Origin of the sequence: Pseudomonas sp. JDS28PS106, from assembly GCF_036706555.1 — a bacterium.
Lineage (GTDB): Bacteria > Pseudomonadota > Gammaproteobacteria > Pseudomonadales > Pseudomonadaceae > Aquipseudomonas.
The window spans coordinates 688,780-739,492 of sequence record NZ_JBAJGT010000001.1; the positions used below are offsets into that span (position 1 = coordinate 688,780).

Sequence of the window (50,713 nt, forward strand, 5' to 3'; positions counted from 1 at the left end):
ACAGTGATCGGAATGACGCTGATCGGGCGCTCTTCGAGGCGCGCACCGGTGTCGATGTAGGCGAATTTGCTCGGCTCATACTGCAGCGCCGTGATTTCATAGTTGCCATCTGTGTCGCGGCGCCTGGTCAGAACCCGGTAGAGAGGGATTGCCAAATCATCAGCGTCCAACGCCCATTGGAGCTGCGGCATTGGCGTTTCGCTGTAGGCGGTCGTCAGAGTGATCGAGCGGCCATTCACCGAGTCGACTGTGCGCCCTTCGGCCCTGCCGCCTGGAAGGTTGAGAATCAGTCGGTCGCCCGGTTTCGCCTGGGTCTCACGGTCCAGCGTCACGACTCTACCCGCAGCAGACGCGATCCGACCGCCCACCTCCCGGCCCGCCAGCAGCGTGTCGGCAACTGGAATGATGTGGCCTGGCAGCGGAATGACGCCTTCCATGCCGGTTTTGAACGTGACGGTACGATCGAGATTGTTGCTCAGCACCACCCACTTGCCACGGCGCTGGGCCTCCGACGCCCGGGTGCAGCCGATCGCGCTCAGCTCGGTGGGCCTGTCTCCGAACCGGCGTTGCATGTCCAGGTCGGCGAAAGGGATGACGTCGGTATCGTAGTTGTTGTCCGGGTTGTCGTAGCTGACCAGCGCACGGGTGTAGCGGGTCTTCGCCGAAGCGCTGCCGTAGCTGAACTTGCCGTCGATCACATTGGCGCGGGTGAAGACGTAGTCAAAGTCCTGCGCACGAGGCATATCCGCCTGCATCACCAGCTGGCCCTGAGCCCAATAGGTCATGCCGCGATAGATACCCGCGATGTCACGCAGCAGAGACCAAGCTTCGGCCTTGCCTTGCAGATTCATATCGCACAAGAAGCGAGGCTCCTGGCCGCCGGCACCGTTGGGCACCAACTGGTCGCAGTATTGCGCGATCCGGTACAGCTCCCACTTGTCGACCATGAACGACTTGATGCGTTTGCCCAGCCCGAACCGGTCTTCAGTGCAGATGCCGTACGTGACCCAGGCGGGGTTGTTGGTCCACGCCTGCTTCATGGTGCCGTCCCACACCCCGGAGTAGGTTCGGTTGACCGGGTCGTAATTGCTCGGCACCTGCCATTTGCGGGCCTTGCACTTTACGGTCACGGCGGGGATGTTGGTGAACTGCTCGGCGTCGAACTCGATATAGAGCAATGCGGTATTTGGGTAGCGCAGCTTCGCGTCAATGACTTCCGTCAGGCCGGCCACCAGCATGGTGTCGGCGATTCGGTTGGTGTTCTGGTTCGGCGTCAGACGGCGGACGCGGATCTGCCAGCCCGTAGTTGCTGCTGGCAGGTCGATTCGGCGCGAGCGCTCGTAGCGGGTGGTGGTCTTGCCATCGACCGCTTCGGACAGCACCTGCTGGTAGGCGCCGCCGTCGGTTGCAACGTCGATTGCATACTCGATCCGGTAACCGCTGACGTTGCCCTCGTTGTCCTGCTTCTGGAGCGCGGGCCAGGCCAGGCGCACGCGCACCGCGGAAAGCTGGGTGTTGGTTACCGAGCGAACCCATGCCGCATCACTGCGCAACTCAACGTTCACGGTCGTCTCGTTGTCCACGGAGGGAATGCCAGGGATGTAGGTCTGGTCGACCGACCCGGTGCGCCACTCCCACTTCACGTTCGGGAAGTTGACGTTGCCGCTGGCGTCCTGAATCGGCGTGTTGTCCAGGTAGATGTCTGCCGCCGTTGGCGTGCCTTCGAATTCCCCCTCGCCTACTGCGATCAGTAGCTTGGCAAGGTTAGTGGAGCGCAGGCTATCGGTCGCTTCAGACGGAGCTTTCGGACTGCTGCTGCCGCCCTTCTCACCATGGATGTCGAGTTTCAGTGCAGCGCCCATGCTTTTCTCCAGGCAATAAAAAACCGCCCGAAGGCGGTCGCGTATTCGTTTTTTCAGATCAGGTTTTGTCTTCGGCGTAGATCGATGCGGAAATAATCGCACCGCCCCAGCGGCGCTCGCCTATGCAGATCGGCACCGGGTTGCCGCTGGCCGTGGTGTTCTTGGCACTGCCAAAGGCGTAGGACGGCATGTTCTCGGGTGAGGCGCTCTGGCTCAGTCCACCTGCTTGCGGGCTGAGCATCTGGATGACGCCACCTGCGACCAGAGCGATGCCGACACCTGCGGTCGGCGCTCCGAAAAAACTGGCGGCGATCAAGACAATGCCCAATATGGTCTGCAAGATCCCGCCGCGCTTGCTGCCATTGATGACGGGCACGACGCGGACTTCCCGCGACCCGCCGCGGGCGAAATCGGCCTCGGCGACATTTTTTCGGTTGCGAAAGATCGCAAAGCGCATGCCGAGCCCGTCGAGCCGGCGGATTTCCTCGGCGAACCCCGCAAGCGTCGCCTTGAGGGCTTTGAACACTTCCCACGTCTGTCCTGAGTCGACCTGCCTGCGGTGGACGCGACCGAACTTTTGAGCCAGGGACCCAGAAAGCAGGATGGTGGTCATCTGGGGGTGAACGGTTGCTGCCATGTTTCCTCCAGGCAATAAAAAACCGCCCGAAGGCGGCGACACGAACGTAGGTCGTACGAGGCTTAATTACCGCGCAGCGCGGTAACCTCATCCGTAATTATGTAAGTCGAGACTTCGCCGCGCGAGCCGGGGGGCAAAAAACTAGCGCGCCGAGTCGTATAACTCAAAATGTTCTCCTCGGCCCTTGGCCAGGACACACCAACTGGTCCGCTGCTTTTTCCCCCGAAGACAGAGCTTAGGAACTTCTCCCCTTCGGCGTCGGCGGCCTTGCTGCCCGTTTTTATCACTGCGAGATAGGGAACCCCTTCGTAGAAGCAGATAGACGTACGCTCTACCGACTGCTTCCCAAACGGCTTGCCATTTCCGTCCTCGTAACAAGCGTCCCGTCCCGACTCTTTGTATTTGCTCAGCGATATCTGGCTTTCGGCATATTTGCGACCAAATTCATAGCCGAGCACTGACACCTCAGGCGTCGCAGGAATATCGACTGGCAGACCAGAAATATCGAACCGATATTCCGTGGCTACGCCGTCTACGGCGAAATTTACATAGAGTTCTTTCGACGCCGCCGTTGCACCGACAAACGTAGATACCTCGATCGGGATCATTGTCGTCGCATCGGGATTGGCTGCAGATATCTCTTTTGTGCTGCCTTCATCAAATCGTACGCTGACATCACACAGACGCTCGCCGCAGCCGCTGAACTTACCTCCTTCAATGGAGAAAACGGCGCGCGGCTTTCCTTCGCTACCGGATATAAGCAGCCTTACTGGTGACCCCGCCCCGCCAACAGGCTTGCCAACGGTGTCGTAGACCAGCACGGACGCCCCAAGTGAAGGATCCTGCACCTGATTCGATTTCCATTCTGCGCTGGCAGAGATCGCACATAGCGAAGCGGCGAAACACACAACGGCGGCTTCAAATCTCATCGTTTGTCCCTAAGATACGGTTTCGATCAATCTACACGATCTGTAAGATGCCTACAGCATTGCTGCATTATCTCGAACTCTGCTCATGCCTTAGGATCAGGCGGGTTCGGTCTAGCCACGGACCACCAAAGACGATGATCTCCGACGGCCTGCCATATAAGTGGTGCAGTAGGAACGGCCCGGGGCCGTACACATCTGCATCCTCGCCTGGCAGCGCCGAATCAGGTCCGAGGTAGATTCCGGCATGGTTCGGATGCTTTGTCCGCCCTACTTCCATCACAATCATGTCGCCGCGCTGCGGCTGGTCAACCCGGTAGAAGCCGGCCGCCTCGTAGTTCGACTCGTAAAGGCTTTCGGCCTCGGCGCTCTCCCACCAGCCATCCGCGCGCTTGTACGCTTCGAATTCCAGTCCCCACTCACGCTTGTACCAATCGGCGCAGACCTGCCAGCAGTCCCAAGCCCCATGCACGAATGGTCGCTTGAGCAGCGGCGTATTGCCAGTAGGAACGATGGTTCGCAGATCACCCTCGGGCCAGCTGATGATATGCCACGGCAGCTCAGTGGCCTCGCACATCGCTAAGTCGCGCGGCGACGGCCGGCTGGTTGCGTCTGGATGCGAATGCACAATGCCAATCACCTCGCCCACATCTTCCGCCGCGGCGTAATCTTCAGGACCGATGCGGAACTCTTCGTTCGGATCGCTCGCCGTGTTCGCACAAGGGAAGTACTGCTGCTTGCGGCCAACCGCCAGAAGCAGCCCGCAGCACTCGCGCGGGTACTCGGACGCAGCATGCGCCTGCACGGCAGCCAGAATGTACTTGAGCATGTTCAGCTCCGAGCAATGAGGGAAACAGCGGGGAAGCCGCCGAATGGAAGTTCGTTACCTTCACCGAAATGGCCCACGCAGCCAGTGGTGAGCAAGCCGTTGCAGGTATCCAGTTCAGGGTTGTCAGTCGGCAGTCCGTCCTTGTCGACATAAGGCCCGGTGTACCCGCAATTGGGCCCCCTGTAACCACCCGTCAACGCCCAATGGCATAAAGTAGTCATCTGCCGGCCAATCGACTCGCCGCCGACGTCGCCTGGGCTCGCCAGCTCCCAAGTGACACTCTCCCCGTCCTCGTTTGTCTTCTGGTCGATGTACCAGACCTCGATCGACTCTTGGGTGGGATCGGCATCAGGGTTTCCGTTTGGAAAGTTCTCCGCGTCCAGGTACTGACCCAGCGTATGCCGCATAGTCAGCTTGAACTCGAGCAGATCCTCAAAGGCCAGGCAGAGAGCAGTGATGCGTCCGTTCACGTTGCCCGCCGAGAACTTTGGCCTGACAGCAGTGCCGTCGCCGTTCGCCTCGACACCCTCAAGCTGAACCGGCCATGCGCTGTATTCCTCGCCTTGCCAATATATCGGCTTGGCTGGCAGCTGATCCGCCTCCGCTCCCGCTGCCACAAGCTCGGCAGGCGTGTGCGGGATAGCGTGACCATGGAAGCGCAGCACATCCGCGCCGTAGTCAGAGCCGTCCAGCTCAAACATCAGCACCTCGCTGCCAGGCTCAAGAGCCTGAATGTCGCTGATCAGTGGCATGAGCGCTCCTTAGGGGTGGAAGGCGCGGTCGAACGTCGCCGTGATCTTAAAGACGCCCCCACCCAGAGGGGTGGGAACGGGGTTTTTGCAGGTAAAAAGGCCGAGCTCACCGAGTGGCGTCATCCATAGGAAGGCCTTGGCCCCGGCATGACGATCCATGAACGCCATGATTGCCAGCGTCTTTAGGCGCTGCGCAGTGACGGTGACTGGGTATGAGTCGAGCTTGTTGTTCGGCCCATCCCCTAATTCCTGCTTGTAACCGTCGCCGAACTGCGAGGTGCGCACCCGATAAGTGATATCGGGTGCATCCCCGTGCTGCGTGGCCCAGGTGAATGTCTCTACCGCCATGACTATCTGCCTCTTGTGAGTCGCCAGATGGAGCCGCCAGGCTGAAGCGCCCGGGAAATAGCCGTCTCGGCTTCCAGTTTCGCGGCCTGCTGAATGCCTTTGCCGAAATCGGTGGACGCCTGCTGTGTATCCGCTACACCGGCATCGCCCGATGTCTGCACCGAGACCGCGACAGGGAAGTTGTACGTGTTGCCAGCGCTGCCTGAGGATCGAGAAGCGGCCAGAGCCGTGTTCATCCCCGAATCCACGAACCCGCCATCGGCGAACCCTTTCTTGTTGAGGTTGACGAGGAAGTCCTTCATGCCTGGCTGGTCGACCACTTCCTTTCGGATGACGACCTCCCCTCCGTGGACGATGCCAGCTGGCTCATACTTTCCACCGTTCCCGGTGTAGCCCCCCTCGTCGAAGCCGTACTCCGCCGAATACCCCGCAGGCGACGCTCCAAGGTTCGAGGAAACAGCCCCGGCAGAGCCCGCAGGAAGCCCGTTACCGCCGCCTGACATTCCCGCCCAGGCACTTATACCCCAGCTCATAACGCTGCTGAGCAGGCCGCTCGCCGCCTGGCGTGCCGCGATGCGAGCCATGTCAGCAATCACTGACTTAGTGAAATCCGAGAACGAAAACTTTCCGGAGACAGCGAAACTCGCTACCGCATCTTCCATGCTGCTGAACGCATTCGTGAACAGGCTCTTGGTCTGCCCTGCGACATCCTTGGCCGAGTCCAGGTAGTTTTGGAAAGCAGAGGATGCGCCAGCACTCCAGCTGCCCTGGGCAATCGTCATGTCGTCGTAGTTCGCCTGAACGGTGTCGCGCAGGTCCTGCTGGGTCTTGTTGAGTGCCGCCAGCTTCTGGTTGTACTCATCAAGGCTCATCCCGCGTGAGCCATCGCCGTACTGGTTAGCCAGTTCGACCTTCTGCTGGTTGATGCGGTCGTCGATGCCGTTTTGCTGATCAAACAAGCCGCGCTGCCGGTCACCCAAGCCCAGAGTCGCAGCAGATCGCTGGCCCTGCTCACGCAGGGTCTTGACCTGCTGTTCCAAAGCGCTTGTGTAGGTCTTTACCGCCAGTTCCTGCTTCTTCAGGCGCCCCTGCTCGTTCGTCGCCAGCACGTTCAATTCGGTGTCAGCGTCCTGCTGAGCTTTAACCATTGCCGCCCGGGTGTCGGCAATCTTCTGATCGAGCTGAATGCGCTGCTCGGCAGACGTAGAGACTTTGGCGCGCGCCGCTTCAAGTGCGGATATCTCCGCTTCATATGCAGCGGTAACCTCGACCTGTTCCTGCTGAACGATGGCCACGCGCTGACTCGCGTATGAATCTGCCGACACAAGACCGGCTTTCTGCGCTGCGTCCAGTTCCTTTTGGGTGTTGTCGTAATAGCTGGTGATCGACTTGAGCTGGTTCTGGGCGTCATTGAAGGCGGTAAGGTCTACAGCCCCTGCCGACTGCTTTGGATCCTTGAACTGATCAGCGATGTTTGATTTCACCCGAGCTATATTGTCTGGCTTGAGTCGATCATCGTTGGGGCTGGTCTTACGGATGGCATCCAAAGACTTGTTGTAGTCCTTGAGCGCTTCTGCACGCTTCTCAGCGTTCGTCCGAGCGGATTTTTCGAGCCCGTCGACCTTTGTCATGGCGAGAATAGTCGCCTGTTGACGCTGGGCATCCGCGCCCCGGGCAGCCGCGATGGCAGCCTGCGTATCGCGCTGCTGAGTCAGGTACTGAAGCTCAAGCCGGGAGTTGGTCAGCTTTTCCTGTGCGTCGGTGTCGACTGGATTCCCGTTTACCGCAGACTGCGCCGCAGCCAAGCGCTGCTGAGCGTTGGTGATCTTGTCAGCCAGGGTCTGTTCGCGCCCAAACTCCTTGAGCGAATCGATTGATTTCTTGGTCTCGTCTCCAACCGCCTTCCAGCCGCGCTCCCAAAGCCCGAGGTTCTTGGTGATTTCACCAGACCGCTCGGTCATGGTGTTCGCATAGGTGTCAGTGAGGAGTTTTGCGGCGCCGATGGTGTCGCCCTGCTCTTTCAAAGCGACAATCTGCGAGTACACCGCCGCCGTCAGGAAGCCGTATTGCTGGTTCAACTCCTTGGCTGCAGCGACTGGATCCTTGCCGATCTTGGCGAACTCGGCCACGGTCTTCTCGACCGCCTGCCCGGTTGCATCTTCCATCGCGGCGGCAGCATCGGCGACAGTCTTGAAGCTGTCACTCGCAATGGTTCCGCTGTTGGCAATCAGAACCAGGGATGCGGCAGCTTCGCCTACCGTGCCGTTCGTAGCCGCTATCTGCTGCGCCATAGACGCCAGCTGATCAGCCGTCTTGCCTGCACGGTTCCCGGTCAGGACCAGTGCCTGGTTGTACCTGTCGGCCTCCTTGCTGCCCTGGCTGTAGCCGTAGATTACGGTTGCGATTGCAGCTGCGACCGCTACGGCGCCGGCAACCACAAGCCCAAAGGCCGAGCTGAGCGGCGGAGTCGCCGTGCTCAGCGCGTCCGTGGCTTCCTTGGCGTTCTTTGCCGCGTCCGCTGCCGTGTTCGCGCCTTCGGCCAGGCCTCCCAGGCTATCGCTGGCTGCATCCGCGCCGTCTGCTGCCGCCTTCGCGCCGCTGCCCACTGTATCCAGCGCATCGCCGACGGCACCAATACCGCCACCCAAGCCAAGCACCGACCGAATCTTCTGACCCATAACGTCCAGGGTCGGCCCAATACCGCCGAACGAATCAGCGATCTGCCCGCCCTGCTGGATTAGGACCAGCAGCGGGTTTTGGCCTCCTGCCAGGCTGGTGAAAATGTCCGTGAACTGAGACGGCAGCTGACGCAGAGCCTGCTGAGTCTGGTTCGTAGTCCTGCCGGTCTTTTGCAGGCTCTCGTCAAGGTCTCCGAGCTTCTGACGTGAGCTGTCGATGCGGCCGGCGTATTCGCTGAAGGTTTCGACGTCGATGAGTCCGGCGTTCTTGTACTTCTGCAGCTGGGCCTGCTGCTCGTCCAGACGATCCAGCGCGGCGATAGTCGGGTTGATCTTACCCAGCAGGGCCTGTAGCCCCTCCGCCTGAACGCCTGTTGCTGCAGCGGCTTTGCGCGATTCCTCCGCCAGCCGATCCTCGGTGGCGAGCAGTGCCTGCGCACGCGAATTGATCGCGGCAATCTCCGCGCTCCAATCACGCGCTGCGGCCTTGCCGCCATCCATGGCCGAGGCGGTGCTGGTAACGCTTCCGCCCAGACCCTGGACATACTGGCTGGACTCCAGCGAGGCCTTGGCCATTGCCGTGAGGCGCGCCATCGCCTCTTCGGTCGTTTCAGACAGCCGATCCTCTGCCGACGACAGGCCCGCAGCTGACGTGGACGCCTTGTCGAAGCCTGACGCAACGCCCTCGGCGGCCTTCTCCGCCCGTCCGCCAGCCGCAGCCAGCTTGTCGAGTTCGGTAGCAGCCTGCGCGGCATCGCCGGAGTCGACCTTGATCCCCAGTTCAGCGATAGACGTCATGAGCGCTCCGTTATTTCGATTCGCTCATCACGAGCAGTGCTTCGACCTCCATCGTGCGGAGGTCCGGGAATAGTTGCGGCAGGTCACGGCGCTTGATTTCGAGCATCGAAGCCGTAGGAGGCACAGCGGCGTAGTCCAGGCCTGAAGCGCCGCCGGGACCGGTCCGCCATTGAGTGGACAGAGCCTCGAAGAGTCGAAAGGCTGGCCAGGCATCCGGCCAGACCTCGACGACCTCCTCAGGGATGTCCGCTTTGGTCATGCCGAACGCAGCCAGATCGGCGTCAGAGGGCCCAGGGTCGTACAGCGCCCGGGCCGCAGCCGTCAGTTTCCCAGGCGGGCCGGGGCATAGGCCGACTGGTACGCGTCAATGACCGCCTGAGGCGCGCCGCTGCAGGTGCTCACCAGAGAGGTGATCGCCTCGTCTGAGAACTTGTCATCGAAGCCCCAGCCAGTAGTAATGTCCTTGATCTGGGCAACCTGCAGGGCGATTTCGCCAGCAGTCGCTTCAGCCCACAGCAGGCCGTCTTCCTTGATCCTGGTCGCGTACTCGTCGCGCGCCTTGTTCCAGCGGTCGAACATGGCGGCGAGCCCGGTGCGGTCCATGTACTTGAACTCGAAGTCCACCTTGACTGGATCGCTGCCGACACGGGGAATCATCACCGGCGCTTTGAACGTCGGGTTCTGAGCAATCTTGATCTTCGCCATGGGTTAGGCCGCCTGGTAGCGAGTCGGGCGAGCTGCCAGCGACAGGGTGATGGTGCGGGTCATGATGTTGTTGCGGGACAGCGTCGGGGTCGAGGTGATCGACACGTACGCGTTGTAGTAGATGACCGAGCCATTCGGCAGCTTGAGGCGAACCACCCGCGCCTCCTTGTCCTCGTCAGCAGCCTCAACCACGGGCACGTAAGCCAGAAGCGGGTCATCTGCGACTGTGATGGTCATGCTGATAGGAGACTTGGTAGTCGGCAGCTGACGGTCGTCATCGTCTTCCAGGAAGCCGAAGGTGGTGAACTGCTGATCGCCGCCGCTAGTTGCGACCTCGGTGATCTGCGAGATCTGAGCCCACGCCGACACGCTGCGGACCGAGCCTACGCCAGCGCCTGCGGTGTAGACGTCGACGTTGGTCGTGTTCACGCCATCCAGCGAGAAGGAATCGGCCGCGGAGGCATCGACGCGCGCGACGCGATCGTTCAGGCGAGTCCAGCCGGAATTGACGACGATGACATCACCGTCCTCAAGAGCGTGGCCGGCAGCGGTGACAACAGCGGGATTCGCGTTGGAGATAGCCGAAGCGAGCACGGCAGCGGTAAAGACCGAGCCGATTTCCATGATGGCGCCGTTGGGCAATTTGAAAGCCATGTGGTTTTTCCTCTTTGCAGAAATGACAAAACCCGCTCAATGGCGGGCTCTGGGTTTGCCCAACGGGCGAATTAGTTTGTGTCGGACCGGTACTGAAACGACGCCGGGATAGTGAAGGTGTTGCCGTCTGGGATGCCGGGGCCGGGCGCAACCGGCGTCATCACCAGCGCAACCAGGCCGCCGCGCTCGATGCGCAGATTCAGCGGGAACAGCGCCGCGAGCTCGTCAATGATGCTGCTCGCCTCGGTCCGGTACTTGCCGGAGGGCGTCACGATGTTGACCTGAAACACTCCGGTGTACAGCCGGTGATCGCCGCTCAGCGTATTGCTGGCTGTGACTGCCGGCAGTGTGAAGGCGCGCAGGTACGTTTCACCCGCCGCAGGTGTGTATGTTTCGTTCTCGACTACCACCTTCAGCTTTGGCACCCTGGCCTTGGCCCATGTGAGCAACCTTGACTCAAAAGCCGCCGCAATGATGTTGTGGCTCATGAGTGCGCCCTCGTCACCAGCGCGGGTGATCGCTCCTGAAGCCATTGCTGCTCAGAGCACGTCGCGCATTGATGAAGAAACCACGGCGGCACGCTGGTTTTCACCGGGGCATTCTCAACTCCGAGCAGCCTACCGCCGCATGTGCAAAGGCTGTAGCGGAGGTATGTATGTACCGCAACCTCTTCAAAGTTCATACCTGGTTGTTCCTGATGGCTTCGAGCACGATCTGCTGGAAGCGGGCGAGAGTGATCTGCACCATGCCCGCAGGGGCCTGATCGGAATGTCCGTATTCAAGCGGAACGCCGTAAACCAGATTGTTGACGATGTACGCTACCTGCCCTGCTTCGAGCTGATTGGCCTGCACCACCAGCTCGGCAATGGTCTCGTGGCCGGCCTTGTCGTAGTTATCCAGGCTTTGGTTCGACGGCGAGCCGATGGTCAGCTGCCAGTTGCCCTTGAAGCGCCCGGTATCGACAGGCGACAGCGTGATGACTGAGCTGCCTATCTCAATGACAACCTCACGGAAGACAGCGTCCATCGCGCCCTTCGCTTCCTCAGCAAACCTCGCCAGGCTGCTCGCGAAGCCGCCCTGCTGGCCGCCGTAACGGCTGGTCATGTGATTCGCCATTACTTCCTCACTTGGACTTCGAAGCCAACGTCGACGCCGGCGTAGTTCCATGGCGCTACGCGGATGACGGTGTACTCAGTTGAATCGAACGTGATCCGGTCGCCGTTCTGCGGCGCCAGCATGTCGCTTCCGTCTAGCTGGACCGGTGAAACCAGCAGCTTCACGTCACCCAGCACGATAAGCGTCCCGTCGATATACCGGGTGTCGTACTCCTCGCGGAAACCTGACCCGTTCACAAGCGTTTCGCCGGGCGGTGTGGGGTTATCCGGGTCGTACTCGCCGAGTGTTTCCCGGCGCAGGGTCAGCTCAAGGCCTTTGCCGCCTTTGCTGCGCGGCGCGAGCATACGGGCCGTGGTCTTTCGGGCTCGATCGTAAATGTCTGCCATCATCTGAGCCTTATTCGGTAGATTGCGGAGCAGCGGCAGCCCGCTCGGTCCTCCCACCCTGCCCCGAGGCTGGAGTCACCGGGATAGCGAAGTAGTGAGCCGGAGGGGCTTTGGAATGGCTGATCTTTCTGGACCTCTTGGCCGCCCATCACCACGTGGTAATGACGCACCTTCTTGTCGCCCCGGTCGCGCCAGGTCTTCGTGACGCTGTCACGGTCTAAGCCATTGGCGATCAGTTGCTCGTAGACCTGGTCCCGCCCAGCGCCGAATGACTCCAGCGCTTCAGCCTTGGCCAGCATTTCGGCATAGGTCTTCATCAGCCGGTCGGCATATCGCCCGGCGATCTTGTCGACATCGGCCTTGGCTACCGGCTTTTCCGCCTCGATGGCCCGCTTCACGATACTGTCGAAGCGACCGTCCCGGCGTTTGCGCTGCAGGTACTTACGCATCTCTTCAGGATCGCCGCTCAGCAGCTGCTGGCGAGCGTTGACGACGTATTGCGCGTAGTTGCCGGGCAAGCCGATGACTCCACCCGAGCGGGCGCCTGTCTGAGCGCTGGTGCGGCCCAGCAAATCGAGCGCAGCCTGCCGAGGCGTCCTCACCATAGGCGTGGCGGCAATTTCCGCCAGCACCTCGGGTGTGCCAGCCGGCTGCGGCCTTACCACGACCCGACGGCGAGAGCTCAAAACCTCCCGAATGGCCGCCCGCACATCGATCTCGGCCGCCTGCCGGATCTCCTGCGCCTTGGCCGAAACCCAGCGCTCCGCGACAGGATCGCGCGCGTCGAATTCGAATCGACCAACCTGGCGCGGGATAGCGATTGCCTTGATCTCGAACTTGGCGCCCGACAGGAAGGCAGAACGGGACAACTCCAGGAGCGCGGACAAGGCACCGAGGCTCAACAGCGCTACCAGCCCATCCTCATCGTCTGCCGCTATCAGTCGCTCAACCTCGGCAATCGTTGCCGCGCTGACGACAGCCTTGATCTGATCCAGATACGCGCGCTGCATGGCAGGCTCCAGACCTTCGACCGCCTGGATGATCTCTGCGGGGGTCATACCACCATCACCGCAGGGAGCGTGTACCGGGCAACCAGTACGGGCGCGATCAGCTCGTCAATGGCGCTGATCACTGGCCTTACGGAGGCTGCACCGTCAGCACCTGACGCTACGGCGTATTCCGTTTCCAGCGGGCCGACCTTCTCGCGCTTGATTGCAGTCGCTGCAACGTAGTCCGGGCTCAGGCTGCCAGGCTCGGTCAGTTCACGCAGAGCTGCTTCGTAGGTGGCCTGCTCGATCTCGGCCGGGACTTCATCGCCTGGCAGTGCGTGCCCTTCGTAGTCTGTCGCGCCTGTGCGCGGCCATTCCCTGGCCTGCCCTCGACCCTCGGTCTTCACTCCGGGGAACAGGGACTGCCACACACCGGAAGGCATCAGCTTGCGGTAGCGGCCATCGATGTAGGCCGATGCCCGGATCAGTGCGGCCTGCTTCGCCACGTCATCACCGGCCCATGCGGTATTCGCGCGCGCAGCGTGATAGGCGTCGGCAGCTGCGACGGTTCCGTAGAAGTCTGGCATCGGGTTGTCTCAAATAGGTGGAGCGGGCGGACCGCTCCGGGGTTGTTACTGGTGCTTGGCCAGTTCGGCCTGCAGCTCTTCCAGGGTGACGTCGTCGCCGACTTCGATCCCCTTTTCCTTGAGCTGGGCGGTTGCGTCTTCCTTGGCCTTGGCTTCAGCTTCGGCCAGGCGCTTTTGCAGGGACTCGACGCTGGAGTTCTTGCCGGCTTCGATGTCTAGAGCCTTCAGCTTCGCCAGCAGAAGCTCCTTCTCGGAGTTACCGCCCTCGGCCTTCGGCGCAGCGCCGGAGACTGACAGGAACTTCAGCCGGGACGCCTGCTTGTGGCCGTCGACGGAGAGCTCGACATCACGAGACTCGCCAGGACGAATGAAGACTACGCCCACGCCGGTGTGAACGCCCTGAGGGGCCTTCGAGTTGTTTGTCACCTTCATGACGCTCTCCTATCAGGCCGCTGGCGCGGTGATTTCGTCGAGGTAGAAGAACGCGCCAGGCAGGCGGATCTCGGTGCCGCCGGTGCGCGCGATGATGCCTGTCTCGAAGCCCATAATGGACTTCTGACGGGCAGCCAAAACGCGGCGCGGCATTGGCAGGTGGAAGCGAACCACTTCCGGATCCTTACGGTACGCCACCAGACGACCGCCGCCGTCGGCCGAGGCATTGCGCGCCTCGCGCAGCGGCTGAATGTCCAGCGGTTGGCCGGTCTCGGCGGTGTAGATGTTGTTGCGGCGGATGTACTCGAGCACGGTCATGAAACCGTCGCCCGCGCCCATGCGGCGGGTAGCCACGTCACGGAACGCCTCGGGAGGCAGACGCAGGGTGTCAGCCCACTCGACCTCTTCGGAGTTCTCGCGTACACCACCCAGGGCGAAGTTCACGTCAGCCATGATCTGGTCGACGGTCTTGTTGGCCCAGAAAATGCCAGTGCCAGCACCCGAGGCGTCCGCGCGCTGAACCTGACCGTTGTTGAGCAGACCGGTCCAGCCCTTCTCAGTCGAGCCGATCATAGCGATGTCGTTCAGCAGGCGCTCAACCTTGTCTGATGCGCTTACGGCTTTGGTGTCGTTCAGGTTCACGCCGTAGATCGCAGCCTGATTCACTTCTTCGAGGTTCCATTCCCAGCCGGAGCCGATCATGGCGAAGTCGTGCGAGGCTTGGTCGCGGGTCACCTGGTTGAACGGCATGTCGGTGCCAGCGCCACTCAGGAACTTGGCTTCACCCGCCGCATCGACGGTGAAGAACGTCGTGCCAATTGCCCATGGCTGGCCTTCGGTCACGACCGGCACATGAGCGGCGTAGTTGAAGGCTGGGTAGCGGCGCTGGTAGACGCGGGTCTCGATGTTCCGGCCTTGAGCCAGAACGAACGGAAGCGCGGCCTGTGCGTCTTCGAATTGATTCATTTTCGTGAGTCCTCAGCCTTTAAGCGGCAGCGATCGGGCGCAGGCCCATGGAGATTTCAACGATGTCGCCATCGACGCCCGAGGTGTCGAACACAACATCAGGCAGCGGGCCGACGATGCCCGCGCCAGCAGCGGCGACGTAGCGGTGGGTTGCGGGGTTGTAGAAAGCCGGGCTGCCGGCGGTAACTGCGCCGCCTGCCTGGACCTTCATCGGGCCCATGGTCATGAAGGCACCGGTGAAGCCCCGCGGGTAGCCGTCCACCAGCGTGGAGCCGACCGCAACCGGCGGCACTGCTGGGTTCAGCACGGCAAAGCCAACGAAGACCCCAGCCGCCAGCGGCACTACGCCGTGGTCGCCAGCGCCGCGCTGTACGGGCGCGCCGAAGCGGACACCCTCGGCGTTCTCGACGGTGCGGGAGACCTTGTTGCACTTCTCCTCGCTGGCGATCTGGCCTACGAGACCCTTGGCCGGGCGTGCGCCGTAAGTGGTTTGCAAAGTAGCCATGTCGGGTTCTCCTTAGGCCTGGGCTGGGCGGTGAGCGGTCTGCATGTCAGCAATCATCTGCAGGCGCGCCTTTTCCGATTCGTCGCCGACGGTCTTGCTGTCGTTCTGAATCATGTGTTGGCGGAACGGGTCATTGCCCGGTGCCCTGGCCGCGTCCTCGACCAGCATGTCGAAGCGAGCATCGATGTAGGCCTCGCTCTTGCCAGCGATGGCCGCGTCGCCGATCTTGGCGATGACAACGGCCTTGCGGATCTCGCCTTCGGACTTACCGGAGTAGTCACCGTCGTGAATGGCCTTGGCCTTGCCGATCAGGTCAGCGCGCGCGGTCACTCGCTTGTCAATGTCGGCATCGCTGAGCTGCTTGGCCTTCAGGCTGTCGATCTCGGCGTCTTTCTTCGCCAGGTCGGCATCCTTGGCGGCAAGCGCAACTGCGTGCGCATCGGTCAGGGTTTTGATGTTCACCCCGGCGTCGGTCAGCTGTTTGGTCAGCTTGTCGATTGCCTGGGCGCCTTGGTCAGTGGTCTGGACGGACAGGCCATCAACAATGACCGTACGCAGTGAATCAGCCATGTCATGGCCTCCTTGGGGGGTTGGTTGCTTGTTGTCACCGATGCGAAGTTGTTCGCCGCCTCGAGCGCGATGCTCCAGGCTGAGGTGATTCATTTTCATGGGGCCGAGATAGCAGTCGTAGTGCTCGCCGTCGTCGGTCGTACCGTCCTGGAACACCACCTCGGCGCCGTAGCCCATGGAGAGCTCGCGCTTGCCGGCGTCGAAGTCGGCGATAGCCTTGGCGTCCATCAGGACCAGCGGCACCTTCACAAACTGGCCGTCCCGGACTACGTCGCCGCCGGTCTGGCCGATGGCGAGGTCTTTCCAGTTCTGCGAGTTCACGCCGTCGCCGCCTGGGTGGCCGTTGGTCATGGGCCGGTAGGCGTAGGACTGCATCGCATCCTTGTGGAAGACCGAGCTTTCAGGCCGGTACACCCTCACGATCGGCTTGTCGCGCAGACCGTGCTTGTTGTCCGGGTCAACCTCGGTTCCCAGGTAGTCCTGGATGCCGGTGCGGGCCACCCGGGCTTCGGCCACGAGGTATCCGTCCGCGGTGCGTCGAACGCCCGAGACTGGTACGGAATCAGTGAGAATCATGGTTTACCTCAGTGCGACTACCCTGCAGTCGATCTTGAACGTCGCGCCCAGCGCCAGTAGTGGCGCAAGGAAGGTCACGACGAGGGTGTTGGCAGCCGTGGCGACGGCGTTGTGAATGACGTACCCGGCAGGTAGCACTGCGGTCGGGAACAGTAGTATGTCGTCATCCTTCAGCACGCCCGGCACGGTCAGCGTGACACTGCGTATACCGGCTGAAAGTGCGAGCGCCGCCGTCTGCGTCACGGTCACGGTGCCCAGCGCCACTTTCGACGATGGACCTGGTGGACCGGTGATCGCTGACAACAGAATCAGATCAGCCCAGGCTCCGCCGGTCTGCCGCCACTGGATGGCTGTTGCCGTCTTCTGCAGCTCTACCGACTTTCCGTTGCTGCCCGCCAGCGAGGAGACGGCGATCAGGTTCGCCCACGATCCGCCAGTCTGGCGCGCCTGAATAAACCCGGCCGCCACTTGGATCTCCACAGACTTGCCATCGGCCGGCGGGTGCTCAGCGATGTACCGGGCGGCAGCTTGTGCTACCTGGGCGTCGGTTGCGTTCTGCCCGTCTTTCGGCGGATTGGCGGCCAGGTAATCGCTGACGGCCTGAGCAATCTGCTCCGGCGTGGCGTTCTGTCCATCAGCAGGCGGGTTGTCGGCGATGTATGCGCCCACCGATGCCGCGATCTGCTCAACAGAGGGGGTAAGCCCAGGCTCACCACGATTCGAAGCCTTGTAGTCGGCGTAGGAGCCCTGATTGCCCTCGTCCAGCCAGAGCTGGTAGGCAGACTTCCCGGGAGCGCCCGGCGACTCGACGATTACCTGTTCCTCGCTGACCGTTGGCGCAAAGTCTTGGGCCGCATCGATGTCGTCGGTGTAGCCGTCCGGCCCCACATACAGGCCCTGCGTCTCGCCTATCGGCACAGTCATTGAGCCTGCGACCTGCAGCAGCACGCGGGAGCCAGACGCTACTGAGCGCAGAACCGGCAGCTGCACGGTCACCAGGCCGGGCGGTGGCTTGATCTCAGGCACTTGGCGTCGCTCCGTAGTAGGCGATGTTCACGATGGCCCCGGCCTGCTGGGCGATCAGGCGCATGTCGAGCATGACCGCGTCGTAGACCAGCGACTCACCGACAGACAGCGGCATGCCGACCGCCTGCGTTGGGTTGACGCCATCGTCCCGATATCGAACCGACGCGCCCTCAACCTTCATCAGAGCAACGATGGTTCCTTCCGGCGCTACCGGTGCGGCCGAAACCGCATCAGTAGTTAACGCCATCTGCTGGTAGCCCAAGGCGAACAGTTGGCGAGTGCCAGCGTAGGAGCCGCCCGGGCCGATGAGCATCACCGGCACGACTTCGCGCGGGCCGGCATCACCGGTCACAGATGGGAGTTGGTCAGCCATGGTCAGAAGCTCGTTGGCTGCGCGACAGCGCGGGTCAGAGCCATGAGACCGGTTTGCAGGTCAGTGGCGCCAATGCTTACCCAGCGCTGATCCAGCGATGGATTGGCACGAAGCTTTTCAACCAGTTCGCCAAGCTCCACGCCCTTGGCTTTGATGTCGTTCATCAGGGCGGCTTCTTGCTCGCTGAGTTGGCGATAGCCGGTGATCTTGGGCTGAGTGAAGGTTTCCATGTCACTTCTCCTGCACGTTTGATTTCCAGTCTTCGTTGAGCTCTTCGAACCGTTCCGGCCCAAGCTCAATTGCACCGCGATACGGCTCGACCTTGCTAATGTCGACCGTGCCGGGCTCATAGGTGAAGGTGATGTGTGGCTGATACTCGGGCCAGTCCCAGCTTGCGCCAGCCTCAATGATCGAAACATGCCGCCACGCCAGCTCGGAGCTGTTGAACACCAGGACGACAGCGCCTTCTCCGAACCGCTCGATCAGGCGTGCGCCACCAGGTGCAATCGACAGCTTCCCGTCCCGGTCGCCCGACCAGGACTCGCCGACCTTCATCCAGTCGACGTGCTTGCGGCTGTAGGCCACGGTCACATGCAGGTCGTCCGCCGGCAGAGTGGTTTCGAAGCCCTGCGACTTGGCCCACGCGATGATGTCGGCGGCGTTGGTGACCGTTCGGGACACGTACAGCGTGCGCGGTGCGGCGTCTTCCAGCGCTTTCCGCCGGGTACCGTCAGTCTCGCCACTGTCAGGCAGATCGTCGCCCTCTTCATCCGGCAGCTGGCTGCCGAACTCTTCAATGGCAGCTTCAAGCCCTGGCACAACGCTGTTCTCGACCAGTAGCGTTACTGCGGCTTTGCTCAGCGCATCCTCCGGGAACAGACCTGAGTCCTTGAGGACCTTGATCGTGTCGGCCGTGGTCTTGCCGATGTCGGAGCGTTCTTTCGCCGTGGACTGCCAGAGCGGCGCCCAGATGTAGTGGATCGAGGCAGGCCGGCTGCCCAGCGCCGATCGGATCAGGCATTCGTCCATCAGAGCCATGGCCGGGGTCGACTCCAGCTCTTGGATCGCCTGGACCCGGTCGTAATAGTTGCGCAGGTCCGAATCACCCGTGGCGTTCATGCCCCCCGGCGACTGACTGAGCAGGCGCGTGGCCGGGATATCAGCAGCGCCGGAGACCACCTGCAGAAATCGATCGAGGATGTCAGGCAGCGTGCCAAAGCTCGCCGACTTGCTCTCGTATTCTTCGTCCTTGTCGAGGATCAGCGTTCCGTTGATCCCCTTCGCCATGGCAGCGAGCCGCAACCGCTCGAGAATCAGCTTCTCATAGGCCTTGTCCTGCATGTTCTGCATGAAGTCTGGGATACGGATGACGTCGACCTTCGCCTCGAAGATCAGACTGGCGATGTTGCCCATAGTGGAGTCGGCATGCTTGACCGCGTCCATCACGGCCAGCAAGACCGAGTCGCCCCACCCCTGCTCTGTCCCTGTCGCCAGGTCGGCGTCGGGCAGCGGTGCGCCAACGAACTCGATCAGGCGTGACGGGTGAATCTGGATAGACCCGCCGGCCAGCGTGTATGCCTTCGGCCTTCCATATCGCGGCGACTGCGGGTCCTGCTCGATCTCGGTCGGTTGCAGGTTGCGCCGCGTCATCACGGTCAGGTACTTGATCCCGCCCTTGCCGACACGATCCGGGTTGAGCGGCTGCGATGGGTCTCGCTCGCCAGTACCGATGAACACTGCTGCTCCGCCGAACAAGCGGGCCTTGATCATCGCTTCCTGAACCTTGGCCTTGATGCCGAGATGCTTCTCTTCCGCTTCGATGCTCTCGATCTGCTTCTTGTCGGCCTGCCAGTTGCGCCACTTGCGGCATGCGTCCAGCGCGGGGATGTCTACGATCTTGCGAGGCAGCCAGGCGCCGCGGTAGGCGTTGACGAGTTCCGCATCGGTCATCAGCGCGGGGGCATAGACCGACCCGGACGACTTGTCGCGCTCGGTGCCGAGATTCGCCACCAGGTTGACGAGCTTGTCGCTCAGGAATCGGATAGCGCCCATTAGGAAACACCTTCGTAGGAGAATCGGCCTTTCGCCGGCCATTCAACGTCGACGCAGTAGCCGATCGCGGTTGTGATGTGTTGGTACTGGTTCTTCTGGTCCTCTTGGAACGTCGAACCTTCTTGGAGCTGAACGGTGGCCAGGCCCTTGTGACACCAGGGCGCTGTTACCGGGTTGACGAACAGGCTGCTCTCGCCTGAAGCGGTCAGGATCTTGGCCCGCACCGCGTTCTGCCGGTCCTTGATGGCCGGGTGGGCAGGCTTGACCTTGCGCGTGTAGCGCCAGCCAGCGGCCTTCAGCACAGCCTCGATGTCGGTATAGTCCGAGGCGTGGCCATGCTTCTCGCCAGCTTTGCCCGCCGGGTCGCCGTAGATCAGCACATGCTTATTCTTGTGGTCCTTGTACCGCTCGACGAACTCGACGGCAGCCTGGCGCGAGATGGCGCTGGTCAGGACGATCTCGTCCAGCAAGTACAGGTCAGCGCCGTTGTTGCGCCTGACACCAATAGCGGACGACAGCGGCGTGAAGTTCTGGTCGTGCATCCACATCAGTTGCTCATGCGGCTCGATGGTAGCGGACGTCTGGTTGTGCTTGCCGTAGTCCTCGTAGATCCGGCCCGAGGCGGTTTCGAAGCTGGCTTCAAATTCCTGCTTGAACTGCTTGGGCGACATGGCGCGCTTCATGGCGTCCATGACGTCAGGCGGCAGGATCTCGGCTGACTTCCAGTGGAAGACCTTGAAGTTAGGGTCTTGCCCGGTCTCCGCCTGCATGCACAGGTCGTAGTAATGGTTCAGGCCGTCCGGCACGCCGAGTAGCCAGCACCACGCGCGGTAATCAGGCATGGTCGGGTTGACGGTGTTGAGCGCCGGCAGGATGTTGGCCTCCCATGCATCCGCCTTGACGTCGGCGAACTCATCGATACCACCGCCCGTCCATGGGATACCCTCGATTCGCTGCGGCTTGTCCAAGCCGATGACGTGAATCTCGCTGCCGTTCTCGAGGTAGATGATCAGGTCCGACTCAGATGGCCGGCGGCTGTGCATGCTCGAAAGCGTGAAGGCCTTGAGGTCGTCCCAGAAGATTTTCTTGGCTTGGGCATGGGTGGGCGCTGCGGCGAAGTATGGCCCGCTGTATGCCGTAGCCTGCTTGACCAAGAACCGCTTGAACCGCTCAGTCTTTCCGCTACGGCGCCCAGCAGGCACCAGAGGGAAGCGGATACCCGACGGCACAGCAGCCATCAGGGCGAGCTGCACGGGATGATCCTTGAGCTTGTACCAGCGAGCCAACTGGCGATCGAGCATCAGGTTGCCTGTATTCATCCCGGCAACCTCGCGATCAGATCAGCCAGCAGCTGAGCATTGGACGACTGCGACCCGGCCTGCAGAGCTTTCAGCTCGGCCTTGCGCTTCTCGATCTCAAGCCGCTTCAGCTCGGCATCCAGCTCGGATGGCCCGCCATGACCGAACATGCCCAGGTGCCGGCCGATGTCGACCAGTGCGCCCTTCTTGTCATGCAGCTTGACCTTCAGCCCTTCCTTGCCTTGGGACACCTCGGCTATGGCGCCAGCGGTGTCGTCGTCGATCTCAGTGGAATCGATCAGTGCCAGGCCGTGGTAAGGCACCATGTCTTCGGCGCACTCTTCCTCGCCGTCAACCATGCGAACCATCGTCTCGCCCCACCGCACGACCTTCCGGATGTCGCTGAAGCCGATCTTCGCCAGTTCCTTGAGCACCATGTCTTGGGTGATCTCGACCCTTCCAGAACGAGCATTCATGCCCTGCCTGATGGCGGCCGAAACACTAACATTGGCTAACAGGCGTGATCCTTGCTCGTTGGCGGTCTTCTTGCTGTAGCCCGCTCGGGCAGCGGCTTGCGTGGCATTCAGGTCGATCAGGTATTCGTCGACAAAGCGCTGCTGTTTTGCTGTCAGCGCCATAGGGAATCCTTTGAGACTTACTGCCTCGCGTAATGAGGGATTGAAATAGTGGCTGGTTGCCGGTATTGGTAAGCCTCCACCACTCACGGAGTAGAGACATGAAGTTCAAAGTGAAGGCCTACTACAACCATCAGCAACAACGCGCGCTTGCAATCCCGGAAGACAAAACGCTCGATGATCTGCCAGAAGAGGCTAAACGCTGGATTGGCCCAAAAGTGACAGAGGATGTCAAAGAGCTCGATACCTCAGAAGAGCTCTTCGGGTTCAATCCTCCTAAGGTATGGGAGGACTTCCAGGCAAAGGGTTACTCGACCTTTGAGGTCAGGGCAACGGTACACATCAAGGAATAGTTGCCACTCCCCAGAACTGGGTCAGCGCCACGAAATAGCGGTATCTGTTTTGTGGCGCGGCTACCGAATCAGCTCAACAGCCTTCTTCGGCAGGATGCGGCCCATGTTGCCCCTCGCGTAGATCACGAAGAACAGGACGCAGAGCATAACCAGCGTCAGAGGTGGCTGGCTCAGCGCGGAGAAGGTCGTGAAGTTGTAGGCGATCCGGTAAGCCTCAGCGGCGTTTGCGCCTGCGAAGGCCCCGGCGACCATACCCACGATCTTCCGGTGACTGTTGGTCGGCGCCTGATAGCCCACGACGAACAGGAAGATCAGCAGGTGGCAGACGCCGCGCGATCCGAGCATGAACTCAGGCATCACGTTGCCCAGCCATGCGAGGAACTGATAGGCGTACACAGCGCAGGCGGACAGAAACGTCTCTACGGATGGCCTTTGCAGGAATTCATTCATCGCGCTTGCCTCGCTTCAGGAACGACGGCAGAAAGCTGCCAGCGATGCCCGAGACCCAATCAAGCCAGTCTGGTTTGGGGCCTCCATCTGCCCAGCGCTTGAGCGATCCGAAAACCCATGAGGCCAGCGCCGAGACGAAGCATGCAGCAATCGCCGCCAGCCCGGTGTTCGACCCTACCCCGATCAGATATATCCCGACGAGGTAGCCAATGATCAGAGATCCGATGGCGTAGAACACTCGCGATCCCCAAGGCAGAGTCGCTGACGCGGCCAGGAACATGCAGCAGCCGCCGATAGAGCCGAGCGCCAGGTTCTGGTCGAAGGTCATCAGCAGGCCAGCGAGCGCAACGCCGGTTCCGTTCGCGGCTCCGGTCACTATGGCGCTGCCGACAACGCTCTCTGCGCTCATAGGGACCTCTTCGGGCTTGTGTTCATAGGTTCTCTACCATGAGAGCGGACGGCTCCACTCAAGCCCAAAGACCCAGGCGCACATGGCGAAACCAAAGATTGCTGTTGCGAATATGACGCAGACGGCCATGGCCGACTGATTCAGGACCGGCTCGTCGGCAGGTTTCAGCGCCTGGATGATAATCACCGCGGCGATGAAGACGTTCGAGCTGATGTCCAGCCCCATCAGGGCGCTGATCACACCGAGCGACGCGGCGAGACCGGTCCAGCATGTGGAGCGATTCATCATCCCTCCAGGTACCAATGAGTCCCTCTCAAGTGGTGCATCGCCGAAGCGAGAGGCATGGAGGGCATTTGGGAAATCGTGGGCACAAAAAACCCGCACATGGCGAGCTTCTGAAATGGGTGCAGATGGCCGGCGCTGATCTCCGGCTGGCACCATTTACAGCCTATACCCCTTTCTTTCTCGGGAGGCCTCCAGGAATAACCCTGACTTTCGCCGCGCATCAGCCTGCGCATTCATCTGCATAAAGCAAAAAGCCCAGCGGTTAGGCCGGGCTTTCGGAGCAAGTTGCCGCAGGCAAAATACTCAATATGGCGAAATGATGCCGCCAGCCGTGCGGGAAGTCAAGCAGCCTCTTTCATCTGGTAAATCGCCGCCGCAACAGGGCTCAGAGCCATGCGATCCAGGTCTTCGCAGCACTCGAACGCGAGGGATACAGAAGGCTCCCAATCCCGAGCCCAGGCATACGACTCGATCCTCACGCCGAACTCCGCCATCAGCCAGGCTCTGAACTTCTCCGGCTTGATCAATGGGTCTTCGTTCGCCGACTGCCCGCCCTGGTGCATGTATCGATACCGGCGCATGACACCCTTCACCACGTACTCCAGCTTCTCGCGCTTGGCCGCAGTCATGCGCTTGGACTTGGAGACGACCATGCCGAACACGACCTCCTCCGCTGCCTCGCGAATGTCGTCGTCCCGGTTGGCGGCGTACATGTACTCGCCGAAAACGCGCACCTGAGGGTGAAGCCGGGCGATTGCCGACTGGATATGCCCAGCCAGCGCGCTGTGCACCGCATGGTTTGCTGTCGGGCCGCGCTCGGTCGTCTGGACCACCACGCCCAGCTGAACCACGTCAGAGGTCTGGCCCGGCGCTGGGTTGTAGGTGCAGTCATGCCAGGCTTGGCGTGCCGAATTGATCTTCATGCTGCTTTCTCCTTCAGCTCGCGGGTCTTCGCCCTGTAATGCGCCGTGATGGCCTTGAGTTCTTCCACGGCCAGAAGCTTTTTGCCGGCACGCGCAAACACGGCCTGAATTGGCTCAACACCCTCACGGATTCTGTTTGCGATGGATCTCACTGATACAGACACGCCAGGCTCTCTCGCCCAATCTGCAAGTGTCATCGTCCAGCCTTCCACCGTGATGGCGACCGCGTTGCTGCGCTCAAGCTTGGTGCTGGTCTTTCTCGCGGGAGGGATTGGCTTTCGGCCGTTATGGGTGACCTTGTCTGCGAAAAGAGCTTCGGCGTCCGTCATCCCGGCCTCTTTCCTCAAAAGAATCGTTTTCCCGCTAACCTTTACGCGCGGATCGCGAGCCCAGGCTGCGGCGGTATCGCGCCTACCTTCGAATTCAATCAATCCATTCCTGCTGCGGAATTCATGCGACTCGGGGCGGAATCCGCGCTTCACGTTGCAGCCTCGACAGAGAATCCTCAGATTGTCCGGATCGTTGTTCTGCCTGTTCTCATCAATATGATCGACGTGACATGTAGCCCAGGTCTGCGGCTTGCCACACAGCTCACACGGGCGACAGTCAGGTCCTACGATGGGCCACATCACATACCGATGCTCGAAGACACACTGAGTCTTGTTCGACAGCGGATGGCCCGGCTTGTAGAGACTTATGTAGCCGCTGGGCGTGACATACCGCAGAGCGCGACCTATCGGTTTCTTCACCACTGTTCCGTTCCGGCGAATCCGGAAGTAATGCATCTGGCAAAGCTGCGCCGCCTTATACGAGGCTTGGCGCTCACAATCATTTACGCTGCACTGCATTGGATTCGAGCCTCCATACGACGGCACTTCTTGGCGAAGACAGCCTTCAAGCGTTTGAGATATGGGATGTCATGACGGGCTACTGCTTGGTTGCACTCCAGCCAATCCACCCTCGCCTGGCCGATCTTCTCGATCAGCTTTGGCCTATACCCCGCGATGTTCCCGCTCAGGAAGTTGTTACAGGCGCTGCACGACTTGTTCATGTTCCAGAGGTTGAAGCGCAGGTGTGGCGCCGCTCCCACGCTGCGGAAGTGCGAGCAGTGCCACTGCCCCGGCCAGGACGCCGGCTTATCGCAGCTGACGCAGCCCAGGTGCGCATCACGCAGACGCACATAGCGATTGATCGCGGCTTGTGCCTCTCTGGCGTAATCCGCCCTGCTCTTCAGCCTCTCCTTGCGAACCTTGATCTCGCGGCGCTCTACCTGTGCCAGAGCTTTGCGGGCCTTGACCTGGTGCACAGGCGCCATTGCCAGTGCGCAGGCTGGACTGCATACCGTCTGGGTGGTGTTGAACGTCGGAGTGAATTCCTCGGCGCACCCGGGGTTACGGCACTTCTTGGGTTTGCGGGCCTTTGCGGCCTGTACTGCTTGGCGCATTAAGACTGCCCCCATTGGAACTGGAGGCAGAGATCTGGTTGTTGGTAGGCCTGAGCCATGAAGATGGTGAAGCGGTGGGCGGTCCTGATGAGGGCCTTCATGCTGCACCTCGCGAGAGACGGCCCAGCCGTTCATTTCTGATCTGATCGTTCAGTTCGTTAACCCGCACAGCGAGACGCTGCTGCTCCGCATAGGCCATTCGCAGGTTGCGGTTCATCTTCTCTACGTCACCCACCCGATTCAGCAATTTCACCAGCAGGAACTGCTCCCGCTCACGGTCTGCCTCATGCCGCCAGAGCTGGCTCTGCCCCCGGACGACGTCATAGCCTTCCCGGTAAAATGCGGCCAGCCCGGCAGCCACTTTCACGTGTCCGCGCTGATTCACCTCCAGCAGTCCCCACCCAGCCGGCAGCTCGTCTGCCCGGATCAGGCCAGCGGGCGCCATGAAGTACCGCCAGTTGCCGAGCCCGCCAGCGACCCGGTGGGCCTTTTTCCGATCCGCCAGGAAATCAGCGCGACTCGTTTTGCACTCGACAACGGTTGAGCCGTCCTCGAAGCCTGCCGCGCGAAAGCCAATTGCATCGGGGATTTCGCCCGACCATCCTGACCGGCATTCGCTGACCGCCACATGGCAGCCGGGCCCTCCCGCGCTGTTGGCACGCTGTAGCCACTTGACGGCCAGTAGGCACAGGTCGTTGTGTGTCATAGGGAACAAACTCATGAATACCGCCCTCCCCATTTGTCCCTGGCCGTCCAGCGCACGCCATGCTCACCGCCGAACGCCTCGATCCAATCCAGCAACTCGGCGCACTGCTTTACGCTGAGCTTGCTGGTGCGTTCGTACACGACGTCAAAGCCGTGGCCGTCGAGCGCTGGGATCATCTGCGGGCGCTCACCACCCTCACGCAGCCAGGCTGCCGTCAGGAGGCGCTTCCAGATCAGCACGTCCCACTTCTTGCCGGCGTGCTCGACCTGACTGGAGATATCGGTCAGGCGCGCATGCAGGAGCTTGTTCTGCTCGCTGCTGCGGTCCAGGTCCTTGATGACGATCTTCTTGGGCTTGTCGAAGTTGGTCCCATGCAGAACACCCAACAGGCGACTGGTGTCGTCACGGCTTCGCATCACGAACTCGGTCATGGCTTCAGACTCCAGTAGATGTTGTTGAAGCCATTGCTGTCCGCCTGGACGTAGCCCATTTTCTCCATGCGCCGCAGGTGTTTCCGTGTTTGCTGGCAGTTCATTCCCAGCCGGCGGCTGACGTAGACCGTCGAAGAGGCCTTGTTGTCGGACAGGATGTGCGCGGCACTTGAGTAGAGAAAACGCTCGTCTGTTGTCACCGCCAATTGGCGATAGTCGGCCTCAAGCCGAGCCTGGAATTTCTCGATGATCGTTTCTTCGCTCATTGCGCAGCTCCCTTGCCCATGTGTGATTGGCGACCCTTGCGCAGCTCGGCGAGCGCCTTGTTTCCGATTTCAGGCGTCATGCGCCCGTCGACCCGGCTGGGCAGCGCGAGCGGGATGTTCCGCAGCGGCTTGCCGTCCAGGATCATGCGGATGGTGATGTCGTAGTTGCGGTCGAACAGCTTGCGGCTGGCGTCGGCGGGCAACCGGCTCAGCGGGTGGAAGCCTGACTGCGACGCAGCGTGGTACACGGCCTGGTGCGACCAATGGCGGCTACCGACCATGCACGGGTGAGCATTCGCCACTGCTTCGGCGTAGGCGGCGTCGTGGGACGGAATGCCGAGCATTTCAGGCGTTGGCTGGCACAAGGCGATGAACTCGCCGGCACTCGGCGCGAAAGGCTTCTGCAGCGCGCGGCACGCCTCGATGCCGTGGCGGATCTGCTCGATCTGCGTGATGCCCTGGGACATGAACGCCTTGATCCAGCTGCGCTTGGCGGCTTTCAGTGCGTCGTCGTCCGGCCAGGCCTGTTTCCACGCCGGGAAGATCGCCTGCAGCTCGCGGAACAGCGCGTTGACGACGGCGGCGGTTCCCTCGTCGATCTGGCGCGGCGCGAGGTCCACGGCCGGCAGGTTGCCCATGCTCGCCATTAGGTCGTTGACTGGCCTCATCACAGCGCCCCCAAGTCGTGAGCCCAGGACGTGTCGTCGAAGTCAGGACCGTTGGCCTGGCGAACAGGAAACGGGCGGACGTTGGACGCGGCGCCGGTCGCCGTGTCGCGCTTGATCCACTTCACCAGCAGGCTGACCCACGCGGCCTGAGTCTCGAAGCGGCCGGATGCCGAGTAGTGGCAGACGAACGACCCGATGGCCTCATGGGTGAACAGGGTTACGGGCAGGCCTTGGCGTTTGGCGTAGGCGGCCAGCAGGCGCGGTTCAGGTTTCCAGTCGAGGTCCATTTCGACGGGTGACTTTGGGTCGACAGGCTCGGGCGAAATTTCAGCGTCCGCGCCTAGTGTGTTGTGTTGATCTTTATCTTCTCTTCTCTTCTCTTCTCTAGGTAACGCATTAGTAACGCTGGCAGCGTTACCTTTGGTCTTGTGAGAAGCGACCCGTTTGGCCGTGAGAGCCCGGTTCTTGGCGGTCTTGCCGTTGTGACGGTCGAAGTGCGGCAGGCTGATCAGCCCAGCCTCTTCCTCCATCCAGCCCACGGTTTTCATGAAATCGCAGAAACCGGTAACGCCGACAGAACGGTCGAGCAACTTTTTGCTTACGCTCGGAGCGTTACCACTTTCGGTTTGCTGGTCGAACCAGCCCCACACGCGCATCAGTTTTCCCACCACGGCATCAGGATCAATGCCGGCCAGGTCCGCCAGCTGGCAAACCTCCGGCTTGTCCATGGTGGTGAGTTCGAATTTGATCCAGTCGCCGGCCATCACGCGACCCCCTTAAGTGCTTTGTCGTGGGTGTGAAGGCCGTTCCAGTTCTTCTTCATGGGCAGTTCACCAGCCAGGTACATCTCGTACAGGCGGATGGCGCCCTTGCGCAGCAGGACGGGCGTGTAGGAGATAAACGGGTCTTTGCCGTGTGGCGTGACTTCGTGCTGGTGCTCGGTCATGTACTTGTCGCGGGCGTAGGACGCCACACGCCAGCGCAGGCCGGTTTTGCTCTCGTTGTAGAGCCAGTTACGGCCTTCCAGGAAGTTGCCGATCTGCATGACGTTGACGCCATTCAGGCCTTTGCAGAACTGAGGTGCGCTCATGCCTTCCTTGAACAGGTTTTCAAGATGCTCGATCTTCGTGGCCTGGGCTTCGACCTGGACAGTCAGCAGCACACGGGCTTTCTCGGATTCGAGGGCCATCTGGAGGATTTCGAGCTTGCTTAGGTCGGCGGGCGTCGCGACTTGCGACTCGAGCTCCTGCCAGCGATCAATCACGCGGGCGCGGTGCTCGTCGCTGTAGCCGGCAACCACCAAGTGGGTATCGCGCTCGGTGAGGTCATAGACATCGACCGGACGGCCACCGGTAGCCTCCCGGCGGGTTTTACGACTTGATCGTAAAAGACCTTTGGCAAAAAGACGCTCCACGGTGGCGATCACGTCGTTGTGACGCGCCTCCACCAGATCGGCGATTTCGCGCGAAGACATCGTGCGCTCCACGTTTGCGGAGCTGCCATTTTGTGGCGCGGGCTTTTTGAGGGCCTGTACATCAGTATTCAAGGTATGCATAATCAGCCTCACGAATTTGCTTACTCCTGCAGTTCTGAAGAAGCCCGGTTGCCGCCGGGCTTTTTTGTGCCTGCAATTTGGTGGTCCAGCTATTCAAGGGATTCATCAGTCCCTCCCCCTCCCTTTTCAGGGACTGCCGAGTCCCTTTCAGGCTCTCGTCTTGCTACGGGCAGGTGCCGAATCTTTCCGGCACCCTTTGGCCTGGTCTTCTCGAAGATGCGTTCGCTTCCAAGCTTTGCGGCGTACTGGCCGGGCGTCATTCCTGCTGCCTTTGCCAACCGTTCAAGCTTTTCGTAGAGCCGCCCCTCGATGCCGTGGCATATCGTGGTTTCAGGCACTGCGGGCCTCCTTCCGGACTTCAAGCCGATTGCTGGGTGGCGCTAAGATCTTGCTCAACGATGCTTTCCAGTTTTTCTTCCACACACATGCGCACGAACACGGCCAGTTGCAGTTTGTGCAGGCGCGCTACAGCTTTCAGCGCTTCGTAGGTCTCCAGGTCATACCGAGACTTGATCTCTTGGTCCCTGAGGTGGCGTGGCTCGTCGTACATTTGTTGCTCCGGTTGTTGGTAAGTGGTTAGGCGGCGGTTTTCTTGAGCGCCTGGGCCGGGTCGTCTTCGCGTTTGGCGATCAGCGCCCCGCTCGACTCCTTTTCCAGTACGCACTGCATTGGGTAGGAGAAACCGCCAGTTGCACGGCACTGAGAAACCCGGCTGCCAGTCACGCCCAGGGCGTCACTGATTGCCCGGCCGGTGCCGAAATGTTTCAGGGCTTCGTCATAGGTCATGGTTAATTCTCCAGGGTCTACGCCGAGTTTAGAGTTCTTAACAGCACAAGGCAAGGTATCTAAACAATGAAGTGTTTAGAATCCTAAATATGGAATTCAAAGATCGCGTTACCGCGCGGATGAGAGAGCTCAACCTCACCGCTACAGACCTGAGCAAAATGGCTGGCGTATCCAAGGCGACGGTGAGCTTCTGGGTGAGCGGCACCAACGGAGCCAAGGGGAAAAACCTTCTCGCGCTGGCGAAGGCGTTGGAGTGCTCTCCCGACTGGCTGTCAGACGGCACCGGCGCCGCAGGCGCTCCGGCTGAAGACGACTCGAAGGATCCCGTGTCTACCGGCGAGCTGGTCGCGCAGATGCTGGCTTCTAGGGCTGGCAGGAAGCTGTCGGATAAGGCCCGCGAGACAATGATCGCGGCAGCTGTTGAAGCGGATATCCCGGACGAACCGGGCCAAACCTACATGCCGTCCGTCTACGCAAGCCTCAAGCCGCGCCGGGAGGAGATTGTCATTCCTCAGTACGACGTGCGCGGCGCCATGGGGCATGGCCAAGTTCCGGCCGATTACAACGAGGCGGTGCGCAACTTGGTGGTGCGCGAAGAGATGCTTCGGGAGAAAGGCGTTTCGTACACCTCAGCCTCTGCCCTGGCAATGATCACTGGCTGGGGTCAGAGCATGGAAGGCACAATCAACGACAAGGATCTACTGATCGTTGACCGCGGGATAAACGAGTTCGTCGGCGACGGTATCTACGTGATTACCTGGCATCAGGAGCTGTACGTGAAACGGATGATGCGCCAGGACGAGGATCACTACCGGCTGATATCGGACAACCAGCACTACGAGAACCAGACGGCGCGGATCGATGATGTGACCATACATGCCAAGGTGCTTTTTATCTGGAATGGCAGGAAGGCTTAGCTTCGGCGCTATCTATCGGTGGGGTCACAGCGTGCCGCCAGCACATGCGAGCAGCTCAATAACTACGGTGGTTGTATATGAAGGACAATGGCACTCCTACTGCCGAGCACATCCGGCATCTGGACATGGAAGCGCTCAAGGTCGAGTTTGATGATTTTGTCAGGTTTTTAAACGCGAAATTTAGCTCGACAGTCTGCCCACAATGCGGGGTCGATGACGGCTGGCATCTGGACCTTGGCAACACGCTTGACGAAAGCAATCCTGACGACCTCACTGTCTATAAAATGCCTTACGCTGGCGTAGACCTCTTCAGGCCGAACTACGCCATGAGCTGTAAGCATTGTGGATCGATAAGACTGATCCTGTGTGAGGTTGTGACCGACTGGATCAAGGATAATCCGGGAGACGAAGAGTGAGCGTACATAAAGGCCCCTGGGACGGTGGCAAGATTACCGCTCATCAAGCAGACTCCAGGCCGAGCGACAAGCATTCCCTGGACGAACCGCGGGAAATGGCCCATGCTAAAAAGATGAATGAGATCACTCGTGAAGAGCTAAACGCCAAATTAGAGACCATCGAAACCAAGATGGATGCTCGCGTTGAATCTGTCAGCTCAAAGATTGACGCGTTTATCAATGTCCAGGCAGAGCGGGACAAGCGACTCGAAGCCACCATAAACCAGATAAGCAACAGTCATGCAGAGATAAAGGCCGGAATCAGCTCGATGAAGTCGACCATGATCGTCACGGTCGTTTCTGCTGTGATCGCCATCGTGATTGGAATCGCTGGATTTAACGCAATGCTTACATCCAATATGGTCGCATCGTTCCAGATGGGGCGAAGCGAACTGGCTTTGCAGAAGCAACAAGAATCGCAATCTGCCCCTCCATCTACGCCCGCCCAGCCGATGCAACAGAAGTGAGTTAAGCCCGGCCGATCCAGCCGGGCTTTTTTGCGCCCTCAGAATGGCGCGGGCTCCTCGTCCACGATCTCCAGTTCATCCAGCACCTGAACCGCCGGATCGTCATCGTCCAGCGCTTCCCACTCCAGCGTCACCGATCCATCATCGTTGATGGTCATGTCCAAGGCGTCGGTTTCCGACAGCACGCTCAATACCTCGTCCCATTCCCGGTCGCCATCCGTGTCCAGGCGGTGAATGGTCACCCAGCGCTGTTGCTGCGCGATTGGGTGGTTGATCATCGCTGAGACGCGTAGCCCCAGCCGCTCTACCCCGCTCAGTTCCTGCCGTACTTCCGCTTTGCCCCGCACCTTCGACACCGCTTTTCCCTCCTTTCAAATGCTGTATATCCATACAGGTTTAGAGCAGCATACAGCAGGCATTTTGAGATCGTAAAGGGTAAAAGCTCGTGCGCACTGTTTAGTTTTCTAAAAATAAGTGTTGACTCGCTTCGTTTAGTTTTCTAAATTGCACCCATCGAAACGCGACAGCGACTCGATAGGGACTGAAACGCCCCGCCGCTCTTTAACAACCTGCTTAGCAAGTAAGTAACACCAACAGACCGCACTGCCTCTACCGGCGACCGGCGATCAGACAGGCGAACGAGGAAAGCCTGCCAACGACAGGGAGCACCCTGTACGGCTGATCGAGGGCGAAATGCCCGAACCGCGAGAACGACCCGGCAAGCAGTGCGCCCCGCCATCCCGGCGGTAATGAGGGACAGATTCGGCGAGAGCCAAAACGAAATTGCCGCTTCACGACACTTCGGCAATACAAATAATTAGTGGCGTCGTCATGAAGGCTGGAGGCCTTCCCGATCCTCTCAATGAGAGCGCATCGGGGTGTGATCTGGAAAGGCGACTCCATACCGGGCGTGCCGTCAGCACGCTGAGGCCTTGAGCCGGTACTGAATGGGCGTCCTTGCGATGACAAGCGCAGATCACACCCCGATGCGGACGAGTACACACCGCGAAAGCGGCCCCCTGCATACCCAAGGAAACCGTGGGCAACGGAACCAGCCAGAGCGTTACGGGAATCCTTTCATGACTATGTTCCCCGGCCAGCTGACACGACCATGTGGGTGCCGCCATCGCGGATAAGCCTGTGTGAATCGACGATCTGGTGCGTGATCTGGCACCCCCCTCCTCCCAAATTATCAAGACCGCATCGGCGGGCACCAGATCTGCGCTACAGCTGCGCAGATGGTTGGTCGCCTGTACTGGTGTCCGACCAATGCGGTCCTCACGCCCTGGAGGCGAACATGAACGCAGCACTACGCATTGCCCAGTTTGAGTATGACAACCGCCTCCCGGTCGACCTGTGCGACGCGGCGGAATTGCAGTGGATCGAAAACGGGGTTTACACCCTGGTCGAGCTGCGCACCGACGTGAGCTTCAAGCGTCGGCTACACCCGAAGCAGGGCGTGACCTTTGAGCAGTTCGCGGTCGCGGTAGACGAATACCTCATGGAGCAGCTGGGCGGTTCCGGGGTCAGCGCGTCGGCTCTGGGGCGCCTGGTTCTGGCTGCCAAGTTCGGCTCTCCCGCCGAAGCCGCCAGCACGGCCGATGAGGCCCTGAACAGCCCCGACCCTTCCGAAGCGCTGCGCCAGATCGCGGTTCGCCTGCTCAAGCCGCTGGCGCGGGATGGGCTGATCGCACAGGCCGAGGACGACGAGCTGTGACCTTCAAGCCCGCCGTCGCCTTTATCGAAATGGAGATCGCCAAAATTGCGCGGTCTCCCTCCCCTGGCCCTGACATGAGCTTTGTCATGGGCATGATCGAAATTGCCCAGTTTGTAGAGCTGATCGACAAGCCCGCAGCAGACCGCTACCGGGATGAGGTCGAGCGCAAGCACGCGGACCGGGTTGAGCAGTTGAGGACAGCAGCATGACTACACCCATCGTGAAATCGCTGATTGATGAGCAGTTGGCCGACATCGAGCGCAGCCTGTCGATCATCGGCGCGGGCCTTCCTCGGGAGATTCCGGTGTCTGCCCTGCCGCCGAAGCTGGTCGAGGCGGTGAAGAGCGGGCGGATTGCTGTGAGGGCGCGGCAATGAGCTACCAACGCGCCAAGCGCCTATACATGCTGCGCGGATCCGCTATCGCAATATCCGTCGCAACCTTCCTGATGATGCTGGGCGCTCTGGCCGGGCACATCACTCAATAGGCTCAACATGCGAAACAAGTACCCCGGCATTTGCTACCGCTGCAATCTGCCTGTAGCCGTGGGCGCAGGCCACTTCCACAAGCACAACGGAAGGTGGGCAACCCATCACGCGGAATGCGCCATTAAGGCTCGACAGGCCAAGCAGCAGTAACCCCTTCCCCATTCACTCGCAGCGCCCCGGCAACGGCATGGCGCAAGGAGCATTCATGTCTGCAGCACAGCAGGTCATCACCATCGACGACATCAGCGCCGACAACGCGCCAGCGATCTACGTCACCGGCGGCTTGGGCCGTTTCCTTGAGGCTGTGACGGCCGAAGTCACCGCCGAGGTCCCGGACCTGACCACCCGAAAGGGTCGTGAGCGTATCGCCAGCCTGGCCGCCAAGGTCAGCAAGTCGAAAACCGCTGTCGAAAAGCCGGGCCGCGACTACCTGAAGCGCCTGAAGGAAATGCCGAAGGTGGTCGAGGCTGAGCTGCGAGAGTTCGTCACCAAGATGGATGAGCTCAGGGACGCCACTCGAAAGCCGCTGACCGACTGGGAAAAAGCCGAAGACGCCCGCGTCGATGCGCACAACGACGGCATCCAGCGCATTAAGGCGGTGGCCGAGTTCTCCGAGACGCCGACCGCTGCACTCGTTTCCCAAGTGATTACCGATCTGGAGCTGGTTGCCCTAGACGACAGCTGGGAAGAGTTTTTGCCCGAAGCCGCGCAGGCCAAAGACCAGGCACTGGCCAAGCTGCGCACCCTGCTCGCCCAGCGCCAGCAGTTCGAAGCCGAGCAGGCAGAGCTGGGCCGGCTGCGCGCCGAAGCCGAAGCACGAGCTCAAGCTGACCGCGAAGCTGCCATTGCTCGCGAAGCCGCCGAGCGCGCCCAGCGTGAAGCCGAACAGAAAGCCCAGGCGGAACGCGAGGCAGCCGCCAAGCGCGAGCAGGATCTGAAAGACCAGGCCGCCGCCCAGCAGCGTGCCGCCGAACAAGCGGCCCGGGATGCCGAGGCCGCTGCCGAACGTCAACGCCTTCAATTGCAGCTGCAGGCTGAGCAAGCCGCTCGCGCCGCCGAACAGGCAGAGGCGTATCGAGTTGCTGCTGAACAGCGCGCCGAGCAAGAACGAGTCGCCGCCCAGAAGCGCGCCGAGCAGGCGGCCGAAGATGCCCGGCTGGCGGAGATTCGCCGTCAGGAGCAGGCAGCCGCTCAGGCGGCACGTGAGGCCGCCGCGCGTGAAGCCGACAAGGCACACAAGGCAAAAATCAATCGTGCTGCGCTTGAGGCGTTTATCGCCGGCGGCGTGCCAGAGGCTTGCGCCAAGCAAGCGGTCACTCTGATCGCTCAGCGCAAGATTCCGAACATCATCATCCAGTATTGAGTCGCCATGAGCCAAGTAGCCAAGGTCGAAGCCCTGAACCAGGTCCCGGCGCTCGCCGCCGAGTCAACAACCATCCTTCAGATCATCCAGCAAGTTGCCATGTCGCCGAGCGCTGACATCGACAAGATGGAGCGGCTGATGGCAATGCACGAACGCTTCCAGGCGCAGCAGGCGAAGCAGCAGTACGACGAAGCGCTGGCCCGGATGCAGGAAGAGCTACCCGTGATTGGCGAGCGCGGCGGCATCAAGGACAAAAACGGTCGCATCCAGAGCACTTACGCTCTGTGGGAAGACATCAACGAAATGATCAAGCCCGTCTTGGCGCGCCACGGCTTCGGCCTGTCATTCCGTACCCCGCGTAACGAGAAAGGGATCGAGGTGGAAGGCGTGCTGAGCCATCGGGCCGGCCACCGGGAAACCACCTCTCTGCTGCTCCCGGCTGACACCAGCGGCAGCAAGAACGGCGTTCAGGCGGTTGCGTCGAGTGTCAGCTACGGCAAGCGCTACACGGCGGGCGCCCTGCTCAACTTCACCACCACCGGCGAGGATGACGACGGGAACGGCGCGGTCGTAACGCCAAGAGTTACCTCGATTCAGGCGGCCCAGCTCGCGATGCTGCTGGAAAAGTGCAGCGAGAAGGCAAAGGGAGCTTTTGCGCAAATGCACGGGACACCCGCCGCAGTCGAAAAGGCCGCTTTCGATCAGGTTCTGGCGATGCTCACCAAGTCCGCCATACAGAACTCCAAACCCTCCGAGGAAGCGAAGAATGAAGATAATCAGTGACGTAGAGCAAGGCACGCAAGCCTGGCTGGATCTGCGCCTTGGCATCGTGACGTGCTCGGAGCTTGACTGCTTGCTGGCGAATGGCAAGGGAGAAGCAGGCTTTGGGGCTGGCGCATTCACCTACATGAACACGCTGATCGGCGAGCGCATCACAGGAGAGGCCGCCGACGTATTCCAGGGCAACCGCCACACAGAGCGGGGCCATGAATACGAGGGTATCGCCCGAGGTCTCTACGAAGCGCGGGAGGAAGTACAGACCGAGCAGGTTGGCATCATCCTGAACCACGGCATTGGGTACTCGCCTGACTCTCTTGTCGGGGCCGACGGGCTAACGGAAATCAAAACGAAGCTTCCCAAGCTGCAGGTCGAGGTAATTCTCGGGGGCGAAGTACCCAAAGAGCACGTTGCCCAGTGCCAAGGAGGCCTTTGGGTGTCAGAGCGGGAGTGGATCGACTTCGTCTGCTACTGGCCCGGCATGCCCCTCTTCATCAAGCGCGCTTATCGGGATGAAGTCCTCATCCGCAAGCTGAGTGAGCGCGTCAAAACCTTCTACGAAGTCCTCGACGACCGCATGAATCGCGTGCTCGGTCTCGCAGCATAAGGAACCGCTATGCCAACTCTTACCGACATCGGCCGCCTTGGTCGTGATGCAGAACTGCGTTTCACACCTGGCGGCGATGCCGTCTGCAACCTGGCGCTGGCTTGCGAATACGGCCGCAAGGGGCAGGACGGAAAGCGCCCTACTCAGTGGATCGACGCCACGCTGTGGGGCAAGCAGGCCGAAGCGCTTGCGCCCTACTTGGTGAAAGGCCAGCAGCTGCACTTCACCATCGAAGACGCCCACGTCGAGACGTTCCCAAAAAGCGATGGCACTCAGGGCATCAAGCTCACCGGTCGGGTAATCGTCATCAAGTTCGCCGGTTCTCCGCCGCAGCAGGACCAGCAGCAGCCCGCGCGGCAGCAGCAGCGGCCACCACAGCAAAGCAGGCCAGCGCCTCAGCAAAACCAGCAGGCCGCGCCGCCGGAGAGCTTCGACGACGACATCCCTTTTGCCCCTCTTCACTGCCTCGCTGGATCCTGAACATGCCAACTGCACACCGCAACCACCAAGCCCGCGCCTGGAACATCCAGCACATGCACGAAAGCATTGACCGCCTGCTGGCTGCCGCGCCGACGTGGAAGCCTGCCGACGCCATTCGTGGCGAGAAGACAATCAAGCAGCTTGAGCGGCAGATCGCCGAAGCGCGGTCTGAGCCCGTCGCTGCGTGAAGCGCATCAACAACCGGGTCCGCCAGCGACGGCGGGCCGTTCAGCTGCATCTACCGGCCCACGGCCTGACGGTGATTGAAGATGGAAAGGGCAGCATCGGGAATAGTGAGCCTCCCCCGCTGGATGACGGCGGTGAAGAAGCTTTACAACACACGCAGCGGCGGACAGTACACCGCTGAAGACGTGGCACTTCGGTTTGCGCTGAGTCTGCGCGAGCATGACAGCGCTGACGAGCTGCGCAGCCTGGCTCGGCGATTGGTCGACAACGTCTGTCTGGAACACCAGCCAAACATGAAACGCCTGAGTCGCGAACCGGACGACGCCAAAGTCTTCGACGCGGCGCTCAAGATCATCAACCGGGTCTGCGACCTTCTGGGATATGGCACGGGCACTGAGTTCGTGCGTAATGGTGAACAGCATGGCAATGAATCAGCAGCAGCGTGACGAGCGCCGGCGGCAGAAGGATGCGAGGTCTGGCGCCGAAGAGCTGCGCTTCAAGGCGCTATCTGGCGAGAAGCGGATGATTCGCGAGTTGATGGAGTGGACCGATGACACGGAACAGGCATCAATGACCCTGGCATGTGTCCGCTACGTTCACTCGCTCGGGCCGGATGGCGCACGCAAGGCGATGGATGATTTGCGTGCGCTCCACAAAGTCGTACTTAGCGTCGATGTGGAGCGACGTCTTATCGCGGGGAGCATGCTGATGATTCAGCAGGACGCGGGGGATGAGGTGATTATTCCACAATGATCCGTCGTGTTTGAGGCGGGTAAATCGACATCGTGTCTCTGATGTTGTGAGTCGCCACAACTTCGCCTGCCGGGTTTACCTCATTGAACGTGTAAAGGTCAGCATCCTGTCCTTTTCGCTGCTCGCGGCTTGATGCGATCTCGACCAGTGTATTTTCCGCAGGGACACCCAGAGCCTTCTTGTACTCGTCAGTCATATCTACTCCTTGACCCGGCTCCATGCCGGCCACCCGTAATACCCCATCCCAAACCAATTTGCCACCATCCGGTATTGGAGGGCGGCGTCTGCAATGGATATTGCCATGCACACCAAAGAAGAATGGCTCGTTGATCGGCAGGACTACTGTATCTGCGTCGAGCGTGACGGCGAAGCGCTGGAAATCGCCACCCTCCAGCCGATGGATCACAACGGCATCAAGCATGTGATCGGCGAAGAGACTTGGGCAAACGCCTACCTGATGCGCAGTGCGCCGCAACTGCTGGCGACCCTCAAGGAAATGCTCGGCAAGGCCTACAAGCAGAACTGGAACGACCACTATCCAGAGCTGATCGAGCAGGCTGAGAAGGTTGTGGCACTGGCCAAGGCTGGCTATCCAAGCGAATGCGATGGTGACGAGGAGATTATATGAGCCGCGCTAAAGACGTCATGGATGAGCTGACGAAGGATGAGCTGCTGGCGTGGATCAGGACACAGTTTTTCCGGCCTCCTAAGCGCAGCGACATCCTTTTCATTCGCTGGCAAAAGCAATCTGCCGCAGTACTTGAGGAAATGCGGCTGGAGAACTTAAGAGGCGCAGGCGTAGACATGAAAGAGCGTGACCGGCTCGCCGTGCGCTTCAACGCGTCGACTGATGCGGAAGAGCGTCTACGCATACTTGCTCTGATGGAGCCCTACGACACGGCTTTGATGGCCCATATCAAGCGGTCGCAGGCCATCGACAAGAAAATGCAGAGGGTCGACGCCCTGTACGAGCAAATCGACGTTGAGCGCCAGAAAGAACAGTCACGCGGCGCTGCTTGACCTGCCCCCTCCCCACTTTCACGAATCACGCCAGCCCGGCAGCGACCGCGGCTGCCTGGAGTTCTGCATGACCACAGCAATCGACCTGTTCGCCGGCCTTGGCGGATGGAGCACCGGCGCGCGCGCCGCAGGCGTCCAGGTTCTCTGGGCGGCCAACCACTGGCCTGTCGCCGTTGAATGGCACAGCGCCAATCATCCGGATACGCAGCACATCTGCCAGGACCTGCACCAGGCCCGCTGGGAAGACGTGCCCGCACATGACCTGCTGCTGGCCTCGCCCTGCTGCCAGGGTCACTCGAAGGCCCGCGGGAAGGCGTCCGGCAACCCGCAGCATGACTCCAGCCGGTCAACGGCGTGGGCTGTCGTCTCTGCGCTGGAGTTCCACCGGCCGGAAGCGGCACTGGTCGAGAACGTTCCGGAGTTCACCGAGTGGGCGCTCTACCCTGCATGGGTCGCGGCGGTTCAGGCGCTGGGCTACCAGGTCGCGCCGCACGTCGTGGACTGCGCCGACCTCGGCGTGCCGCAACACCGTGTGCGTCTGTTCCTGGTGCTGACCCGAAGCCGAGCCCCGCTGATGCTTGAGCTGCACAAACGTCAGCATGTGCCGGCCGCCAGCTTTCTGGACTTCGGCGCTGGCAAATGGTCGGCCATCGAAAAGCCTGGCCGCGCGCAGGCCACGCTCGACCGAGTGCGTAATGGTCGAGAGCGCTTCGGCGATCAGTTCATCATGCCCTACTACGGGAAAGGATCCGGGCTGACCGGGCGGGACATGAATCGTCCGATCGGCACCATCACTACGCTGGACCGCTGGGCGCTGGTACGCGGCGGCGAGATGCGGATGCTCAGCGCCAACGAAGCGTTGGCCGCTCAGACCTTCCCGCTCGACACACTGCGCCCGGATAACCACCGCCAGACCATGCACATGGCTGGCAACGCGGTCCCGCCGCTGGCCGGGCAGCGGATCATCGAAGCATTGAAGGCCGCCGCATGACCGCCCTCCGCCGAACAGCCGAAATCAAAGGGCCGAGCGCACCCCGGCTGAAGCTCGAATTATCCGGATCCTGCGAGTACTGCGGGAATCACCGCTCACACGGAAATCATCACGCCTGCTCCAAGTTGCGGCAGGCCAAGTATGCGCAGCGCGCGAGGGAGTCGATATGAGTGATCTGAATGAAATGCGCCAGCAGCTGGCGGACGTGACGGCCGAGCGCGATCAAGCCCGGGCAGCGGTCGCCGAACTTGAGTCGGGCCTACGCATCATTGCCGTATCCGCCAAGGGATCAACGCTCAGCGGACTGAAGATGATCGCCAAGCAGTCTCTGAACAGAGCCGCCGCCCTCAACAAGCCAGCCGGGGTGCAGTCATGAGCAGGGTTCATAACCTGAAAATCAAGCAACAGCCGTTCGATGAGTTGGTGAGTGGTGTCAAGACTGGCGAGGTTCGCGACTGCTCCGACCGGGATTTCCAGGTCGGCGACATGGTTGAGCTGTTCTTGGTCGACGAAACGGGCGGTAATGCGCTCCAGAGCATCGCCCGCCGAATCACTCACGTTCAGCGGGGTTACGGGCTCCCGGACAATATCTGCGTGCTGAGCTACGCCCAGCCTGCCGTCCCTGTGACGACGCAGGAGCCGATCATGCTCACCGCAGTTGCTGAGCTGATTGACGACGGTGACGGCGGGCTTGAACCGAGCTGGCTTCTCGAGGGCGGCACTGCCGAGCTGTTCGCCGGTATGACGCTGCTGGTTGCGGAAAACGCCCCTGAGCTGTGCCAGGAAGACGGCAGCGCGGAGGTCTTCACTCGCGCCGATACGGGTGAGGTTGAGCAGCTCCAATGTGAGTTGGATGCCTACAAAGCTTCGCGGGAGCGATTGCACGGATGGATCCGGGAAGAGCAGTTGAAGAACGTCCATCTGAACGCCCAACTGGCCGAGCGGGATGCGCTGCTGCATGAGGTGTCAATTTCTCCAGAATGGTCGCTATCGGTAGACCTGCAAGTGCGGATCAGTGACACGCTTTCCGCCAGCGCAGAGCCGAGCGCGCCGGTTGAGCGGGATCCATGTCCCGGCTGTGGCGTCCCCGGCTTCACCGCCACCTGCAACAGGTGCGTCCCTTACTGATCGGAGTACATCCGTACTCCGCCCCGCATAACCCCTTCCTTTATTGCCTGCTGCGCGAGACGCGGCGAGGAATCATCATGCCTACCGGATACACACACGACATCAAAGACGGCATTAGCTTCAAGGCCTTTGCTTTGAACTGCGCCAGAGCTTTTGGCGCCTGCATCACCCTGCGCGATGAGCCGGGTGGTGGAGAGAAGATCCCTGAGGAGTTCCAGCCGAGCGATTACCACTTCAAGGCTTTAGCCGAAGCCCGATCGACTTTGGCGACCCTGGAATCCATGACCTCAATGGAATGCGGATTCAAGGCTGCCGAGCAACATGATCAGGGCGAGAGGCTGAGGCTTGACCGGCTGAAGGAGCTGGCCGACCTGAAGCAGCGCTATGAGGAAATGCTGGACTGCGCCCGTTTGTGGTCACCACCAACTGCCGATCATGCCGGGCTGAAGGAATTCATGATCAAGCAGATCAGCGAAAGCATCGACTGGGACTGCGACACCACCTACTACAGCCGCCCTACTGAAAGGCTTTCCGCATCCGAATGGCTGGAATGCGCAAAATCCAAAGCCATGAAGGATATCGAATACCACAAAGAGCACTGGGCCGCAGAGCTCCAGCGCACAGCCGATCGCAACGCCTGGGTAAACGCCCTCCGCGAAAGCCTCTGAACCCTTCGCCGCCCCGCGCGGCCCGGAGCATCACATGAATACAGCTTTTCTGCTGATGGCCCAGTACAACGGCGCGGCCATCATCCCCCTGGAACGAGTATGCCTGGACTATTTCAGCCACTTGACGCCGGAGAAGATGAAGATGAAAGTGGCGGCAGGCGAAATCGATTTGCCGCTGGTGAGAATGGAGAACAGCCAGAAGGCGGCACGTGGTGTGCACCTGAATGATCTGGCTCAATATCTGGATGCCCAGCATGCGAAAGCACGGGCAGAACATGGCAAGCTGATGGGTCGAAACCTGCGGCGCGTTTCCTGAGCAAAAACCCCTCGAAATACCCCCTTCCCAAAGCTCACTGCTTAATTCTTGCTAAAGCAAGTCAATCCAAACGGCTAACCCACTGATGAATAACGGTTTTTTCCGTCAGTCGGACCGATCCATCATCGGCGCAACAGAAAACCTCCTGACTACCGGATTTGCTGGGGTTACGAGGTTTCCTGCAGGTTTCGTCGACATTTACAAGCTTCTCATTTACTACCGTTTACCATCGTTTTCGCTTGTTTCCGAAAGCTCGTTGCTACAATGTAGCAATCCGAATCCCCGTTGTAGCAAATTCCATGGACAGCATATCATTCGCAGGCGTCAAAACAGATCGTCGGCATACGCGCAGACCTGCCCCCAGAAACGGCGCGACAGTCTATCAGAAAAACAACCCTTTGAGGAACAAGGGAAGTCTCTACCGCAGAGCACATACTAAAGGATGAATAACCTGCTTTCTGCAATGAATCCCTATACCAGCGCGCCAGCCCCATACTTGTAAATTTAAGCCCGACATGCTCGCCATATATAATATTGTACCTTAAGTCAACCTCACCAATACATTATACCGAGAAGATCTAAATCCCTTGGGACAACCAGAGCAATTAACCAACCGCCCCGATAAAACGCCAATTAATACAATTTACAAAAAAATATAATTTAAGAGATTAACAGGACATCCCTGCTAAACTCTAACGTACCCAGAAACGGGCTCAAGGAATCGCTATTCATACATCAAATATTTCCTTTTATGGCAGATCTAGCCAATTCCCGCAACCCCTCATCAATATGCATTTTCATAATATTCATTACCGCAACACGCTCTACCGCCGACTTTGATTCCTGCAACTCCGTAGCAAGGGCAATCATTAATGATCCAATCTCATCGCCAGCACAATCATAACCCGCAAACTCCAGCACGAATCGCAACAAGCCACAGACCTCTATTAATTTTACCCCGAGCGCCGTCTTAGGTAGATACAACGCTGCCAGTTTCACAACTCTAACATGGTCGGAGTAAACATGAAAATGAGGGTGAACGAAGTCATAGTCGCTAGCCGACCCAGGAAAGCGCTTTCTACGCTTATTTAGCAGCACTGACTTATTGGATTTAATGCCATTACAGTCCTTGCAGCTAATACACAGATTCAACGACTCAAACATAAACTGAGGATGCACATCTTTGGAAACAACGTGATCAACATCCCAAGCGGCATTATGCTTAACAAAAATTTGCTGACGACAGTATGCACACTTAAACTCTTGAACCTTCAAATAATGATCCTTGATAGCCTTTTTCAAAGAGTTCAACTCTTCATCAGAAGTCCCCCCCCAGAACGACCCATGCTTCGCATCATCAGGAATAATTTCAAACTGTCTGATTTTTTTCAGCTGAGCTTCGTTATACTCTATCGGCCCACCTAAAACCATGACTTTATCAATCATGAACAGCACCACTCCTAGCGGCTTCAAAAAGAACAATCAGCTGAAGCACCGGATCGTCGTTTTTTAGCAGCGACTTAAGCGCAACGAAGCTATCCAATAGCGTTAGCTTATCCTTGGACAGTTTCTTGCCCAACGACAGCGAGCTTAAAGCGCTCACCAACTCCCTCATAAGGTATTCATTCTTAAAACCGGGCGCACGAAATATTTCAGCCAACTGAAAATCTGCAGATCTGTTAGCTACGTCGCGAGCCTCTAGAACCTTTTTAGTTTGAAGATCAACGATATAGCAATTTTCATCTTCAAGATGAGAAATTATTTGAGGTGAATGCGTAGCTATAATAAAATGACAGCCTTTGAAACCGCTGAAAGTCGACATCAACACCTCGATATACCGCTCTTGCCACTCCGGGTGAAGACATATCTCGGGCTCGTCAATACAGATTAACGAACCATCCGCTATCCTTGATGCGATCCCGAGCATCGCCATTACGACACATTGCTCCCCAGAACTTGCATCACTTATTCTAAAAGGCTTATCAATATCTTTCTTTTGAAGTCGAATATCACGAGGTCGAAACAGGCCGCATTCTAACAACACCGAAAAATCTGTTTTGAGAGACGTGTTCGTATGGGTATCAAAAACCCCCTCGCGTGAGATAACAAGCTCTAGCTTGTTCACAGCATGGTTCTCAAGAAAACTCGATAAAGCGCCAAGAAACTTCTTTCTCAGGCCCTCAGGTGCGCCATGGAGCCGCTGCGTAACCTTCCGAAAGTCAAAACCTATTTTTGGCTCTTTGCTACCATTTGCCAAAGAATCAAGCACTCGGAGAGGGTTTTCAGAATTAATCAATTTAACCAATGTTGAAATACTTACATTGGAGATAAACCGAACCTCCATTCTTCGATGATAGCCCAAGTAATCTAGAACATCTAAAACTGTAGCCAGCCTGTTATCACCTTGACTTAACGCTTGTACGAGGTCCCCCAACACCCGCGCCATAAACGACATACTTAGATTCGTACTATACAACCCTCTCAACCCTTGATAAAAATAGTACCCTGGAGCCAGATCACTTTTAGACGCAATCCCACCAAACTCTGTCATAGGAAACCTATCAAACGGGCTGGTAGAGACCGCTATAACGTTGAAGGGATAAGATTTAGGCGAAACAAATTCTAAACCTTTGCTTAGAGACACATTTTTATTTACATAACATTCAATAGCCTCCGATACAACGTTCCGTAACAACCGACTTTTACCGGAGCCGTTTCTTCCAACGATTGTGGTAAAAATATTTTTTTCTGCATCAACCCGCCCTGTATAAAATGGATATACTTGTCCATTCAAAGCACCTGAATCTATCATAAGCCAAATCCTAAAGCCGACCCAATTAGTAAATTTTGCTTTTATTTTCTAAGGCCCATTAGAACCAACCTTATCAAAGCATTTGACCCACACTATGCTACAGCTGCTAGTAATTGGCAAACAGATTTGCGGTGATTGCCGCACCTTCCTCCTAAAGCCTATATATCTCACGACATCCTCGTCCGCAAATAACCCTCTCTCTTTCACTTTCTACGGAAAACGGGGCGTGGTCTACGGTCAACTCTGTATTACCCAGCATCATTAAAGCTGAAAAATTCGTAGCCCCATTTATCTCTGCATGCGCGCGCCCGGCTACAAGTACGAACTGCATTCTTTACGAACGGCACGATTTAAATCCTTGCTAGTACGGTGGTTTGACATAGCTGCATTCGGCAGTACGGCGTTGAAATGTATCTTGAAACTCCATTTACAGATTTCTCATTCTGCTGTTTCGACGGATTTCACCTTCTCTTGCAGCCGTTCGCTTATTTCGAAGCACCTTCTATGATCGTGCTGTACTAGCCAGTCATCACTTCGGACCGCGCGAGAGAGATTGAAAGCAGGACGACGCTTATCTGATACACCGGTTTCGGAAAGCGGAATCACACCGCCGATAAGTGCTCGTACAGAATCGTGCTGCCCACCGCCATCAGCACCAGACCACCAAGGATTTCTGCGCGCTGCCCCACCACTGTGCCCAACACCCGGCCCAACATGACCCCGATTGTAACCATCACTGTGGTGGCGATGCCGATCGCCACGGCGGCGACCACAATGTTCACCTCCACGAAAGCCAGGCCGATGCCGACTGCCAATGCATCGATGCTGGTGGCGAACGCAGTGGTGGCCAGAATGAAAAACGAATGTTGAGTGCGCTTTTCCTCTTCCGGCTCCTCGGGCTTGAGGCCGTTATGGATCATGTGCAGCCCCAGCAGCAGCAAGAGCGTAAATGCGATCCAGTGGTCCCATTCTTCGACATACCGGGAAGCGACATGGCCGATCCCCCAGCCGATGACCGGGGTGATGGATTCGATCGCACCGAAGATCAGCCCCGTGCGCAGCGCTTCGAGAAAGCGTGGCTTGTGCAGGCTGGCACCTTTGCCGATGGCCGCCGCGAAAGCGTCCGTGGACATGGCCAGAGCAAGAAATATGAGGGAAATGGGATTCACAACAGGCTTCCAGTCGGGCTATCGATCAACGACGCAGCCACACGCCCGACTCTGAGCATGGTTGCATCGCTGGTCTCGCCAACCGAAAGGTGTCCGCGCCACGGCATGCCGCCGAGAATGTTGACGCGAACGCTCTGGACCGGGGCCAAGAGCAGCCTACTCCCCAACAAGGAGCGCCACTAGACTGTCTAGAGCAAGGAAATCAACGCTGGACGCCGAGCCTAGAGCAGCATCGCCACGACCGCGAGCAGAGACACGCCGGCAATCAGCATGATGCCCATGACTTCCAGTTCCTGGGAAAACTCGACTTCCGGGTAATCGTCTTCGCGCCTGTCAAACATAGGAACACTCTCAATGCGGTAGCGTTGTGCCTTCAGAGGAAACGCGCGCGTGGAGGTTCCATGCAGGCCGACGACCGGCCGGTCACCTACGGGAGGGCTATTTCGTTCGCAGAAACAAGCCTCGACAGACGATTCCGGCGAGGCTGATGGAGCGCTATCCGGTAATCAGGCGCTGCTGCCTGGCGACGGCTCTTCTGCCTCGTCGACCGGAGGATTTACCGGCATGTCGGGATCGTCGGTGAGGTCGCCACGTGAGAGGTCACCCGCGTCGTTCTCACCGTTCTCGTCGCGCTCGGCGCCGGAATCCTGATAAACCTCCTTATCCTTGTCGCCCGGCTCGGCGGGTCCTGGATACGGGCTTTCCGGTCCATTGTTGTCGATTGCCATAGTCAGTCTCCAATCCAGGGCGCAGGACATCCGCGCTTGAAGTTGAGAAAGGTACGCTGCTGGGGAGTGCCGGTTTCCGGACGAACGGTGCCTCGGTGGGGCGCGCAATACCCCGTTGCACTTTCCCGCAGCGGCTGGTCGGCTCGTGGACGCATTGTCATATAACCGTCACATACCCTTCCTAGGTTGTTGAAAACCCTGCATCGATAACCCGCGCCGGGTGCGGATCAATTGACAGCAGTGTCCCGCTTGCCCAGGCGCGCCGACGACTCTTCAAGGCGCGATATGAACTCCCTGAATCAGCACGACCGCGACACCGATCACCAACACCTGCACAGTGCACTGGACGAGTTGCGTCTGCTGCGAAGCACGATGGATCAGGCTGCCCGAAGCGCTGCGCAGCAATATCAGGTCCATGAGGATTTTGCCGCCAGCGCGCTCAACCTCCTAAGCTATCTCGCCCTGCGCCGTCACGAACTGCGCCCCTTGCAAACCCGCCTGGCTGCCCTTGGCCTGTCCTCGCTCGGACGCTGTGAAGCGGCCGCGTTACAGACGGTGGATCAGTTGATCGCAGTCCTTGAGCGCCTGACCGGCGAGCACGCGCGCATGGATGGCTTGCTGACGGATGAAGGCCTGCCGACCGCGCTTGAGCGTCATGGCGAGGCACTGTTCGGCCCCGCGCCCGCCGAGCGTGCGGTGCGCATCATGGTCACCATGCCCAGTGAGGCTGCCGATGACCCGGCCATGATCGAGCAGATGCTGCTGGCCGGCATGAACTGTCAGCGCATCAACTGCGCTCATGACGGTCCGGACGTCTGGACGCGGATGATCGGGCATTTACGCGCTGCGTCTGAAAAACTCGACCTGCCTTGTCAGGTGGTCATGGACCTGGCCGGCCCCAAGGTCCGTACCGGCCCGCTGGCTGCCGGCCCCTCGGTGCTGCGCATCAAGCCCGCGCGCGATGTCTATGGACTGGTAATTCAGCCGGGGCGGGTGTTGCTGACCGGCGATGTGCCCGAGCATACCCACGCCCTCCAGCTTCCCGCTGACTGGATCGCATCATTGCGCGAAGGCGATGTGCTGAAATTCACCGACAGTCGGCTCTCGAAGCGACGCATGCATGTGGTCGATATCGGCGACGACGGTTGCTGGGCGGAACTGGAAAAGACTGCCTATTTCGTTCCCGGCACACGTCTGGAACTCGACTCGGCCCGTGGCCGGGAAAAACGCGCGCGGGTCATGGCCGTGCCCGTCGCCGAACAGCCGATCCGGCTTGAAGAAGGTGACCGCCTGATACTGACCCGGGATGACATCGATGGCCGCCCCGCCGTGCTTGGCAGCGAAGGCCAGGTGCTGGAGCCCGCGCGCATCGGCTGCACCTCTGCCGTCGCGTTCGATGCGGTGAAGGTGGATCAGCCGGTTCTGTTCGATGACGGCAAGCTCGGCGGTCACGTCGTCTCTCGCGATGAAGAACGGATCGAGGTGCTGATCACCCACGCGCCCGGCGGCGCCAAACTGCGGGCCGACAAGGGCATCAACCTGCCGATGACCGACCTGCCGTTGCAGGCGCTGTCGGACGACGACATCGTCGCGCTGGAGTTCGCCAGCCGCCATGCCGATATCGTCGAGCTGTCATTCGTCAACACGGCGGACGACGTGCAGGGCCTGCTGGACCATTTGCAGCGGCTCGAAGCGACACATATGGGCGTGGTGCTGAAGATCGAGACCAGGCTGGGCTTTGAAAACCTGCCGGAACTGCTGCTCGCCGGCATGCGCCATCCACGCCTGGGGGTGATGATCGCCCGCGGTGATCTTGCGGTGGAAACCGGCTTCGAGCGAACCGCCGAGTTGCAGGAGGAGATGCTCAGCCTGTGCGAAGCGGCCCATGTGCCGGTGATCTGGGCGACGCAGGTGCTGGAGAGCCTTGCCAAGACGGGCCTTGCCACCCGTGCCGAGATGACCGACGCGGCCATGGGTGTGCGTGCCGAGTGCGTCATGCTCAACAAGGGGCCGCACATCCTGAAAGCCATAGGCGCGCTGCACGATGTGCTCAGGCGCATGCAGGATCACCACGTGAAAAAGCGTGCCATGATGCGCAGGCTGAGCGTGGCGGTCGCCTCGCCGGTCGTCCCCGACTGACCGGATCATGAACCCTGCGGCCGGCCTTCCAGCCGCCGCCGGGAACCTGTACGCCAGCCAGAGTTCAAAGCTTTCCCGACCCTATTCGCAGTGTCGTCGCGGCATGCCGGGCGACACGACCACGCGATCTCATGCGAAGGTTACCCCCGCGGCCTTGAGTGGCCGTCATCGCTGGGGTAATGTCATTCAACCGCACAGGAAAGAGCACGCACATGACCTCCAAGCTGGAACAACTCAAGCAATTCACTACTGTCGTCGCGGACACCGGCGATTTCGACGCCATTGCCCGTCTCAAGCCTGAAGACGCGACCACCAACCCGTCGCTGCTGCTCAAGGCCGCTTCCAGCGAAAGCAACGCGCAATTGCTCGCCGAGGCATTCAGCGGCAGCAAGGGCGATATCTCTCTGGCGAGCGACCGCTTCGCCGTCGCCATCGGCCGCAAGATCCTCGACGTGGTGCCAGGGCGCGTATCGACCGAAGTGGACGCGCGTCTTTCCTTCGACACCGGCGCCATGATCGAGCGCGGCGAGCGCATTATCGGCCTCTACGAGGAAGCGGGTGTCGGCCGCGAGCGGATCCTGATCAAACTGGCTTCGACCTGGGAAGGTATCCGTGCTGCCGAACAGCTGGAAAAGAACGGCATCCAGACCAACCTGACCCTGCTGTTCTCCTTCGCCCAGGCCGTGGCCTGCGCCGAAGCCGGCGTGTTCCTGATCTCGCCGTTCGTGGGCCGGATCTACGACTGGTACAAGAAGTCCACTGGCAAGGAATACACAGGTTCCGAAGATCCGGGCGTCCAGTCGGTTTCCCGTATCTACAACTATTACAAGGCCAACGGCTTCAATACCGTGGTCATGGGTGCCAGCTTCCGTAATCTGAGCCAGATCGAAGAGCTGGCAGGCTGCGACCGCCTGACGATCAGCCCGGACCTGCTCAAGCAACTGGCCGAAGACACCGGAACGCTGGAGCGCAAGCTGGCCGCCGGCAACGCGGGCGAGCCTCGCCAGAGCCTGACCGAGAGCCAGTTCCGCTGGGACTCGAACGAGGATGCGATGGCAACCGAGAAGCTCGCCGAAGGCATTCGCCAGTTCGCCCGCGACCAGGAAAAACTGGAGGCGCTGCTGTCCGCCAAGGCGTGATTGCGGCTGAAACGTAAAAAGGGCGGCATCCTCGCGGATGCCGCCCTTTTCTTTGCTCTGATGAAAGCGGATGCTACGACTGATCCATCGCTAGCAAGCTGGCTCTCATCAAACAAAACCTATCTTGTTGATTTGCATGGCCGAAAAACGTGCACGCCGTGGGAGGGAGCTTGCTCGCGACGGCTTCACTGCGGTGGCACTGCCGGCTGTGGGTATATCCATTATCGCGTGGGCTGGTCTGTCTGGTTTCGGCCCTTACCGCCGACCCCCTTTTGTTTCAGCAAAAGGGGGAAAACCATTGCTCCTGGCTTGGCCCTTCGGGTTCCCTCACTCCGGCGACGCTCCACCGGGCCGCGCCCTGATGTGGATTGAGGGTGGCGTCCATGAGCCATTGGCGCCAGCCGGCGTCCTGCCTCGC

General features: G+C 59.8%; 69 protein-coding genes and 1 pseudogene (1 of these 70 cut by a window edge). 23 read left to right on the top strand and 47 right to left on the bottom strand.

What is annotated here, in order from left to right:
- The 25 genes from TRP66_RS02835 to TRP66_RS02955 form a co-directional block, all read right to left on the bottom strand.
- On the bottom strand, nt 1-1,862 hold the 5' portion of the coding sequence (locus tag TRP66_RS02835) for a phage tail protein (RefSeq protein WP_333399800.1). It extends 1,747 nt beyond the left edge of the window; the window shows 1,862 of its 3,609 coding nt (coding positions 1-1,862); its start codon is at nt 1,860-1,862; its stop codon lies beyond the left edge, outside the window.
- A 58-nt stretch (nt 1,863-1,920) separates the two neighbouring features.
- Entirely contained in the window at nt 1,921-2,499 is a 579-nt protein-coding gene (locus TRP66_RS02840; RefSeq protein WP_333399801.1) for a tail assembly protein, read from the bottom strand.
- Between the two features lie 62 nt (nt 2,500-2,561).
- On the bottom strand, nt 2,562-3,428 hold the full coding sequence (locus TRP66_RS02845) for a hypothetical protein (protein ID WP_333399802.1): 867 nt from the start codon (nt 3,426-3,428) through the stop codon (nt 2,562-2,564).
- A 67-nt stretch (nt 3,429-3,495) separates the two neighbouring features.
- Nucleotides 3,496-4,254: a C40 family peptidase gene (locus TRP66_RS02850; protein ID WP_333399803.1), complete on the bottom strand. Its 759-nt coding sequence runs from the start codon at nt 4,252-4,254 to the stop codon at nt 3,496-3,498.
- A 2-nt stretch (nt 4,255-4,256) separates the two neighbouring features.
- Nucleotides 4,257-5,006 (bottom strand): phage minor tail protein L, encoded by a 750-nt coding sequence (locus TRP66_RS02855; RefSeq protein ID WP_333399804.1) that lies wholly within the window; start codon nt 5,004-5,006, stop codon nt 4,257-4,259.
- Nucleotides 5,007-5,015: 9 nt separating this feature from the next.
- The gene (locus TRP66_RS02860; protein WP_333399805.1) at nt 5,016-5,354 is read right to left on the bottom strand and encodes a phage tail protein; all 339 of its coding nucleotides are present in this window, start codon (nt 5,352-5,354) and stop codon (nt 5,016-5,018) included.
- Between the two features lie 2 nt (nt 5,355-5,356).
- Entirely contained in the window at nt 5,357-8,830 is a 3,474-nt protein-coding gene (locus TRP66_RS02865; protein ID WP_333399806.1) for a phage tail tape measure protein, read from the bottom strand.
- A gap of 10 nt (nt 8,831-8,840) precedes the next feature.
- On the bottom strand, nt 8,841-9,089 hold the full coding sequence (locus TRP66_RS02870; RefSeq protein ID WP_333399807.1) for a DUF1799 domain-containing protein: 249 nt from the start codon (nt 9,087-9,089) through the stop codon (nt 8,841-8,843).
- 62 nt (nt 9,090-9,151) lie between these two features.
- The gene (locus TRP66_RS02875) at nt 9,152-9,535 is read right to left on the bottom strand and encodes a phage tail assembly chaperone (RefSeq protein ID WP_333399808.1); all 384 of its coding nucleotides are present in this window, start codon (nt 9,533-9,535) and stop codon (nt 9,152-9,154) included.
- Between the two features lie 3 nt (nt 9,536-9,538).
- On the bottom strand, nt 9,539-10,189 hold the full coding sequence (locus TRP66_RS02880; RefSeq protein ID WP_333399809.1) for a phage tail protein: 651 nt from the start codon (nt 10,187-10,189) through the stop codon (nt 9,539-9,541).
- A gap of 71 nt (nt 10,190-10,260) precedes the next feature.
- On the bottom strand, nt 10,261-10,677 hold the full coding sequence (locus TRP66_RS02885; RefSeq protein ID WP_333399810.1) for a phage tail terminator-like protein: 417 nt from the start codon (nt 10,675-10,677) through the stop codon (nt 10,261-10,263).
- Between the two features lie 190 nt (nt 10,678-10,867).
- Entirely contained in the window at nt 10,868-11,293 is a 426-nt protein-coding gene (locus TRP66_RS02890) for an HK97 gp10 family phage protein (RefSeq protein WP_333399811.1), read from the bottom strand.
- A gap of 11 nt (nt 11,294-11,304) precedes the next feature.
- Nucleotides 11,305-11,691, bottom strand: coding sequence for a hypothetical protein (locus tag TRP66_RS02895; protein WP_333399812.1), 387 nt, complete (start codon nt 11,689-11,691; stop codon nt 11,305-11,307).
- A complete protein-coding gene (locus tag TRP66_RS02900) occupies nt 11,691-12,701 on the bottom strand; it encodes a hypothetical protein (RefSeq protein WP_333399813.1) in 1,011 nt (336 codons plus the stop codon). The genes TRP66_RS02895 and TRP66_RS02900 overlap by 1 nt, the downstream gene beginning before the upstream one ends.
- A 44-nt stretch (nt 12,702-12,745) precedes the next feature.
- On the bottom strand, nt 12,746-13,267 hold the full coding sequence (locus tag TRP66_RS02905) for a DnaT-like ssDNA-binding protein (RefSeq protein WP_333399814.1): 522 nt from the start codon (nt 13,265-13,267) through the stop codon (nt 12,746-12,748).
- A gap of 45 nt (nt 13,268-13,312) precedes the next feature.
- On the bottom strand, nt 13,313-13,699 hold the full coding sequence (locus tag TRP66_RS02910) for a hypothetical protein (protein WP_333399815.1): 387 nt from the start codon (nt 13,697-13,699) through the stop codon (nt 13,313-13,315).
- Between the two features lie 12 nt (nt 13,700-13,711).
- A complete protein-coding gene (locus TRP66_RS02915) occupies nt 13,712-14,665 on the bottom strand; it encodes a DUF2184 domain-containing protein (RefSeq protein ID WP_333399816.1) in 954 nt (317 codons plus the stop codon).
- Nucleotides 14,666-14,684: 19 nt separating this feature from the next.
- Nucleotides 14,685-15,170: a structural cement protein Gp24 gene (locus TRP66_RS02920; RefSeq protein WP_333399817.1), complete on the bottom strand. Its 486-nt coding sequence runs from the start codon at nt 15,168-15,170 to the stop codon at nt 14,685-14,687.
- A 12-nt stretch (nt 15,171-15,182) separates the two neighbouring features.
- Nucleotides 15,183-16,316, bottom strand: coding sequence for a DUF2213 domain-containing protein (locus tag TRP66_RS02925; RefSeq protein WP_333399818.1), 1,134 nt, complete (start codon nt 16,314-16,316; stop codon nt 15,183-15,185).
- Between the two features lie 3 nt (nt 16,317-16,319).
- The gene (locus TRP66_RS02930; protein ID WP_333399819.1) at nt 16,320-17,342 is read right to left on the bottom strand and encodes a hypothetical protein; all 1,023 of its coding nucleotides are present in this window, start codon (nt 17,340-17,342) and stop codon (nt 16,320-16,322) included.
- Complete coding sequence (locus TRP66_RS02935; RefSeq protein WP_333399820.1) at nt 17,335-17,715, bottom strand: hypothetical protein; 381 nt, start codon at nt 17,713-17,715, stop codon at nt 17,335-17,337. The genes TRP66_RS02930 and TRP66_RS02935 overlap by 8 nt, the downstream gene beginning before the upstream one ends.
- Nucleotides 17,716-17,717: 2 nt before the next feature.
- Nucleotides 17,718-17,945: an Acb2/Tad1 domain-containing protein gene (locus tag TRP66_RS02940; protein ID WP_333399821.1), complete on the bottom strand. Its 228-nt coding sequence runs from the start codon at nt 17,943-17,945 to the stop codon at nt 17,718-17,720.
- A 1-nt stretch (nt 17,946) separates the two neighbouring features.
- Complete coding sequence (locus TRP66_RS02945; RefSeq protein WP_333399822.1) at nt 17,947-19,767, bottom strand: anti-CBASS protein Acb1 family protein; 1,821 nt, start codon at nt 19,765-19,767, stop codon at nt 17,947-17,949.
- The gene (locus TRP66_RS02950) at nt 19,767-21,068 is read right to left on the bottom strand and encodes a terminase large subunit domain-containing protein (RefSeq protein ID WP_333399823.1); all 1,302 of its coding nucleotides are present in this window, start codon (nt 21,066-21,068) and stop codon (nt 19,767-19,769) included. Before TRP66_RS02950 ends, TRP66_RS02945 begins: the two co-directional genes overlap by 1 nt.
- A gap of 14 nt (nt 21,069-21,082) precedes the next feature.
- Nucleotides 21,083-21,703 (bottom strand): terminase small subunit, encoded by a 621-nt coding sequence (locus TRP66_RS02955; protein WP_333399824.1) that lies wholly within the window; start codon nt 21,701-21,703, stop codon nt 21,083-21,085.
- A 98-nt stretch (nt 21,704-21,801) separates the two neighbouring features.
- On the opposite strand from TRP66_RS02955, the gene TRP66_RS02960 reads away from it, so the two are divergent.
- Nucleotides 21,802-22,053 (top strand): hypothetical protein, encoded by a 252-nt coding sequence (locus tag TRP66_RS02960; RefSeq protein ID WP_333399825.1) that lies wholly within the window; start codon nt 21,802-21,804, stop codon nt 22,051-22,053.
- 60 nt (nt 22,054-22,113) lie between these two features.
- Here TRP66_RS02960 and TRP66_RS02965 read toward each other — a convergent pair whose 3' ends face one another.
- From TRP66_RS02965 to TRP66_RS03035, 16 genes and pseudogenes are all read right to left on the bottom strand, one after another.
- Complete coding sequence (locus TRP66_RS02965; protein WP_333399826.1) at nt 22,114-22,503, bottom strand: phage holin family protein; 390 nt, start codon at nt 22,501-22,503, stop codon at nt 22,114-22,116.
- A complete protein-coding gene (locus tag TRP66_RS02970) occupies nt 22,496-22,912 on the bottom strand; it encodes a putative holin (protein ID WP_333399827.1) in 417 nt (138 codons plus the stop codon). Before TRP66_RS02970 ends, TRP66_RS02965 begins: the two co-directional genes overlap by 8 nt.
- Before the next feature lie 33 nt (nt 22,913-22,945).
- The gene (locus tag TRP66_RS02975) at nt 22,946-23,197 is read right to left on the bottom strand and encodes a hypothetical protein (protein ID WP_333399828.1); all 252 of its coding nucleotides are present in this window, start codon (nt 23,195-23,197) and stop codon (nt 22,946-22,948) included.
- Between the two features lie 341 nt (nt 23,198-23,538).
- Nucleotides 23,539-24,120: a hypothetical protein gene (locus TRP66_RS02980; RefSeq protein ID WP_333399829.1), complete on the bottom strand. Its 582-nt coding sequence runs from the start codon at nt 24,118-24,120 to the stop codon at nt 23,539-23,541.
- Entirely contained in the window at nt 24,117-24,551 is a 435-nt protein-coding gene (locus TRP66_RS02985) for a hypothetical protein (protein WP_333399830.1), read from the bottom strand. The genes TRP66_RS02980 and TRP66_RS02985 overlap by 4 nt, the downstream gene beginning before the upstream one ends.
- Before the next feature lie 51 nt (nt 24,552-24,602).
- A pseudogene (locus TRP66_RS23530) lies at nt 24,603-24,968 on the bottom strand (HNH endonuclease); the annotation flags it as partial.
- Entirely contained in the window at nt 24,953-25,564 is a 612-nt protein-coding gene (locus tag TRP66_RS02990) for a recombination protein NinG (RefSeq protein WP_333399831.1), read from the bottom strand. The pseudogene TRP66_RS23530 and the gene TRP66_RS02990, both read right to left, overlap by 16 nt.
- Before the next feature lie 97 nt (nt 25,565-25,661).
- Nucleotides 25,662-26,285, bottom strand: coding sequence for an adenylosuccinate synthase (locus tag TRP66_RS02995; RefSeq protein WP_333399832.1), 624 nt, complete (start codon nt 26,283-26,285; stop codon nt 25,662-25,664).
- On the bottom strand, nt 26,282-26,701 hold the full coding sequence (locus TRP66_RS03000) for a recombination protein NinB (RefSeq protein WP_333399833.1): 420 nt from the start codon (nt 26,699-26,701) through the stop codon (nt 26,282-26,284). The genes TRP66_RS02995 and TRP66_RS03000 overlap by 4 nt, the downstream gene beginning before the upstream one ends.
- On the bottom strand, nt 26,698-26,967 hold the full coding sequence (locus TRP66_RS03005) for a hypothetical protein (RefSeq protein WP_333399834.1): 270 nt from the start codon (nt 26,965-26,967) through the stop codon (nt 26,698-26,700). Before TRP66_RS03005 ends, TRP66_RS03000 begins: the two co-directional genes overlap by 4 nt.
- Nucleotides 26,964-27,605 (bottom strand): replication protein P, encoded by a 642-nt coding sequence (locus TRP66_RS03010; protein ID WP_333399835.1) that lies wholly within the window; start codon nt 27,603-27,605, stop codon nt 26,964-26,966. Before TRP66_RS03010 ends, TRP66_RS03005 begins: the two co-directional genes overlap by 4 nt.
- A gap of 29 nt (nt 27,606-27,634) precedes the next feature.
- Nucleotides 27,635-28,399 (bottom strand): DnaT-like ssDNA-binding domain-containing protein, encoded by a 765-nt coding sequence (locus tag TRP66_RS03015; RefSeq protein ID WP_333399836.1) that lies wholly within the window; start codon nt 28,397-28,399, stop codon nt 27,635-27,637.
- Nucleotides 28,399-29,190, bottom strand: coding sequence for a Rha family transcriptional regulator (locus TRP66_RS03020; protein ID WP_333399837.1), 792 nt, complete (start codon nt 29,188-29,190; stop codon nt 28,399-28,401). The genes TRP66_RS03015 and TRP66_RS03020 overlap by 1 nt, the downstream gene beginning before the upstream one ends.
- An 89-nt stretch (nt 29,191-29,279) precedes the next feature.
- Nucleotides 29,280-29,528, bottom strand: coding sequence for a hypothetical protein (locus TRP66_RS03025; protein ID WP_333399838.1), 249 nt, complete (start codon nt 29,526-29,528; stop codon nt 29,280-29,282).
- A 20-nt stretch (nt 29,529-29,548) separates the two neighbouring features.
- Nucleotides 29,549-29,740: a hypothetical protein gene (locus TRP66_RS03030; RefSeq protein ID WP_333399839.1), complete on the bottom strand. Its 192-nt coding sequence runs from the start codon at nt 29,738-29,740 to the stop codon at nt 29,549-29,551.
- A gap of 26 nt (nt 29,741-29,766) precedes the next feature.
- Complete coding sequence (locus TRP66_RS03035; protein ID WP_333399840.1) at nt 29,767-29,976, bottom strand: hypothetical protein; 210 nt, start codon at nt 29,974-29,976, stop codon at nt 29,767-29,769.
- Nucleotides 29,977-30,065: 89 nt separating this feature from the next.
- Between TRP66_RS03035 and TRP66_RS03040 the strand changes: the two genes are divergently transcribed.
- The 3 genes from TRP66_RS03040 to TRP66_RS03050 all read left to right on the top strand — a co-directional run bounded on the left by TRP66_RS03040 (nt 30,066) and on the right by TRP66_RS03050 (nt 31,815).
- Nucleotides 30,066-30,893 (top strand): S24 family peptidase, encoded by an 828-nt coding sequence (locus TRP66_RS03040; protein ID WP_333399841.1) that lies wholly within the window; start codon nt 30,066-30,068, stop codon nt 30,891-30,893.
- Between the two features lie 77 nt (nt 30,894-30,970).
- The gene (locus TRP66_RS03045; RefSeq protein ID WP_333399842.1) at nt 30,971-31,309 is read left to right on the top strand and encodes a hypothetical protein; all 339 of its coding nucleotides are present in this window, start codon (nt 30,971-30,973) and stop codon (nt 31,307-31,309) included.
- Entirely contained in the window at nt 31,306-31,815 is a 510-nt protein-coding gene (locus TRP66_RS03050; protein ID WP_333399843.1) for a hypothetical protein, read from the top strand. Before TRP66_RS03045 ends, TRP66_RS03050 begins: the two co-directional genes overlap by 4 nt.
- Nucleotides 31,816-31,853: 38 nt before the next feature.
- Here TRP66_RS03050 and TRP66_RS03055 read toward each other — a convergent pair whose 3' ends face one another.
- A complete protein-coding gene (locus tag TRP66_RS03055; RefSeq protein WP_333399844.1) occupies nt 31,854-32,171 on the bottom strand; it encodes a DUF1654 domain-containing protein in 318 nt (105 codons plus the stop codon).
- A gap of 941 nt (nt 32,172-33,112) precedes the next feature.
- Between TRP66_RS03055 and TRP66_RS03060 the strand changes: the two genes are divergently transcribed.
- From TRP66_RS03060 to TRP66_RS03105, 10 genes are all read left to right on the top strand, one after another.
- Nucleotides 33,113-33,532 carry a hypothetical protein gene (locus TRP66_RS03060; protein WP_333399845.1) on the top strand — a complete coding sequence of 140 codons (420 nt, stop codon included), beginning with the start codon at nt 33,113-33,115 and terminating at the stop codon, nt 33,530-33,532.
- Nucleotides 33,529-33,741, top strand: coding sequence for a hypothetical protein (locus TRP66_RS03065; RefSeq protein WP_333399846.1), 213 nt, complete (start codon nt 33,529-33,531; stop codon nt 33,739-33,741). Before TRP66_RS03060 ends, TRP66_RS03065 begins: the two co-directional genes overlap by 4 nt.
- On the top strand, nt 33,738-33,908 hold the full coding sequence (locus TRP66_RS03070) for a hypothetical protein (RefSeq protein ID WP_333399847.1): 171 nt from the start codon (nt 33,738-33,740) through the stop codon (nt 33,906-33,908). The genes TRP66_RS03065 and TRP66_RS03070 overlap by 4 nt, the downstream gene beginning before the upstream one ends.
- 316 nt (nt 33,909-34,224) lie before the next feature.
- Nucleotides 34,225-35,382, top strand: coding sequence for a hypothetical protein (locus TRP66_RS03075; protein ID WP_333399848.1), 1,158 nt, complete (start codon nt 34,225-34,227; stop codon nt 35,380-35,382).
- 6 nt (nt 35,383-35,388) lie between these two features.
- The gene (locus tag TRP66_RS03080) at nt 35,389-36,165 is read left to right on the top strand and encodes an ERF family protein (RefSeq protein ID WP_333399849.1); all 777 of its coding nucleotides are present in this window, start codon (nt 35,389-35,391) and stop codon (nt 36,163-36,165) included.
- Nucleotides 36,149-36,766, top strand: coding sequence for a lambda exonuclease family protein (locus TRP66_RS03085; protein ID WP_333399850.1), 618 nt, complete (start codon nt 36,149-36,151; stop codon nt 36,764-36,766). The genes TRP66_RS03080 and TRP66_RS03085 overlap by 17 nt, the downstream gene beginning before the upstream one ends.
- Nucleotides 36,767-36,775: 9 nt before the next feature.
- Nucleotides 36,776-37,246: a single-stranded DNA-binding protein gene (locus tag TRP66_RS03090; protein WP_333399851.1), complete on the top strand. Its 471-nt coding sequence runs from the start codon at nt 36,776-36,778 to the stop codon at nt 37,244-37,246.
- Nucleotides 37,247-37,248: 2 nt separating this feature from the next.
- Nucleotides 37,249-37,434, top strand: a complete 186-nt coding sequence (locus TRP66_RS03095) for a hypothetical protein (protein WP_333399852.1) — start codon at nt 37,249-37,251, stop codon at nt 37,432-37,434.
- Between the two features lie 81 nt (nt 37,435-37,515).
- Nucleotides 37,516-37,878: a DUF7740 domain-containing protein gene (locus tag TRP66_RS03100; RefSeq protein ID WP_333399853.1), complete on the top strand. Its 363-nt coding sequence runs from the start codon at nt 37,516-37,518 to the stop codon at nt 37,876-37,878.
- Nucleotides 37,853-38,185, top strand: a complete 333-nt coding sequence (locus tag TRP66_RS03105) for a hypothetical protein (RefSeq protein WP_333399854.1) — start codon at nt 37,853-37,855, stop codon at nt 38,183-38,185. The genes TRP66_RS03100 and TRP66_RS03105 overlap by 26 nt, the downstream gene beginning before the upstream one ends.
- Here the strand turns inward: TRP66_RS03105 and TRP66_RS03110 are convergent.
- Nucleotides 38,172-38,381, bottom strand: coding sequence for a hypothetical protein (locus TRP66_RS03110; RefSeq protein WP_333399855.1), 210 nt, complete (start codon nt 38,379-38,381; stop codon nt 38,172-38,174). The two genes, TRP66_RS03105 and TRP66_RS03110, sit on opposite strands and share 14 nt — an antisense overlap.
- 105 nt (nt 38,382-38,486) lie before the next feature.
- Here TRP66_RS03110 and TRP66_RS03115 point away from each other — a divergent pair, with 105 nt between their 5' ends.
- The 7 genes from TRP66_RS03115 (at nt 38,487) to TRP66_RS03145 (ending at nt 42,308) form a co-directional block, all read left to right on the top strand.
- Entirely contained in the window at nt 38,487-38,813 is a 327-nt protein-coding gene (locus TRP66_RS03115) for a hypothetical protein (RefSeq protein ID WP_333399856.1), read from the top strand.
- Nucleotides 38,810-39,205, top strand: coding sequence for a hypothetical protein (locus tag TRP66_RS03120; RefSeq protein WP_333399857.1), 396 nt, complete (start codon nt 38,810-38,812; stop codon nt 39,203-39,205). Before TRP66_RS03115 ends, TRP66_RS03120 begins: the two co-directional genes overlap by 4 nt.
- Nucleotides 39,206-39,272: 67 nt before the next feature.
- Nucleotides 39,273-40,196, top strand: coding sequence for a DNA cytosine methyltransferase (locus TRP66_RS03125; RefSeq protein WP_333399858.1), 924 nt, complete (start codon nt 39,273-39,275; stop codon nt 40,194-40,196).
- A gap of 166 nt (nt 40,197-40,362) precedes the next feature.
- Nucleotides 40,363-40,572, top strand: coding sequence for a hypothetical protein (locus TRP66_RS03130; RefSeq protein WP_333399859.1), 210 nt, complete (start codon nt 40,363-40,365; stop codon nt 40,570-40,572).
- Nucleotides 40,569-41,324 (top strand): DUF3850 domain-containing protein, encoded by a 756-nt coding sequence (locus TRP66_RS03135; RefSeq protein WP_333399860.1) that lies wholly within the window; start codon nt 40,569-40,571, stop codon nt 41,322-41,324. The genes TRP66_RS03130 and TRP66_RS03135 overlap by 4 nt, the downstream gene beginning before the upstream one ends.
- Before the next feature lie 77 nt (nt 41,325-41,401).
- A complete protein-coding gene (locus tag TRP66_RS03140) occupies nt 41,402-41,992 on the top strand; it encodes a hypothetical protein (RefSeq protein WP_333399861.1) in 591 nt (196 codons plus the stop codon).
- A 34-nt stretch (nt 41,993-42,026) separates the two neighbouring features.
- Entirely contained in the window at nt 42,027-42,308 is a 282-nt protein-coding gene (locus tag TRP66_RS03145; protein ID WP_333399862.1) for a pyocin activator PrtN family protein, read from the top strand.
- Nucleotides 42,309-43,043: 735 nt separating this feature from the next.
- On the opposite strand, the gene TRP66_RS03150 is transcribed toward TRP66_RS03145, so the two are convergent.
- The 4 genes from TRP66_RS03150 to TRP66_RS03165 all read right to left on the bottom strand — a co-directional run bounded on the left by TRP66_RS03150 (nt 43,044) and on the right by TRP66_RS03165 (nt 47,017).
- Entirely contained in the window at nt 43,044-43,754 is a 711-nt protein-coding gene (locus TRP66_RS03150; RefSeq protein ID WP_333399863.1) for an HNH endonuclease, read from the bottom strand.
- Nucleotides 43,747-45,120 (bottom strand): ATP-binding protein, encoded by a 1,374-nt coding sequence (locus tag TRP66_RS03155; RefSeq protein WP_333399864.1) that lies wholly within the window; start codon nt 45,118-45,120, stop codon nt 43,747-43,749. Before TRP66_RS03155 ends, TRP66_RS03150 begins: the two co-directional genes overlap by 8 nt.
- Nucleotides 45,121-45,722: 602 nt before the next feature.
- Complete coding sequence (gene mntP, locus TRP66_RS03160) at nt 45,723-46,289, bottom strand: manganese efflux pump MntP (protein WP_333399865.1); 567 nt, start codon at nt 46,287-46,289, stop codon at nt 45,723-45,725.
- A 506-nt stretch (nt 46,290-46,795) separates the two neighbouring features.
- Entirely contained in the window at nt 46,796-47,017 is a 222-nt protein-coding gene (locus TRP66_RS03165) for a hypothetical protein (protein ID WP_333399866.1), read from the bottom strand.
- A 285-nt stretch (nt 47,018-47,302) separates the two neighbouring features.
- Between TRP66_RS03165 and TRP66_RS03170 the strand changes: the two genes are divergently transcribed.
- The gene (locus tag TRP66_RS03170) at nt 47,303-49,156 is read left to right on the top strand and encodes a pyruvate kinase (RefSeq protein ID WP_333399867.1); all 1,854 of its coding nucleotides are present in this window, start codon (nt 47,303-47,305) and stop codon (nt 49,154-49,156) included.
- 212 nt (nt 49,157-49,368) lie between these two features.
- The gene (gene tal / locus TRP66_RS03175) at nt 49,369-50,295 is read left to right on the top strand and encodes a transaldolase (protein WP_333399868.1); all 927 of its coding nucleotides are present in this window, start codon (nt 49,369-49,371) and stop codon (nt 50,293-50,295) included.
- Nucleotides 50,296-50,713: the final 418 nt, after the last annotated feature.

What these genes read in the sequence shown, in the direction of transcription:
- TRP66_RS03035 (WP_333399840.1), bottom strand. Translation starts at nt 29,976, where the DNA reads ATGACCTATGACGAAGCCCTGAAACATTTCGGCACCGGCCGGGCAATC.
- TRP66_RS03010 (WP_333399835.1), bottom strand. Translation starts at nt 27,605, where the DNA reads ATGGGCAACCTGCCGGCCGTGGACCTCGCGCCGCGCCAGATCGACGAG.
- TRP66_RS02990 (WP_333399831.1), bottom strand. Translation starts at nt 25,564, where the DNA reads ATGCGCCAAGCAGTACAGGCCGCAAAGGCCCGCAAACCCAAGAAGTGC.
- TRP66_RS03155 (WP_333399864.1), bottom strand. Translation starts at nt 45,120, where the DNA reads ATGATAGATTCAGGTGCTTTGAATGGACAAGTATATCCATTTTATACA.
- TRP66_RS03075 (WP_333399848.1), top strand. Translation starts at nt 34,225, where the DNA reads ATGTCTGCAGCACAGCAGGTCATCACCATCGACGACATCAGCGCCGAC.
- TRP66_RS02855 (WP_333399804.1), bottom strand. Translation starts at nt 5,006, where the DNA reads ATGCCACTGATCAGCGACATTCAGGCTCTTGAGCCTGGCAGCGAGGTG.
- TRP66_RS02845 (WP_333399802.1), bottom strand. Translation starts at nt 3,428, where the DNA reads ATGAGATTTGAAGCCGCCGTTGTGTGTTTCGCCGCTTCGCTATGTGCG.
- TRP66_RS03080 (WP_333399849.1), top strand. Translation starts at nt 35,389, where the DNA reads ATGAGCCAAGTAGCCAAGGTCGAAGCCCTGAACCAGGTCCCGGCGCTC.
- TRP66_RS03000 (WP_333399833.1), bottom strand. Translation starts at nt 26,701, where the DNA reads ATGACCGAGTTCGTGATGCGAAGCCGTGACGACACCAGTCGCCTGTTG.
- TRP66_RS02875 (WP_333399808.1), bottom strand. Translation starts at nt 9,535, where the DNA reads ATGGCGAAGATCAAGATTGCTCAGAACCCGACGTTCAAAGCGCCGGTG.
- TRP66_RS02905 (WP_333399814.1), bottom strand. Translation starts at nt 13,267, where the DNA reads ATGCCAGACTTCTACGGAACCGTCGCAGCTGCCGACGCCTATCACGCT.
- TRP66_RS03140 (WP_333399861.1), top strand. Translation starts at nt 41,402, where the DNA reads ATGCCTACCGGATACACACACGACATCAAAGACGGCATTAGCTTCAAG.
- TRP66_RS03165 (WP_333399866.1), bottom strand. Translation starts at nt 47,017, where the DNA reads ATGGCAATCGACAACAATGGACCGGAAAGCCCGTATCCAGGACCCGCC.
- TRP66_RS03120 (WP_333399857.1), top strand. Translation starts at nt 38,810, where the DNA reads ATGAGCCGCGCTAAAGACGTCATGGATGAGCTGACGAAGGATGAGCTG.
- TRP66_RS03145 (WP_333399862.1), top strand. Translation starts at nt 42,027, where the DNA reads ATGAATACAGCTTTTCTGCTGATGGCCCAGTACAACGGCGCGGCCATC.
- TRP66_RS03085 (WP_333399850.1), top strand. Translation starts at nt 36,149, where the DNA reads ATGAAGATAATCAGTGACGTAGAGCAAGGCACGCAAGCCTGGCTGGAT.
- TRP66_RS03090 (WP_333399851.1), top strand. Translation starts at nt 36,776, where the DNA reads ATGCCAACTCTTACCGACATCGGCCGCCTTGGTCGTGATGCAGAACTG.
- TRP66_RS03040 (WP_333399841.1), top strand. Translation starts at nt 30,066, where the DNA reads ATGGAATTCAAAGATCGCGTTACCGCGCGGATGAGAGAGCTCAACCTC.
- TRP66_RS03130 (WP_333399859.1), top strand. Translation starts at nt 40,363, where the DNA reads ATGAGTGATCTGAATGAAATGCGCCAGCAGCTGGCGGACGTGACGGCC.
- TRP66_RS02945 (WP_333399822.1), bottom strand. Translation starts at nt 19,767, where the DNA reads ATGGGCGCTATCCGATTCCTGAGCGACAAGCTCGTCAACCTGGTGGCG.
- TRP66_RS03005 (WP_333399834.1), bottom strand. Translation starts at nt 26,967, where the DNA reads ATGAGCGAAGAAACGATCATCGAGAAATTCCAGGCTCGGCTTGAGGCC.
- TRP66_RS03100 (WP_333399853.1), top strand. Translation starts at nt 37,516, where the DNA reads ATGGAAAGGGCAGCATCGGGAATAGTGAGCCTCCCCCGCTGGATGACG.
- TRP66_RS03150 (WP_333399863.1), bottom strand. Translation starts at nt 43,754, where the DNA reads ATGATTGATAAAGTCATGGTTTTAGGTGGGCCGATAGAGTATAACGAA.
- TRP66_RS02955 (WP_333399824.1), bottom strand. Translation starts at nt 21,703, where the DNA reads ATGGCGCTGACAGCAAAACAGCAGCGCTTTGTCGACGAATACCTGATC.
- TRP66_RS02900 (WP_333399813.1), bottom strand. Translation starts at nt 12,701, where the DNA reads ATGCAGCGCGCGTATCTGGATCAGATCAAGGCTGTCGTCAGCGCGGCA.
- TRP66_RS03020 (WP_333399837.1), bottom strand. Translation starts at nt 29,190, where the DNA reads ATGCATACCTTGAATACTGATGTACAGGCCCTCAAAAAGCCCGCGCCA.
- TRP66_RS03170 (WP_333399867.1), top strand. Translation starts at nt 47,303, where the DNA reads ATGAACTCCCTGAATCAGCACGACCGCGACACCGATCACCAACACCTG.
- TRP66_RS02950 (WP_333399823.1), bottom strand. Translation starts at nt 21,068, where the DNA reads ATGCTCGATCGCCAGTTGGCTCGCTGGTACAAGCTCAAGGATCATCCC.
- TRP66_RS02870 (WP_333399807.1), bottom strand. Translation starts at nt 9,089, where the DNA reads ATGACCAAAGCGGACATCCCTGAGGAGGTCGTCGAGGTCTGGCCGGAT.
- TRP66_RS02935 (WP_333399820.1), bottom strand. Translation starts at nt 17,715, where the DNA reads ATGGCTGACCAACTCCCATCTGTGACCGGTGATGCCGGCCCGCGCGAA.
- TRP66_RS03070 (WP_333399847.1), top strand. Translation starts at nt 33,738, where the DNA reads ATGACTACACCCATCGTGAAATCGCTGATTGATGAGCAGTTGGCCGAC.
- TRP66_RS02970 (WP_333399827.1), bottom strand. Translation starts at nt 22,912, where the DNA reads ATGAGCGCAGAGAGCGTTGTCGGCAGCGCCATAGTGACCGGAGCCGCG.
- TRP66_RS02895 (WP_333399812.1), bottom strand. Translation starts at nt 11,691, where the DNA reads ATGGCAGACATTTACGATCGAGCCCGAAAGACCACGGCCCGTATGCTC.
- TRP66_RS03045 (WP_333399842.1), top strand. Translation starts at nt 30,971, where the DNA reads ATGAAGGACAATGGCACTCCTACTGCCGAGCACATCCGGCATCTGGAC.
- TRP66_RS03125 (WP_333399858.1), top strand. Translation starts at nt 39,273, where the DNA reads ATGACCACAGCAATCGACCTGTTCGCCGGCCTTGGCGGATGGAGCACC.
- TRP66_RS03105 (WP_333399854.1), top strand. Translation starts at nt 37,853, where the DNA reads ATGGCAATGAATCAGCAGCAGCGTGACGAGCGCCGGCGGCAGAAGGAT.
- TRP66_RS03030 (WP_333399839.1), bottom strand. Translation starts at nt 29,740, where the DNA reads ATGTACGACGAGCCACGCCACCTCAGGGACCAAGAGATCAAGTCTCGG.
- TRP66_RS02910 (WP_333399815.1), bottom strand. Translation starts at nt 13,699, where the DNA reads ATGAAGGTGACAAACAACTCGAAGGCCCCTCAGGGCGTTCACACCGGC.
- TRP66_RS02840 (WP_333399801.1), bottom strand. Translation starts at nt 2,499, where the DNA reads ATGGCAGCAACCGTTCACCCCCAGATGACCACCATCCTGCTTTCTGGG.
- TRP66_RS02880 (WP_333399809.1), bottom strand. Translation starts at nt 10,189, where the DNA reads ATGGCTTTCAAATTGCCCAACGGCGCCATCATGGAAATCGGCTCGGTC.
- TRP66_RS02940 (WP_333399821.1), bottom strand. Translation starts at nt 17,945, where the DNA reads ATGGAAACCTTCACTCAGCCCAAGATCACCGGCTATCGCCAACTCAGC.
- TRP66_RS02975 (WP_333399828.1), bottom strand. Translation starts at nt 23,197, where the DNA reads ATGAATCGCTCCACATGCTGGACCGGTCTCGCCGCGTCGCTCGGTGTG.
- TRP66_RS02865 (WP_333399806.1), bottom strand. Translation starts at nt 8,830, where the DNA reads ATGACGTCTATCGCTGAACTGGGGATCAAGGTCGACTCCGGCGATGCC.
- tal (WP_333399868.1), top strand. Translation starts at nt 49,369, where the DNA reads ATGACCTCCAAGCTGGAACAACTCAAGCAATTCACTACTGTCGTCGCG.
- TRP66_RS02925 (WP_333399818.1), bottom strand. Translation starts at nt 16,316, where the DNA reads ATGATTCTCACTGATTCCGTACCAGTCTCGGGCGTTCGACGCACCGCG.
- TRP66_RS03015 (WP_333399836.1), bottom strand. Translation starts at nt 28,399, where the DNA reads ATGGCCGGCGACTGGATCAAATTCGAACTCACCACCATGGACAAGCCG.
- TRP66_RS03095 (WP_333399852.1), top strand. Translation starts at nt 37,249, where the DNA reads ATGCCAACTGCACACCGCAACCACCAAGCCCGCGCCTGGAACATCCAG.
- TRP66_RS02965 (WP_333399826.1), bottom strand. Translation starts at nt 22,503, where the DNA reads ATGAATGAATTCCTGCAAAGGCCATCCGTAGAGACGTTTCTGTCCGCC.
- TRP66_RS02850 (WP_333399803.1), bottom strand. Translation starts at nt 4,254, where the DNA reads ATGCTCAAGTACATTCTGGCTGCCGTGCAGGCGCATGCTGCGTCCGAG.
- TRP66_RS03060 (WP_333399845.1), top strand. Translation starts at nt 33,113, where the DNA reads ATGAACGCAGCACTACGCATTGCCCAGTTTGAGTATGACAACCGCCTC.
- TRP66_RS02980 (WP_333399829.1), bottom strand. Translation starts at nt 24,120, where the DNA reads ATGAAGATCAATTCGGCACGCCAAGCCTGGCATGACTGCACCTACAAC.
- TRP66_RS02915 (WP_333399816.1), bottom strand. Translation starts at nt 14,665, where the DNA reads ATGAATCAATTCGAAGACGCACAGGCCGCGCTTCCGTTCGTTCTGGCT.
- TRP66_RS02960 (WP_333399825.1), top strand. Translation starts at nt 21,802, where the DNA reads ATGAAGTTCAAAGTGAAGGCCTACTACAACCATCAGCAACAACGCGCG.
- TRP66_RS03115 (WP_333399856.1), top strand. Translation starts at nt 38,487, where the DNA reads ATGCACACCAAAGAAGAATGGCTCGTTGATCGGCAGGACTACTGTATC.
- TRP66_RS03135 (WP_333399860.1), top strand. Translation starts at nt 40,569, where the DNA reads ATGAGCAGGGTTCATAACCTGAAAATCAAGCAACAGCCGTTCGATGAG.
- TRP66_RS02860 (WP_333399805.1), bottom strand. Translation starts at nt 5,354, where the DNA reads ATGGCGGTAGAGACATTCACCTGGGCCACGCAGCACGGGGATGCACCC.
- TRP66_RS02920 (WP_333399817.1), bottom strand. Translation starts at nt 15,170, where the DNA reads ATGGCTACTTTGCAAACCACTTACGGCGCACGCCCGGCCAAGGGTCTC.
- TRP66_RS02995 (WP_333399832.1), bottom strand. Translation starts at nt 26,285, where the DNA reads ATGAGTTTGTTCCCTATGACACACAACGACCTGTGCCTACTGGCCGTC.
- TRP66_RS02885 (WP_333399810.1), bottom strand. Translation starts at nt 10,677, where the DNA reads ATGAGCCACAACATCATTGCGGCGGCTTTTGAGTCAAGGTTGCTCACA.
- TRP66_RS03110 (WP_333399855.1), bottom strand. Translation starts at nt 38,381, where the DNA reads ATGACTGACGAGTACAAGAAGGCTCTGGGTGTCCCTGCGGAAAATACA.
- TRP66_RS02890 (WP_333399811.1), bottom strand. Translation starts at nt 11,293, where the DNA reads ATGACCAGCCGTTACGGCGGCCAGCAGGGCGGCTTCGCGAGCAGCCTG.